This is a genomic window from Pseudanabaena sp. FACHB-2040 (assembly GCF_014696715.1).
Lineage (GTDB): Bacteria > Cyanobacteriota > Cyanobacteriia > Phormidesmidales > Phormidesmidaceae > JACVSF01.
This window is the reverse complement of the sequence record NZ_JACJQO010000008.1, coordinates 171,735-229,405: the sequence shown is the minus strand read 5'-3', so window position 1 is coordinate 229,405 and position 57,671 is coordinate 171,735. Positions and strand designations below refer to the sequence as shown.

The window sequence follows — 57,671 nt, the reverse complement described above, 5'->3', positions numbered from 1 at the left end:
TTGGTTGAGTTGCCGGGTGCTGATCAGCCCATACTGCCACAGCACCATCGGCAGCAGATTCGTTGCCTGACCTGCTTGGCGCAGTCCCAGTGCGATCGCATCGGTTGGCACTGCCAGCGTCTCTTTTAGGTATTCAATCAGGCGGTTGAGCTTCGAGGCTGACATGGTCAAAGGGAAAGGGGATAACAATTAGTACATCAGTATAGCGGGCCTGCCACAAAGCGAACCATGCCTACGGAGAGAATTTATAACCCCAGTAGAAAGACTGCCGGGGCTGCTTCAGTTATAAGAAATACCCATACAGAGCTATTGCTCCAGGTCTACTGTAAGGGTTTTTTCCCAGCAGGGCTGTAAACCATCGGTAAAGCCTCATGAACCTAGGCTAAATTCTGTTTGGTCTAATGATGTTAGTGAGGATAGGACGGGATGCTGCTAGTTTGGCGGCTCTCTCCGCCCTCTGCTTAAGCTTAGCCCGTCTGACCTTTGCTAAGACTCAGCTCTCCAATTGAACCGCATCATAAAGGAGGGCAATAGGCAACTCAAATCCTATGCTCTCCAGCTTGAGCGTATCTCCATCCTGATAGGGGTAGTAAAGCCACAGCCGCCCTTCACCCCGACGGTAGATCTCAACGCCGATTTGCGTGGAACTGATCAGGACATATTCTTCTAAGCTTGGCAGGCTACGGTATTCCTTGAACTTGTTCCCCCGGTCAAAAGCTTCTGTTCCAGGGGAGAGCACTTCGACGATGAGTTTGGGGTAATGAATGGCGTTGACGGCAGTTCGGTCGCGCTCATCACAGCTCACGACTAGGTCAGGGTAACGGTAGATCGGCGGAGCAACGTTGACTTTGGCATCAGCGATATTAATTCGGCAGCCCTGAGCCCGAATATGGGGGTATAGGGCCGTGAGCAGGTTGACGGCAATATCGTTATGGGGCAAGCTGCCACCTGTCATGGCATAGACTTCGCCGTTGACGTACTCATAGCGAAGCTCCTGGCAGGGTTCCCACTCCAGGTATGCTTCAACGCTCATTTTCTGCGGCTGGGCTGTGGCAATCATATCTTTAAGAACTGCCGAATGTTTTTATTATGAAGCAGCTGAGATGGGGAACAACAGCTTATCGCTCAGACGCGCCTTCTAGCTCAAAACTTACTAACTACTAATTACTCTTAATAAGTCCCCTCAGAGGCTAGTACAAAGCTAATAGAACCTACAAGGAGCAGTAGGTCAGTTTGCTTGGCCTGCATTGAATTTGTCTTGAATTTGCTTAAACTGGCACCGTACATTGGAGTCTTCTCGCATAAGCTTCCAGTGGCTGAGACGGCCGCAGCAATAGTTCAACTAGGGCTTCTGGGGGCACGGGGCGACTGAAGTAGAATCCTTGGCCCTCGTGACAGCCCCGGGTTTGTAAATAATCGAGCTGTGCCTGGGTTTCAATCCCCTCTGCCGTGATGCTGAGACGAAGACTTTTAGCCAGGGCAATGATGGCATCAGTTATCGCTGCGCTATCAGGATGAGAGAGCGTATCCTGCACAAAGGAGCGATCAATCTTCAGCATGTCCACGGGAAAGCACTTCAGGTAGTTCAGAGAAGAATAGCCGGTGCCAAAATCGTCGAGGGCCAGCACTACTCCCAAGTCTCTGAGCCGCTTCAGCGTTGAAACTGAGCGCTCAATGTCATCCATTAGAAAGCTTTCAGTCACTTCTAGCTCCAGGTAGGCTGGATCTAGCCCACTCTTCTGCAAAATCTGGCTAACAATGTTTACCAGATTCGGTTGTTCAAACTGCCGGGCTGAGAGGTTCACAGACATGCGCAGGGGCGGCAGTCCGGCCCGCTGCCAGAGCCGACACTGAATACAGGCCTGCTGCAAAACCCATTCTCCAATCGCTACAATCAGCCCATTCGCTTCTGCAATTGGAATAAACTGGGCTGGGGAAACCATTCCTCGAATGGGGTGCTGCCACCGAACCAAAGCTTCAACTGCAGTCACCTGCCCCGTGCGCAAATCCACCAAGGGCTGGTAATAGACAATCATCTCATTGCGCTCCAAGGCCCCATAGAGATCATTTTCTAAGGCTAGGCGTTCTTGCAGTTGGGCATTGAGTTCGGGAGAATAAAACTGATACTGGCTGACTCCCTGCTGCTTGGCCTGGGTTAGGGCCATCTGGGCTTGCTGCAACAGCTGATCAATCTGCTGGCTGTCTTCAATGCTCATCAGGGACAAACCGATGCTAGCTGTGATGTGAAGCGATCTGCCTGCTAGTAAAAAAGGCTTGGCCAGGGTACTGAGCAGCAGTTGAGATAGCTTTACCAAGCTTTCTAAAGAGGGAATATCGATTCGGGCGATCGCAAATTCATCCTTGCCCAGGTAGGCCAGAAGATCGCTTGAGCCAATGTTGTTTGTTAACCGCTGAGCCACCGTTCTCAACAGCAGGCCCAGTGCCTCTTGCCCTAGCGCTTGGCTGATGCCGGTATAGTCATTGATGCTTACTACTAAGACAGCCACCATCCGCTGGTTGTGCTCAGGGCGAAGTAAGGTCTGGCAGATGCGATCGCAAAGCAGCTTACGGTTAGGCAAGCCGGTCAGATTGTCGTAGTTGCTGATGTAGTGAATTAGCTCATTGAGCTGATGTAGAGTCTGCGAGGTATCTGCCATCAGCGTACCAGCCTCATCAGCAAACTGTGTGGGCAACTCAGGCAGCTTCTGAAAGCGAAGATAGTTTCGTAAGGCTATCGAGGTCAGTCTGACCGGAGCTAGCAAGTGGTGTAGGGCATAGAGCGTAGCTGCCGTTCCGCCTAGTGTCGCTATCAGTGCCACCCCCAAGACTCCCATTGCCGTCTCCCAAGAATAAGCCGTCGAAGTGACAAAGCTAAATAAGAGAGACAGCAGAGGAATGTGAGTTCCTAGAAAGGCTACTACCATAATTTTGGTGGTGTAACTTTTTCTCAGCACCCTAAAGCGAGATAGGTACGAATAGAAGAAAAGCCTGGGATTGCTCTGCATATGAGTTTTAAGCCAGAAATGAATCAATAGGCTGTCGAAACTTTAAGCAGCAAAACGCTGGACTCATTCTTCAAACAGGCCAGCCTTAGCGAACGAAGTCAGCTTTAGAAGAAACCAGTACTTTGCTAGGAGCAATATTTCTAACGATCCTTTGCTCTTGCCTGCCAAGTTAGAGCGCAAAGGTGGAGAACTTGGGGAGAAAAGAAGGAAATTTTGATTTCCCTTCAATGGCAACTAAGCCACATTGAGACAAACTTATGCGGGCGGGCCAAGTAAAGCGATCTACTGCCCGCTTGAAGGTTCTATACCGCTTCCGCAAGTCAACGTCTCATTAGCTATCTCAGCTAGGCACTAGAAGATTCAAGCTTCCTGCCCCCATAACATCAATTTGCTACCCTGACGAATAGCAAGGCCACTACAGAGCTCAGTGTTTGATTTGACACGATAGTCTGGAATCCGTATGACATCGTATATCTACCCACACCCGATACAGGGTAGAACAGGGCGATATAAGCGTGATGTACTCTTGGCTCAAGCAGTAGGCAAACTGAAAAGCCTCTTGTCGTTGTTCAAGTTGAAAGACCATCGCCAGCCTCAAAACTGTGCCCTCATACAGAACGGCTTCGTGGATAGCGTAGTCGTCATAAAACTTGAAAACTTCAAGACTAGATACTGGAGCAATTCGAGGAAGACCCATCTACTAGCATCCTCCTCTACATTGGCGCAGCAGAGAGCCCTTTAGCCAACCTAGTAGAAACACTGACACACTTCCAAATACTTCCCTCAAAGAGTGCCCATAAACGTCCACAGTCGCTAAAACTACCTGCGTTAGTTTGAACCTTAATTGAGTAGCCCATTGAGGACTTGAATTGAAACTCTCTTCTTTTCTCCCCAAGTTCTCCACCTTTGCGCTCTAACTTAAGAATCAAGAGAAGCAAATCGCTGAAGACAAAGCTTCTGATAGCTCTTACTCAGAAGATGTTATCAATTCCTCTTCTACAGCAGCATTAACAAACTCTGTCTTTGTAGCTTGCTTCAAAAATACAGACCTCGGTTGTGTGTTCTCATTAATCGGCTAAATCCAGGTAGTTCAACTCAAAACTGCTACTAATTAGAGTTCCCTTAGTTACCAAAAGCTTCATCTATCTTGTGTGGAAGACCTTTCTAATCAATCCTTTCAAAACTTATTGCTTTCCCCACAGAAAAACATGATTAACACTTCCCTGCTCCAAGATGTCCTCCAGAATTTCGTCAGCAGTAGCTCAGAGATTCAAGGCGTTGCCCTAGTCAGCCCTGACGGTCTTGCCTTAGCTTCTGCTCTGCCCTCTGGCTTCGATGAGGAAAGAACTGCTGCTATGTCTGCAGCAATGCTCTCTCTCGGTGAGCGCATTGGTCATGAACTCGCTAGAGGTGCACTCGACCGCATTTTTGTCGAGGGAGAAAAGGGCTTTGGAGTCTTAGTCGGCTGTGGCGTCGATGCGGTTCTTCTGGTGCTAGCTAATGCCAGCGCTAAACAGGGGCTGTTGTTTCTGGAAATCAAGCGCGCTGTCTCGGAAATTCAACCGCTTGTTGCTTGATCTGTCTTGTCATCTTTGAATTCAACCCTTGAGTTATTTAACCCATAAAAAGGAGTCACCCATGTCTACTGCAATGCGCGAAACCCTCGGTAATTTCAGCAGTGTTGTTTGTTTGAAGTCAATCATTGTTGGAATAGAAGATGCTCTGGGTGAAAAAGCGACGGCTATCTCACTGATTGCAGCTGGTCGGGCTCGTGGCAAGAAGCTAGCAGCTGAGTTAGGGCTAAGCCAGGCGGCAGTCCCTCTCTCTGAGGCGACTCAAAGGCTAGCTCAGGCACTTGGTCCTGATGGCACTCGTTTGCTGGTGCTAGAGAAAATTGAGCAGGAGGGCGATGTGATCAAGGCTTACACGCGTGAGACGGTCTGTTCCACTGGGGAACCTCTAGGCTCGACGCGCAAGTGCACTTTCACCCTCGGTGCGGTTTGGGGAGCGCTTGAGGCGCTGACAGGCAAACGCCTGAAGGGCAAGCATACGGTCTCTGTGCTGCAAGGGGGCAGCCATGATGTTTTTGAGTTTACTCAGCTCGGTTAGATTGCCAATCAGTTGAGCCCAAAGTTCCGATCGCGCTACCTGACACACTGGGGCGGTCGGAATTTTGATTTACGAGTGAGGAGGACGATGGCAAGCGAGTTTATACAATTACAGAGAGTGGCAGACGGCTCTTGAGCGATCGCAATCAGCGATCCGGTTCCAAGAGCGCTCACAACAATTCTACAGAAAGTAAGTCCTCTGAATTGATTGAGTTGCGGCGTACTTCAACACAGCTCAATGATGCTGTCGCTCAGGTCGCTCGAAGTGGCAATCTGGAGCAGGCCAATCAAGTACGTGAGCTGCTTACTCAAGCGCGAGATTTACAAGTTGCTTGCAGAGCAGTGATCAAGAGGTTGACATATCAGATGTAACAAGCGGCGGCAACATTGACATGAGGAGCCTGCTCAATGCAGGTTAGAAGAAATTGTTTGGCTTCCCCCATGAAGAAATGGTCATTATCACCCCAATACTCTGCCTATCATTCTACCTAAGACTTCTTGCCAGCACTTGGGGTGATGGAACCTTAATCTCAGTTTGAGTGTGGCCCATTTCCAACCCTGCCCAAAGATGATTTGAATGAACTGATGGATAGTTTTTTTCGGACGGCTGATCAACTTCTAAACACGCCATTTCTCAACTTCGGCAATGCATCTTTGACCCTGAGTGCGATCGCACAGTTTTTTTTAGTGCTGCTCATGGCGCTGCTATTTTCCCTCAGCTTTAAGCGCGTCTTTGCCAATCAGATTTTGAGCCGTTTAGGCCTTAAACAGGGCACCCGAGAATCGATCGCCACGATTACCAGCTACAGCCTAGCGGCGATCCTCGTCTTGATTTTGCTGCAGGCTATAGGGGTCAACCTAGCGTCGGTAGCCGTGTTGGCGGGCAGTCTGGGCATTGGCATTGGCTTTGGCCTACAGGATATTACCCGCAACTTTATCAGCGGTATCGCCATGCTGGTGGAGCGCAAGCTGAAAGTGGGCGACTTTGTTGAGTGGGAAGGGCTATCGGGCTACATCATTGAAATTTCGCTGCGATCGACGATAATCCGCACGATTACTGAGCGGCACATTGTAATCCCTAACAGCAATCTAGTTAGCAACCAGGTGACTAATTGGACCTACAACAACTTCAAAGGCTGGGTACCTGTCAATGTCAGCGTTGCCCATGAGAGTGATCCGGTGTTGGTGATCGAGGCTCTGCTCGACTCTGCCTATTTAGAAGAGGCGGTTTCCTATGAATATCCACCGGAGGTCCTTTTTACCGGCTTCGGTCAGAATTCACTAGATTTTGTGCTGTGGATTTGGGTGGATCGAGTCGATCTCAAGCACAAAACCGAAAGCTCCCTGCGCTTCATCATCGATCAAAATTTGCGCCAGCACCATATTCGCCTCGCTTCTCCCCGCTATGATCTATGGCACCGCAACCCCAATGTGGTGGTGCAGTCATCGGTGGCAGATTATGCAGACCAGGCCTGGGTGCAGCAGGCGGTACCAACCTTTAGCGAAACGTCTGCTAAGCCAGTGGCGGTGCGAGATCTGCTGCAAAAAATTCCCTACTTTGCAGATTGCACTACAGTTGAGCTGCGAAAACTGGTAGAAATTGGCTATCGCAGGCGGCTAGAGGCTGGTGAAGTGCTCTACAAAGTAGGCGATCCGGGGGATGCGTTTTACATTATTTTGTATGGATCTGTGGGCTACACACTCGACAATCAGGAACAGCCGACGGTTATGGCGGCAGGCCAGTTCATCGGTGAATTTTCGCTCATGTTGGGAATTCCGCGCACCGTCACTGTAGCAGCGTTGGAAGACACGACGGTATTTGCCATTAGTCCCCAAGGGTTTAAACAGATTTTGCAGAGTCAGCCCCGATTGTACGATCTGATTGTGCAGGAAATGGGTCGCCACGAAGTAGAGCTGAACCAGCAAAAACGGCGTTTACGCGAATTGGGATTGATTAACCAGGACTACGATAAAAATCCTGTGGCCTGGGTGCAAAAGCAGCTGGAAAAACTGTTTGGTTCTCAGCCCCACTGAGCAAACACTTAGCATTCGATCACGTTAACAGCCAGACCGCCGCGCGAGGTTTCTTTGTACTTTTCATGCATGTCGTGGCCCGTGTCGCGCATGGTTTTGATCACCTTATCGAGGTGAACGCAGTGCTGCCCGTCGCCTTTTAGGGCCATACGCGCCGCGTTGATCGCTTTAATGGCACCCATGGCGTTGCGCTCGATGCAGGGCACCTGTACCAGCCCGCCCACGGGGTCGCAGGTCAGCCCCAGGTTGTGCTCCATCCCAATTTCGGCAGCGTTTTCGACCTGCTCTGGGGTACCGCCCAGCACTTCGGTCAGGGCACCGGCCGCCATAGAGCAGGCCACGCCGACTTCGCCCTGACAGCCCACATCGGCCCCAGAGATAGAGGCGTTTTCTTGGTAGAGAATAGCGATCGCACCTGCTACCAGCAAAAATCGTACGATGCCGTCATCGCTGGCCTGGGGGCAAAAGCGGCTGTAGTAGTGCAGTATCGCCGGAATAATGCCCGCTGCACCGTTGGTGGGGGCCGTGACGACTCGCCCACCCGCCGCATTTTCTTCGTTGACGGCCATCGCGTACAGGTTCACCCAGTCCATAATGCTGAGCGGGTCGGCTAAAGCATGATCTGAGCGCTGCTTGAGCTGACGGTACAGCTCAGCGGCGCGGCGCTTGACCTTGAGCCCGCCAGGTAAGATGCCGTCGGTGTGGCAGCCCCGCTCAACGCAGTCTTGCATCACCTGCCACAGCCTTAACAGTCCGGCTCTGATTTCGGCTTCGGAGCGCCAAACTTGTTCGTTGGCAAGCATGAGCTGACTGATGGAGAGGCGATCGCGCTGGCACAGGTTCAGCAGGTTGTGGGCACTGGTAATCGGGTAGGGCAGGGGCGAGTGATGCAGCTGGCGGCGATCGAGGCAGGCGGCGTGCTCGTCTACCACAAACCCACCGCCAATGGAGTAGTAGGTGCGCTGCCGCAGCCGGTCACCAGCGTTGTCAAAGGCCGTAAAGACCATGCCGTTTGGGTGGTAGGGCAGGGGTCGCCAGTGCAGCAGCAGGTCAGTTTTTTCGTGAAATGCGATCGCATGCTGCCGCAGCACCCAGAGTGCTCCCGTCCTGTTGATGCGCTGCAGGTGCCCGTCCACCAAGGCGGGGTTAATACAATCGGGAGCTTCGCCCTCCAGCCCTAGTAGAGCGGCGCGATCGCTGCCATGTCCACGCCCGGTGGCTCCCAGAGAGCCGTGCAAATCGATTTGAAGGCGTTTGACCTGGGGCAACAATCCATCGGTAGCCAAGCCCTGGGCAAACCGCCGGGCGGCTTTCATTGGGCCAACAGTGTGGGAACTGGAGGGGCCAATGCCGATTTTGAAGATGTCGAAAACGCTGATAGACATGGGCGTAGGGATAGGGGAGCGGGTATCAGGCGAGGGTGAGTGGTTGTGAGGGTCGAGTGGCTAACCAGTTCAGGGAACGCTGCAGTCCGCCAAAGGTATAAATGTGGAAATGATCGATGCGATGGTCGGAGACTGGTCCTTTAGGACCATCGCTCAGAGCATCCACTAAGTAATCGGGCGTTTGCACCGTTAAGAGCTGACCGAGGCGGGCCGACTGATGGCGTAACCCCAGCAAACTGGTTTTTACGCCGCAGATCTGGGCGAACTTGAGTAGCATGGCAGGGGTGGTAGGGCCAGGAATGCCCAGATAGATGGGAAGCGTATTAAAAGGGGCAATCCGATCGAGCCAGGCGTGGATGGTGGCAACATTCAGCGACCACTGAGTCATCACAAACATGTCGGTGCCGGTATCGCGGGCGTACTGGTTTTTGAGGGCGAGAATGCGATCGCACTCCTGATCACTCAGCCCTGGCATTCCCTCTGGATGCCCCGCCACCCCAATCCGTAGCCCTTCAAAAAAGCCTGTTTCGAGCAGGTCGAGGGTCGAGGCGAACGGCCCCAGGGGGCGATCGCGGCTGCCGCCGATGAGCAACACCTGACGGATGTCGGCTTCGGATTTGAGCGCATCCAGGTAATTGAAAAGGTGGGTGCGATCGCGAAAGCTGCGGGCCGGTACATGGGGAATCGGCTCATGTCCGAGAGCTCTCAACCGCGCTGCCTGAGCTACCACGGCGCGATGGTCGGCTCCCGGCAAGTACGTAATCGATACCTCCCGCAGGTTGGGAGGCAGCTTGGCAACCTCGACCGCTGGCGTCACTTCAATGGAAAACAGCATCGCATCATCCCTCCATAAGCGTGAACAATTTCTATGGAAGCCACCTCCAGCACCGGCTGACCGATAACTAAATTAAGCGCAGCAAACCTCTCCAGAGGTGCGGTGCCTGGCGTCTATCAGCACAATCTAGGAATTTCGCCGAATTTTGCGGGCCGCGAATGCCCCTATGGTGCGGTCTATAGCAGCTTCTCCACGACCGTTGCCGGTAGCAATTGACCAAAATATTCCACCTCCACTGAGGTACCGCGGGTGGCGTAGCTCAGCGGCAGGTAAGCGTAGGCTACGCAGCGCCCCAAACTGTAGCCATAGCCTGCGCTGGTCACGTAACCCAGCACTTTGCCATCGGCCAGCACGGGCTCCTTACCCATCACAACTGCCGTCGGGTCATCCAGCGTCAAAAAGCAGAGCTGGCGGCTGGCATACTCCCTGCGCTGGAGCAGAGCCTCCCGGCCGATAAAGCTGCCCTTGTTAGGCTTCACCGCAAAGTCTAGCCCCGCCTCGTAGGGGTCGTACTCGGTGTGAATATCGCTGCCCCAGAGCAAAAAGCCCTTCTCCAAGCGCAGGCTTTCAAACGCACCCAGGCCAGCGGCAATCAGGCCGTGGGGTTGACCCGCTGCCCACAGCGTATCCCATAATTTCAGTCCCGATTCGGTCGGCGCGTAGATTTCCCACCCCTCCTCACCCACGTACGATACCCGCACCGCCAGCACCGGAATATTGCCGATGTATAGGCGCTGGTTAGTAAAGAACTTAAATTTGGGCTTAGAGATATCGGTTTGGGTGACGGCCTGTAAAATCTCGGGTGCTTTCGGCCCCCACAACCCCACACAGCAGTAGCTAGAAGAAACATCGACAATGCGCACCGAGCCATCCTCCGGCAGGTGCGACTGCATCCAGGCCAGGTCGTGGCCGTGGACAGACCCACCCGTTACCACCCAGTACTTTTCGACCCCCAGGCGGCTCACGGTCAGGTCGCACATGATTCCGCCGTTGGCATCCAGCATGGCGGTGTAGATCACCTTGCCCACGGGCTTGTCGATGTCGTTAGCGCAGAGGTGCTGCAAGTAGTCCACGACGCCCGGCCCCGTCAGCTCAAATTTGGCGAAGGGAGTAAGGTCATACAGGGCCGCTCTTTCTCGTGTGGCGAAATGCTCCGCCCCCTGAATCGGCGACCAGTTCTTTGCCGCCCAGCCCTGACGCTGAGGAATGGCGTACTGATTTAATAGATCCGCATTGGCCTCAAACCACTGGGGCCGCTCCCACCCAGCGCTGAAGATAAACTGGGCACCCAACGCCTGCAAACGAGGATAGAACGGGCTAACTCGCAGTTCCCGCGAGTAGGTCTGCTGATCCAGCGGGTGAATAATGTCGTACACCTCATCGTACTGCTGGGCTCCGGCCCGAACGATGTAGTCGGCACTTTTACACATGCTAGAAAAGCGGTTGATATCCATTTCGTGAATATCAAGACTGGGAATCCCGGTCGTCATCAGCTCTGCCACAATTTTGCCAACCCCGCCCCCGTGGGTAACCCATACCGCCTCGGCAACCCAGAAGCCTTTCGTTTGGGTAGACTCGCCCACCACCGAGCCGCCGTCGGGGGTGAAGGAGAACATGCCATTGATTTTGTAGGTTATTTCCGCCCCTTCAAGGGCAGGGAATAGCTCCTTAGTAGACTCCCAGGCGGGGCCAAAGTGTTCTTCGGTAAAAGGACGCACCGAGGGCATTATCGGGGCTTCGGCGTAAGGCAGAATGTTGTCCGGATCCACCAGCAGCGGCTCGTGCTGATAGGAGCCAATCCCCCAGCAGTCGCCGTGCTGCCGAAAGTACATGGCGCGATCTTGGTGGCGCACCATAGGATAGGTGACTTCTTTCGTCATTCCCGCCAGCTCTGGAATCGGCGCAGTTTTCACGTACTGGTGCTGCACCGGAGTGAGGGGAATCACCTCGCCCACCATACGCCCGATGCGCGGCCCCCAGATACCAGCACAGACCAGCACGTTGTCGGTTTCAATGCGGCCTTTGTCTGTAACAACGCCCTTTACTCGCCCGTCTACCACCTCGATATCCATGACCGTAGTGTGGCCGTAGAATTCTGCCGCGCCAGCTTCTTTGGCACAGTTGGCCATTGCTTCCGCCGCCCGCAGCGCTTTGGCAATACCATCGGTGGCCACAAAATACCCCCCGAGCACTTTCGTTTCATCGACCAGGGGTACTTTGGCTTTGACCTCGGCGGGGGTGAGCAGACAGGCTCCCTCAACGCCCCAAGATTTTGCCCAGCCTAGCTTGCGCTGAAGTTCGGCCATGCGTTCTTGGGTGTAGGCAACTTCGACACCGCCGACAGGATAAAAAGCGGGGCCTTCGTCGGTGCTGAGCTGGCTGTACAGCTCAATGGTGTACTGTGCCAGCTGGGTCATGGTTTTAGACGAATTCGTTTGAAAGACAAGGCCGGGAGCGTGGGAGGTAGAGCCGCCCGTGGCGAAGAGCGGGCCTTGTTCAACCACAACAATGTTTTTCCAGCCCAGTTTAGCGAGGTGATAAGCGGTGCTACAGCCGACGATGCCTGCACCGATGACAACGAGAGTAGCGGTAGATTGCATAAGGGGTCTCCGGTGAGTGGGAGGGGGATGAGCCGGTAGGTGAAAGCGTGAGGAAACTTGGAGGGTTGAGTATTGGAATTTTGAGTTCAAGATTCAAAACTCAGACTGCAAAACGTAAACCCCTCTACCCCTCTATCGCCTTGGCCACCATTTGCTGAAAGCGATAGACAGTTTTTTCTAGCTCCGGAGAAAAACAGCCGCCGTCAAAGCGGGGAGATTTGCGGCCTACCTGCATGCGCTCGATCATGTCGATGTCTTCGTCGTTGGTGTCTTTCCAAAGGTCGATGGGCAGGTGGCGCAGGGCCTCGTTTTCGGGAGTCATGGCTTCGTCGCCAACGAAGTAAAACGTCATGCGCTCTTGAGTTTTGCCGGGACTGATGGGGTTGGCGGTAAATACCAGAAAATAGTCGGGATGAACGCCCACCATGAGGTTGGGAAAGACGGTGATGTATTCAGCGACCGTTGCTTTGTGGTGGGCATCTAGGTTGGGAAAGGTGGGCAGCGATCGCCCCTCGATTTCCCCACTCCTGTACAGCAAACTACCCTGCCCGACATGCATGCCCCCCACTTCGAAGCCGAAGTGGTCTTCCATACGCGAGCAGCTGTTGAGGGCGGGGTGTACCCAACTCAGGTGGTAGCTTTCGGAGAAGTTTTCGACCGCTAGCTTCCAGTTAGCTTTGCATTGCAGGCTGACCTCGCGGGGTTCTCGGCGCAGCTGGCTGAAATCGTAGGTTGACCAGCGCTCAATTACCGGGGCTAGATACTGCTCTAGCGGAGGCGCATCTCCAGACAGGTTAACGAATACGAGATCGAGCCACTGGTCGCAGCGGATGGCAGACAGCCCCCTGCTCTCGCGGTCAAACCCGTCGTAAGTATCTTTGTGGTAGCCGCCAAAATGGGGGGTGCTTTTGAGGCTACCGTCCAGCTTGTAGGCCCACGAGTGATAGGGGCAGCGCAGATTGCCCTGCACATTGCAGGATTTATCGATGAGCTGCAGACCCCGGTGACTGCAGATATTGTGAAAGGCGCGTAGGGTACCGGTGCGATCGCGCACCAGCGCGATCGGCATACCCGCGATCTCCGTGGGGTACACATCGCCCGGATTGGGCACATCAGACGCCAGACCTACACACACCCAATACTGGCTAAACACAGTGGCTCGCTCCCGCTCGAGATAGCGAGTGCTGGTATAAGCTTCTGCCGATAATCCGGGGTGCCGATAGTCATCTAAGTGAATGACCGGTAACTCTCGCTGTACGCCCGCCGCCCAATAGGTCTCACGATGTTCCACAGGGTTCAGATCGGGCAGGGAGCTAGCGATATCTTCCGGGGTCATAGTCCGCCTCAACAGATGTATGGAGAGTTTTCAAGACAGTTTTGAAGCGATCACTCGGGCTGGCGACCCAATCAAACTCATGCGGATAAGCCAAAGCCCACTTTTACAACCTGTCACTACAAGTCATTAACTCATTTTCAAGACTTGTAATTACAAGTTGTATTTGAACGGTAATGTTTTAGAAAGAGCAAGATTGTTCTCTGTGTAACACTTTGAAGGTTTTTTAGTCATGGAGTACTAACGATTCCCAGGATACATCTTGAAATGCAAAAGAAATTCTTGTGCCAGCTTAGAGAAAAATCAAGCTCAACTCAAATACATCCTGGTTAAAGTATCAGACTTTCAAAACTTATAGTAACAACCGTATCAAGCGAAACAGTTTCACCGTTCAGTAGATATTATTCTCAGCGTCAATAGAGTTTGCTAAGTTCTGGCCTTAGGCGGTCTGATTTCTTGCAGCTTAATGGACTAGTCAGCTTCTGCAAGAACGCTTTGAAGCGAAAGCTTTGCCAAGTTAAGGACATCAGTGCCTGTAACACTTCTGTTATAGGGCATCTCAGTTCTTTGATAAGGCTTCTGCCTTTATTCAAAGGTGAGCAAAATTAGACAGCAATAATTAATGATCACAAAATATCAACTCCGCTAATCGAACTGAAGCTTTATCTGGACCCTTAAGACAGGTGCTGACTAACCTTTGCAAGAATGAGTCGCTGACCAGGGATGTTACGGACGCTTGTTGATCTATTACGAACTTGTTAACTCATATGACTTCACCAGATTCAGGACAAAATGGCCATATGGAGCATCCCTTCGTGATGCCAGCTCATGCGCCTACCCGCCATAGCCTTCGCCGTCCGGGCGATCGCAACCTCACGACCAAAGGGTTTGATTTTCACCCTGAGGTCTTCCTAGTTTCCGGGGGGCTAGTTTTACTGTTCGTGTTGTTTACGCTGATCTTTCAAGACCCAGCCGCATCGGCTTTTGGGGCTATTCAAGCCTTTATTGCAGGCACGTTGGGCTGGTTTTTAATCTTAACTGTCAGCTTTTTTCTGATTTTCACGATTTACATTGCCTTCAGCAAACTCGGCAATGTACGCTTGGGCGGTCCCGATGCTCGACCAGAATTTCCCACCTTTGCCTGGATTGCCATGCTGATCAGTGCTGGCATGGGTATTGGCCTCATGTTCTGGAGCGTTGCTGAGCCCATTTATCACTTTCAAGACCCACCGGCAATGCTGGGTACCATTGAGCCTAACTCTGCTTGGGCTGCCCAGCAGGCGATGGCGATTACGTTCTTTCACTGGGGGCTACACGCCTGGGGAATCTATACTCTGGTGGGCCTTTCCCTGGCCTTTTTCGCTTTTAATTGGGGCCTACCGCTCACGATTCGCTCTGTATTTTACCCTCTCCTAGGGGAGCGCATCTACGGCTGGCCCGGCAACGCTATTGATATTTTGGCGGTGGCCTCGACCTTATTTGGCTTAGCAACATCGCTGGGGCTAGGGGTGCAGCAAGTCAACGCAGGCCTGAATTTTCTGTTTGGCGTAGAGGTGAGTACGCCGATTCAGGTAGGGCTGATCGCCATTATTACTGGGTTTGCCACCGCTTCTGTTGTGTCTGGCTTAGGCAATGGCGTCCGCCGCCTCAGCGAGCTCAACATGATTTTGGCGGCAGCGCTGATGGTGTTTGTCCTGCTGGTAGGGCCAACGGTGTTTATCCTCCGCTCTTTTGTTGAGAACTTAGGTTTTTACGTCGCTTCTCTGCCGATTATGAGTTTCTGGACTGAATCGTTCTCAGGGGCAGGCTGGCAGAGCGGCTGGACTGTGTTTTACTGGGGCTGGTGGATTTCCTGGTCGCCCTTTGTCGGCATCTTTATTGCTCGTATCTCTCGGGGGCGCACTGTGCGGCAATTCATTCTGGGTGTGCTATTGCTACCTTCGATGTTGACCTTTTTGTGGATGTCGGTGTTTGGGGGCACAGCGCTAAATATGGAGCTAGGCGGACTCAGCGGGGTGGTGAGCGATGCGGTGGCTGAAGATGTGGCAACCGCCCTGTTTGTCATGCTGCAACAGCTACCGCTGACGGGCATTACCTCCTTTTTGGGTATTGTGCTGGTGGTGGTGTTCTTTGTCACCTCGTCCGACTCGGGGTCGTTGGTGGTCGATAGCTTAACCTCTGGCGGCAAGTTAGAGTCTCCGGTTCCCCAGCGGGTCTTTTGGTCCGTCCTTGAGGGCGTTGTTGCGGCGGCTCTCCTGCTGGGTGGTGGGCTGTCGGCGCTGCAAACGGCCTCTATTACTACCGGGTTGCCCTTTGCAGTGGTGTTGCTGATTATGTGCTACAGCATCCACAAAGGCTTGCACTACGAGCACGCGGTGGTTAACGAGGGGCAAAAGCTTCTCGAAACTGAAGCCGCTGAGCAGGCGGTCGTCCGTTAGCGTTACAGTCCAAAGCTGAATTTCAGCATCTCGGTTGACCGCAGAGAACCCTCAGGGGTGCAGCGTGCTGCACCCCTGCCAATCGGGGGTGTGCAAACAATGATTTATTTGTTTCGCCTCTTCTATCTAGTTCGTTAGGAGTCTATTTATTGTTATGGGGCAGCATTTTGATGTGATTGTGATTGGAGTCGGCGGCGTTGGCAGCGCGGCCGCCTATTATTTGTCAAAAGCTGGGAAAAAGGTGCTGCTGCTTGAGCAGTTTGAGCTCAATCATCAAAAGGGTAGCTCCTACGGGTTTTCTCGAGTCATTCGCTACACCTACGACAACCCCGTTTATGTTGACCTGATGCGGGATGCCTACCCCCTCTGGTTTGCGCTGCAGGAGGAGGCTGGCGAATCGCTGTATGTGAAAACCGGTGGCCTCGACTTTGGCTTTCCTGATACCGATACCTTCCAGCAGATGAAAGCTAGCCTGGATGCGTCGGGCCTGGACTATGAGCACTTGGATAAAGCCGATATCGCCCAGCGCTACCCTCAGTTTGCCCTGGAGGATGGCATGGAGGGGCTATTTCACGCCGATACCGGGCTGCTGAGAGCTTCCCGCTGCGTCTTGACCCACATCCGTTTGGCCCAGGAGCGTGGTGCGACAGTGATGGATCAGACGCCTGTACGAGCGGTGATGCCCGTCCAGAGTGGGGTAGAGGTGCGCACTGACCGCGAAACCTTTAGCTGCGATCGCATCGTCCTCACAGTCGGCAGTTGGGCCAAGAGTCTACTGGCCGATCAGGGCATTAATCTGCCGCTCAAAATCATGCCCTGCCAACTAGGGTTTTACCAACCCGGTACCCCTGCTGACTTCGAGCCGGGCAAGTTTCCGGTTTTCTTTGCCCACATGAACGGCCCTTATGGTGAAATGCCCTATGGTATTCCCCACGAAGACCCCAGTATTGGCCTCAAAATCACGACCTTCTATGGGTGGGATACCGTCGAGAAACCCAGTCAGGTCGACTACACCCCCAGCCAGGATTGGACAGAACGGATTCGCGATTTCGCCAAACAATACATTCCCGACGCCGCCGGGCCACTGATATCTACCCGTCGCTGCCTCTACACCCTCACCCCTGACAAGCAGTTTGTCGTTGACCAGCATCCAAATCACCCCCAGGTGGTGATCGGAGCGGGCTTCTCTGGACATGGCTTCAAATTCACGACATTGATGGGCAAAATGCTAGCCGATTTAGCGATAGACGGTTATACCCCCCACGACACCAGCCTGTTTAAGCTGGCCCGGTTTCAGCTGGTGGCCGCATAGGCCGGATTGGCTGGGCTGCGTTCTAGCGGCCGGGCTGAGGCAGTTGAGTCTTCAGCCCCATGGCTCTCCGTCTCCCTCACGATTGGCAATAGTCGCCCAAATTGCGCTGCGCCATTGAGGGCTGGTCCTCCTGGTCTTTTCAACTCCTCAGTTCCTGATAAGATTACAATCCGGGATCGGCAAACAATGACAGTCTTTATGGTTCCTAGTGAGCAAAAAACCGGCAGTCAGCCGCTGCACATTGTCGTCTCAGAGAAGCTGAAGGAAAAAATTGAGGCGGGAGTATACGGACCGGAGGAGCGGTTGCCCAGTGAATTTGACTTGGGTGTGCTCTTTGGCGTCAGCCGCACGACGATTCGTAAAGCGATCGCCAATCTGACTCAGCAGGGGTTAGTAACCACCCAGCGCGGGCGAGGCATCTTTGTGACCAAGCAGCACAAGATCAGCTTTTCTATGGCCAATCCGCTGACGTTCTTCGACTTGGCCATCGAGCAGCAAGGGTATGAGAGTAGGGTACAGTCGCTGCAGTTTCAACTCACCCAGCCAACCGTCGAGGTGGCGCGCAATCTTCAACTAACTCATAAAACCGCCGAAGTCTACAGGCAAGAAAAAATTTACTACGCCGACGATACGCCCATTGCCCTAGATGTGGTCTACTACCCCAAAGCTACTGGCGCAGCCCTGGGCGATCAGCTCCAGCAGGGGTTTACCTATAGCACTCTGGTTAGACACGGTATTCTTCTCAACGCGGCCACAGTCAGCCTGAACAGCATTCCGGCCACCTACGAACTCAGCGATTACTTGTCGGTGCCCCTGGGTATGCCGCTGCTGGTGTTTAATTATGTGGCTTACCAGGGCAATCGCCAGCCCGCTGTCTGTGGTAAAACCCTATCCCGTTCTGACTGGACCTGCTACACCGCCGAAATTGGGTAGTCCTAAAGAGGATGGATAATTTCTAGCGCAAGCTGCAGTGATGAAAGCTGAGGTGTTAGCGCTAGTATGCTGCTCGCTAGATTACCCATGCCCCTACACCCCTTTGCTGCTCTGGTTGTGCCTCGAAAAAGGTTGTCAAAAACGGCAGAATTCACAATGGTAAGCAAAACCATAAGTGCAACGACTGCGATCGCATTGTCCCTGCCCTGAACAAATCCAGTCTGGCCCGAGTTTGGCAGTAGTCAGGTTCCCAAGCTGATCTCCTGGAAACCCTTAGGATTGCGAACTAGGTCCTGCGCCATCACCGCCAACTCTGCCCGCGTCGAAACGGTACTAAGGGCAGGTAGCAGCAGCACGGTTGGCCCCTCACCTACAGTTTCATAAATCACCTCCAGCGTTTTGCCCTGCCAATCCCAGCTGTAGGTTTTTACAGTTCCTCCCAGGCGTGAAGATCGCTGAAATACTGCCAAATTGGCTACTTGAGCAGTCATGACCCATATCTCCTTAAATAAGCGCGTGGATTGAGAGTGCAAGCAGTGGCCTCAGTCATCCTCCAGACGCTTTGTGGCAGCGATGACTGCTCATATGGTGTGGCAGGTGCCAGGCATCAAGTCTCAAGTGCCCCATTTTGAACAGTATGGGTCAGCTCTACAAACCCAACGCCTCGAACCTCTCTAGTCAGGTCGTCAGCGGTAAGAAAGCGGCCATCAAGGAAAGCGGCTTGGTGCAGTACTGGGTTGGGATCAAGGCTGCCCAACCGCAGATCTAATTCGTCTAGAGCGGCAACTGAGTTGTTAGACATGGGTGCAGCCAAAAGGGTGACGAGTTCAGCCGAGGCTAAACCTTGAGCGGCCACCAGCGGTAGCGGAGCAACCTGTTCACCAACCAGAGGCGTGTTGAAATCTCGCCCTAGCAATCTATCTCTAATGAAATCATTGTCCCGAATCTCAAGGGTCATCTCAGGAATAGTCAAGCTGTTGTAGCTGGGGTCTGTACTCTGGGTGGCAAAGGTCAGCAGGCCGCTGTGCAGATCGGCTTCGTTAAGGGTGTCGTCAAAAGCGGCCACGGTGACGGTTTGCGCGACCAGCGCGTTGTCGGGAGTAAAGGTAAGGTTAGTGGGCCTGCCCGCGCCCTGGCCCAAATCAAGCTGCCGGTCGGGGGTGATAGTGATGGTGACGGCTTCCTGGGGGACGGATTCCAGCACTACCTGGAAGGGGTAGGTAGTCCCTGCTTCGGCAACAAAAGGCCCAGTAGAGTTGGAGGGAATGATGCGCACTTTGCCCAGAGGCGTTTCCTGGGTGCCGAAGGAGCCCGCTCTGAGGAAGACCGCCGAGTCTTGCCAGCCGTCGCGCCCGTCTCTGACCTCAATCTCTAAGGTGTTTCTAGAGTTGGGGGCAACGGAGCCCACAAAGGTCAGGACTTGAGTAAAGCCGTCGAGCTGGGTAGGGGCGTGAACGGAGCCGGGTGAGTCTACTCGGTTGTCGATGAAGTCGGGGTGGTAGTCGCCAAAGGCGTTGGGCACCAGGGTGTTGATGTTGACGGTCTTGCTATCGCTAAGACGCGCCAGGTTGAGGCCGTTGAGCTTGAGGCTAAAGGCGTCGTTGAAGTCGCTGCCGCCGAACTCGACAAACTCCTCAGAGCCAAAGACAAATTGGAAGTAGACTTGCTCAACGCTGCTGTCGGCGCTGAAGTTAAAGGAGAGCTTGGTCTGATCGCCCGCGATGCCAGGAAGGCCCAGGTCGGTGCTGAGGCTCTGCTGGCCGTTGATCCGCTGGGTAGAGGCGGAGATGCTGCCCGCCAGAGATTCGCCGTTGTTGGCGGCTTCGCCCACGTACAAATAGAGAGGGCCATCGGGCAGATCGGCCTGCTTCAAGTTAAAGCCGACTTTGCCGCCGTCGCCCAAGCTGAGAAAACCGGTATCGCTACCATCAAAGTCAAACTGGCCCAGGGTTGCGATCGCATTATGCACCTGCCCATGCAGTGAACCCGCCAGATCTAAAGTGCCGCCGCCCCGCTGAGTGCCGGGGGTGAAAAATGTCCCTAGCGAGCTAAAGTCAAACAGATCCAGGCCGGGAATGTCGTCAATGCTGCTGGCGTTGTCGATTCGCTCCGAGCTGATTTTGATGCCCGCCAGGTCAAAACCACTGCGGCTGCCGCCCGCGCCGCCGACCCCCAAGCCACTGTCGGCAATCGTCAAAGACTGCAGATCAAAGCCTATCTGAGAAAGATCGGCGCGGAAAATCCCGGTGCCGGAGGAGCCGTTTTTGCCGGGATTGACGAAGTCGTCAATCGGTTCAGATCCCCCTGGCACCGTAGGCGAGACAAAGCCCAAATCCTTTTGCGCGCCCAGATGGACGAACTTGAGCGGCACGTTGGCCTCACCGATCAAACCGCCATCCTCCTGGTTTTGCCCTACCAAGTCCTGCACTCTGCCGGTGCTGAGCACGATGCCCGAGCCCAAGCCAAAGGGGTCATGATGGAAGGTACCAAAAGCTCTGGCGTCCCCCGTTGACTGCACCTTGGTAATTGTCAGACCACTGGTGTTGCCCAGCAAAGTGTTGACCAACGCCGCCGCATTGTTCTGCTGGCTAACGGTAAAGGTCGCCGGGGACAGATCAGCAAGCTTAGCCGCAGGCAGATCGATTTTGACAACCCCGGTGGTCGCTGGGGCTGGAGAAATCTCGTTGACTTTGAGGGTCGTCTGATCTGGCTGAAGAGACGCCTTCGCACTACTCTTGTGCTGGGTCAGCCCCAGCCGTTCTCGCAGCGGCTCCTCAATCCCGACAAGGGTAATGTCACCAGGCAGCACCAGGGACTTACCGGGAGGGCTAACCTTATCATCGACATAGCGGAAGTAGTCAGCGCTCAAATCCAGGTTGATTTTGCCCTGTACCGTGCCGATTAGCTCCGGAACAGACGCCTTGCGATAGATCAAGGTGTCCTGGTTTTGAGTTTGAATCTGGTAGTCGCTGGCCTGACCGTGGAGCTGAATAATATCTCCCTCAGCAGCGTTAAAGTCGGTGATCATCGCCTGACTGGTGCTGCCTGAGGTGAGGCCATTGCCATCGTCGTAGTAGACGAAAAGGCCGTCGCCCAGCCAAAACTGATCGGCTCCCGCACCGCCGGTGTAGATATCGATCTCGGCTTCGGCAGGGAAAGGTACCTTGCCAAAGTCAATGCCGATCAGTACATCGCCGCCATCGCCACCGCTCAGGTCGTCGTTACCTTTGCCGCCTACCAGGAAGTCATTGCCGCCATCGCCAAATACCTGGTCATCGCCAGAGCCGCCAATCACCAAGTCGTTGCCCTCTCCACCGCTGAGCGCGTCGCTGCCGCCAGCTCCGTAGAGGCCGTCGTCGCCGTCTTGACCGGAGAGTTTATCCGCATAGCTGCCGCCGACTAGCCCATCGTTTTGGCGGGTGCCGGTGATGTGAAACTGCTCAATGCTCTTGAATTTGACTTCGTCGAGTAGCGCATTGCCCGCAGCATTAAAGCGGTAGTAGCGGCCACCGTCAGAGGCATTGGTGGGGCTGTTAAGCTGGGCTAGAATGCCGCTGCCCGTGTCGTCTGTGGAATAGTCTAAAATCAGCAGGTCTTGGCCGTGAATGGGGTGCTCTCCCGACGAGAAGCCGTCGAGACCGCCATCGATATCGTCGAACCCAAGACCGGGTGCGATCGCATCATCCCCCTTACCGGTCTTAAAGATATTGTTGACCCGACCTAGCTGGGTGATCTGGTCATTTCCCTGTCCCGTTTGTAAGTCTTTAAAGACCTCAAAGCGGTGGATCATCGAACCATCACTCAACACCAACAGCTGATCAGGATTTTCAACAGTCGGGTCAGTGCTGGTCAGAACGATGTCTTCAAATCGCTGAGCCAAGTTGCCCGAAAAGGTATCAATACCCGTGCCGCCATCGATCCAAAAAGTAGGCCGCTCCGCTCGGTCGGGGGTATAAAAGATACTGCCGAAAGCATCATTCAGGTTAGTGACCTGGTCGTTGCCGTCATCGGCATAGATCAAGTTGTTGCCCTGCCCGCCAAAGACCTTATCATCCCCGATTCCGGCCACCAGTAAGTCATCTCCGGCCCCGGCGCGAATCGTGTCGTTGCCGCCAGAACCAACCACCTGGAGGTGCTCAATCTCGTCAAACTTAACCGCCCCAATGAACTCACCAGAGCCTGCCTTACCGGTTGTGTAGTCGTAGCCGCCGGATAAGTTGGTGCTGGCGCTGCTGTAGTCAAGGATTAGGCGATCACCCCGACCATCCACTTGATCGCCGCCGTTAACATAATCAGTGCCAATGATCGCGAGACCCGGGTTAATGTCGTTACTAACCTTACTGCCCCGCAGATCGTCTGCAGCTTGCGTACCGAGCAGGTTCTCCACGCTGCTAAAGGTATCGCCCTGAGCATGGCCGCCGCTGGCCTTGTTGGTTGCCAGGTTAACCGTTACTGCCTGGGGCGAAGCGCTGTAGTCTGCCCAGTCTCCTCCAGTTCCCCCATCGAGAACATCAGCCCCAACACCGCCTTCTAGCGTGTCGTTGCCTCCTTCGCCGCGCAGCGTATCATTGCCCGCCAGTCCCTGAAGGTGGTTGCTGCTGCTGTCTCCTGTAAAATCGTCATTAAACAGCGAACCCCGCAGGTTTTCAATCGAACTGCGCGCGGTGGGATTGCCCTCGCTGTCGCCGGCCATGGCCAGCCGGTCGCCCTCCGCATGACCGCCTTTACCCGCGAAGCTAAAGCCTGTTAGAACCGGGTCAGCGTTGAGGTTGACCGTCACGCCCTGAGGTGAGCCGCTGTACTCAGCCCAGTCTTCACCAAAGCCGCCATCGAGGGTATCGGCTCCGGCGCGCCCCTCCAGCACGTCATCGCCACCCGCCGCGTGGAGCCAGTTATCCTCCGCATCACCCCGCAGAATGTCGTCGTACTGAGTACCCTGCACATCCTCTAGATTAATCAACTGGTCGCCGTCGGCATCGCTGCCGCCGCTGAAGACTTGGCCTGTTTGCAGATCGACTTCGACTTCGGCCTCCATTTCCATATAGCTGGTGCCGTCGGTGCCCGCACCACCGTCGAGTGTGTCTGCTCCGGCTCCGCCGATCAAAAAGTCATCGCCATCACCACCGCTGATGGCATCGTCGCCGCCGTTGCCGCTGATGATGTCCCCAATCTCCGTACTGTTGCTGCCAATAATCGTGTCGGCAAACTGCGAGCCAAAGATTTGCTCAATGCTGATCAGGGTGTCGTTAACGCCCTCGCCAGAGGCTTGCTGGGCAATCATGTCGATGGTGAGGCTGCTGGCGGCGCTGGCGTAGTCCACCGTATCTAGGTCAGCGCCGCCATCGAGCACGTTGGTACCAGCGCCGCCTGAGAGATAGTCGTTGCCGTCGCCACCTAGGAGGGTGTCATTGCCGCCTGCCCCCTCGATCACATCGCTGCCGTCGCCTCCCTCTAGGGTGTCGTTGCCCTCGCCGCCGTAAATCTCATCAAAGCCGTCACCGCCCTGAATATCGGCATCCGACAGCACACCCGTCAGGTCGATAATGTCGTCCCCAGCGCCCGCGTCGCCTGAGATTAAGCTGATGTTTTCGTAGGTCCAGCTCGCGCCATAGGCTTCTATGCTGATGGTTTCGTTGCCAGCAATACCCGACACATGGCTGACGATGAAGACTTCGTTATCCTCAATGCCGGTAATACCGGTCAAGTTGCTGGCCGCTGTGCCGATGCTTAGGGCAGCCTCGCCGCCGTTGCCTACAGTGGCCTGCTGGTGGTCTTCGTCGGAGGGGTCACAGCCTGCTCTAAAGTCGGCAACGGTTTTTCTCGCCAGGGGAATCTTCTTCTCAATGCTGAAGCGACCAAAGCCAAAGCCCACAATCAGCGACAGCCGCACATCAAACTTTCCAGTGGGCGTCAGCAGGCAGCCTGGAGGATTAGCAAAGTCGGGCACGTAGGTTCTGCCGTCGCCATCTTCATCTTCCAGTTCCAAAAAGATCTGACCGATGAAACCACCTCTGGGTTCGATAAAGACTGGCCCCGCCGTCAGCCGCAGGCCACCCTCGATGCCGACCCCAAGCCCCACCAAGAATTCTGCATCCTCGTCAATGGGATCTGGGGCATTGGTGGCAGGCGGGGTGTAGAGGTAAAAGCCGTTAGCAATCAGCTCCGGTTGAGTGTAGCCGCTGTCTAGAAAAGCCTGCAGCCCAGTGGTGTCGAAGCCAAAGCCAAAGTTGGCCGCTGCGCCCAGGCTTTCGGTGAGGGTCAGCGACAGGGGCGGAAAGGCGGGAATGCGAAACTTCTGCGTAGCGCTTACTCCAAACCCCAAAGTCGGCATTTCAAAGTTGAAAATGTCTACGGGCTGACCCAGGAGCAGCCGAATCGCATTGGTCGGGTCGCTCAGGATCGGCAGCTCCAGCCGGGTGCCGCCACCGATGTCTACCCCCAGATCGCTCAGCTGACCCACAGCATCTAGACCCTCGCCGAGTATCTGGTCAGTCAGGGTGTTGTAACCAAAGTCGCCCAAGGTAATGGTCTGGCCGCTGATAGAAAGGCTGTCGATCACCTCCAGGATTTCCAGCACGGTAGAAACGGCTTCAACAAACTCCTGAGATTCTTCGTTGTACTCCCCACCAAAGGCAGCAAAGAGGATGGGAATAAATTCGATAGTGGTCTTGTTAATGATGGGAAACTCGAAGTTGAGGGCGTCGATGATGGGCTCTAGCGGCTCCAGAATTTGGTTGATGCCGTCCAGCACTGGCCCCAAGAAGTTACCTAAAAGCGACCCCGCATCCACCGTGACGCTGTTGAAGGAAACCGTTGGGTTGAAGGTCTGTACCCCGTCTAGAGTGGCATTGAGAAACTGCCAGTCCACCACCAGGTTGGTGCCAATGCTGGGCAGCACGGGCAGCGTGGTGCCGGTAGACACGTTGGTGTTGAGACTGGCGCTGCCGCTGAGAGACGCCTCCAGGGTGTTGCTCAAATCCGCAACCTCAGCCAGCGACAGGCGCGTGTCGGCATCGCCTGAGTCCTGCAAATCCAGACTGAAGTTGCTGGTGATGTGGCTGCCGTTGTCGTCGACCTCTACCTGCAAAAAGCCCAGGGTGCCTGTGGCTGAGAGATCCGGCACGGTGGCGGTTAGATTGAGGGTAAGTTCGTCGGCAGCAGCGGTATCGACATAGAACCCAGTGGCAGTCATACCCACCTGCAGGTTCCAGCCAAAGCCCACGCCCAGCTGAGCGTTGCCATCCACATCAAAACTAAGGCCGGGAATGCCTAGGTTTAGATCCAGGCCGGTGCCCGCTAACTCAACGATGTCTCGGTTCAGGGCTAGGTTGAACTGGAGTTCATCGGCGGTTTCGACTACTTCCAGGGTTTGCAGCCAGCCCAGACCCTCTGGCCCCAGCGCCTGCATCAGGGCCTGCTCCAAGGTTTCGGTGGTAAGGGTGTCTAGGTTGCTAAGGTGGGTTGCGATCGCATCGCGCATAGCCGCCACAAAATCCACGGCGCTGTCGCTCACCTCCTGTAGCGCTGAGCCAATCAGCGGCAGGTTTTGGGCGTAGACCACCTGGTCAATAGTGGCTTCTAGGGTGTCGAGGAAACTGTCTAGGCCCGCCTGAAACTGATCTAGGTTGCCGCCCGCGTAGGGGTCGGCCTTTTCTATCGCAACAGTTTGGCTGCCCAACATCAGCGTGGCGGTATCGTTTTCGGCCTGAAGCGTGGCTAGCGCTTGGGGGCTGAGCGCTAGCCCCTGCACCTGAGCTGCAAAAATCGCGCCTTCGTCCCCAGGGGTATCAGCCAGATTGATCTGGGCATCAACGGCGTGACCAATCTCCTCTAACACCACCCGCGCAATGGCTTGTGAATTTGCTGCGTTCGCTCGAATAAAATCTGAGGAGAGGTAAATCGTTTTCAGGCTGCTAGAGAAGGCTCCCTTGGCTCCACCGAGCTCGGCTCCGGCGCGAATTTGAAGGGTGGGAATCTGAGAAAAGTTGCCTTCCTGCCAAGCTTGATGAAGCGATCGCAGTTCCGATGAATTTGGTGGGTCAGAACCCAACTGATTAAAAGTTGGAAATAGGTCTTCAAAGCGGCTTTCTTGAGTCCAGGCTTGAAGCGTGCTAAGGGCTGTTTCAATTCCTGTCGAAAGGGCCTCTAAGCCGGGGGCATCCAACAAACCATCGCTATAGTCAACGGCCAGGAGGGAGGCTGCGTTGGGGGAAGACATAAGTTGCTCCGGGTAAGCGTACAGCGCGAGAACGATGAAAAGTTCTCTTTGCTGCTTACTCAGAGCTACTGCCAAAGTTTTATGGAAATGGCAAATTTAATTTACAATTCGCGGTCAAAAAATATTGCGATCGCGCCCTCAGGAAAGAAATGCGATCGCAAGTTGGCATCAGAGTTTAGATTGGCATTAAGACTCTGGCTTAGAGCCCACTGCTTGTGTGACTTGCAGCGGACCGATAGTTAGTGGCGCTCGGTCCGTAAGGCGCGTGGTGAGTCTGCCGGAGTGAACTACGGAAGCGAACAGATCTCCATGCCTTGAATCAATCTATGCTCGACAGTGAAACGATGTCCCACACGCTCATCGGCAAGGACCGTTCCAGCCAGGTCGCGCACGACCTGATGCACCTCGACTAAGATGCGCCCGCCACTCTCTGGGTGGAAAGCCACTGGCTCCACATGCCCATCGATCTCGCTCCATTGCTCCGTCCAGTAGGCACGGACTTCCTCTGGTCCACGAACGAAACCGCCCTTAAAGGCACGCGGCCAAACCACGTCAGCACTCATGAGGGCAAGGGCGGCATCAATGTCTCGCGCGTTGAAGGCGGCGTAAGCTGCGTGCAGCAGCTCGATTTCTAGTGCAGGTTGATTTGACATAAAGTAGAGGATTGAGGATAAAAACAGTGGCTAGCTATCGTAGGTCACTCGGACTATCTGGAGTGTCGCTAGTTCCAAGGCTCCACTTCTTTCAGATTCTTAGGACAGTTTGTCAGATTCTTAAGGTGTTTCTTTTCGTGTTAACGAACTTGCTTTGGCGTCATTCCCGCGAATCGCTTAAAGTGTTGCGTTAAATGGCTTTGGCTGGAGAAACCGACTTGTAAAGCAATGTCTGCAATCGCTAAATCTGTTCTCTCCAACATCTCTTTTGCCCGTTCCACTCGCTGCTGAATCACATACTGATGCGGCGATATTCCCATTGCCCGTTTGAATAAACTCGCGAAGTAAGTGGGGCTAATATTGATAGTTCCGGCAAGTTCAGCCAGTGATAGATCTCGGTCAAGGTGAGTGTGGATATAGTCGATCGCTTGCTGCAACTGGGAGTGAGTTAAACGTCTATTTTCAGGCGTGATGACTAGCGCAGACTGACAATAGTGTCGTATCAGATGAATTGCTAGCACCTGAGATAATGATTCGACATACAATTGACCCATCATACCGCCTGATTTCAACTCCGCTAAAAGCAGCATGGCGATCTGATGAAGCTGTAAATCCTGCTTACCGGAACAGTCCACGAGGTCGATTCGCTTTGTATCTATTTCAGATGCTTCAGCGGTTTGTCTAATCATCTCTGGTTTTAAGTGAATGTGCAGCGCACAGCAGATGCCTTCGCGCCGACACCAGTACTTCGGTTGTCCAGCAGGAACAAGGACGCTGTCGCCTTTCTGAATGACGGATTCATGCAGGCGATCGTCGGACTTTTGGGTTACAAGGACAGGTTGCCCTAAGGGTAAGACAATCCAATGGTCTGATGGGGCAGGAAATTCAACTTCAAATGAACTTGAAAGATGGTGATACTGCTCAACCAAAATCCCGTTCCAGCTCATTTGCTGACTGGATAACACCGGAGTTGTATTATCAAACCGTTGTCTGAGTTCGCCCAATTGAGGAAGGTTCCTTATCAGTGGATGTCCTGTTTCCCAATCCTAGTCAGGAATTCGCGTATTGTCTCTCACTGTCATCCTACTCGACTGCCAGAATGGCCAAGTGTTGCGTTCCTCAATGAATAACCAATCGAGCCCAAACCTAGGATTGAGGTCAGCTACCGAGAAACGCGACTTACTTTGCGATCGCATTCTGACCGACTCGACTGTCCCCGCCAGATCGCAAATCTAACCGCCGCTTACTCTCAAATCGCACTCTGAGTTATCCCTGCTTTACGATCTCAAATAGTTCGCCGCTGCTGAGGAGGTGGTAGCAGCATGTCACACTGTGCCGACAGCGGCGACAGCCACCAAGGCCAGTCTTTTGGCGATCGCTGCTCCGCTGGCCAATACATGCAACTTATCGGTTTGAATTATTGCATTAGCTCATCAACTTTTTGAAGCAGTTCTGGCGTCGAGAACCCTTTGGTTAAGTAGTCGGTAGCGCCGACTCGGCGGGCTTCTTCAAACCAGTCCTCCGATAGTCGGGAAGAGACCACCAGCACCGGCGTCTGAATGCCTTTTTGACGGCAGCGATCGATGAGGGTGAACCCGTCCATATTGGGCATTTCAATATCGGTGATGATCAAAGCCGGTAGTGGATTGGTCTGGAGCCAGTTCCAGGCTTCTAGGCCATCAGCACAGGTGTGGGTTTCATGGCCGTGGGTAGTCAGACTGGCCTCCAAGCGACGGCGCATCAGAGCCGCATCATCCACAATCAAAATGGTGGGGCTAACGACCGTTTCTTCAAAGTTGATGGGGTCGGTTAGGCCCGCTTCCGCCACAGTTTTCGGTGCAATGTGCAGTCGTTCCACTAGGGTTGGGGCATTGAGTACGGGTAGCAACGTGCCGTCGGGTTGCAGACTCACGCCCATCAGGCCCTCGGCAGGCTGGAGGGGGAAGGGGAGTGGATTAATGATCAGATCGGTCTGCCCCAGCAGATCATCGGCGATTAGCCAAGCCCTACGCCCCCCTAAACTGGACTGTACCGAGACACAGATGGCGGTGTTATCCAGCGATCGCCGGGTGCTCTGGGGCTGCCAGTATTCCAGGAGATCCAGCCCGGGGATGGGACCATCCTCCGTCTCGATCTGCCAAGAATACACGGCATCGCGGTCGTTCACAGGAACGGCCTGCAGCGTCTCGAATAGGGTCGTGGTGCGAATATCTTCGGTGGGAATTGCAAAGCTGCGATCGCCCGCCTGTAGCACCACACAGGAGACCAGCAGGTGGGGCACCGGAAACTGAAGATGAAAGGTTGTGCCGCTGCCCAACGCAGTATCGAGGGTCAGCTTGCCGCCGAGTTTTTGTATCTGAGCCACAACAACATCCATCCCTACCCCCCGCCCAGAGAGGTCACTCACCTGGGTTTCGGAACTAAACCCAGGTTGACAGATCACCGCCAGCAAATCAGCCATTGTGTCGGTCTGGGTAAGCGGTAGACCCAATGCGTTAGCTCGAGCCTGAATCGCTTGGGCATCAATACCGCGACCGTCATCCTCGACATCGAGCTGATAGGCGTTGCCTTGACGCCGCAGGGTCAGGGTGAGGGTTCCTTGCTCAGGTTTACCCAACCGCTGGCGATCGGCCACGGTTTCGATCGCATGGTCAAAGGCATTACGAATCAGGTGCAGGAGGGCAGGCTCTAGACTGCGGGCAGTACCCACATCCAGCTCAATGCGTTCCCCCACCACGACCAGTCGGACGGGCTTTTGGAAGCGGGTAGTCAGATCGCGGAGAATTGCCCGCGCCCGGAAACCCAGATTGCTAAACGGCACTAGCCGACTTTCTTCTACCGTCGTCTGGAGCTTGAGCACGCGACCGTCTAGGTATTGGAGGCTGTCTGCCATTTGCTGGGTAGATTTTCCGGCCTCGGCTCCTAGCTCAGACAACCTAAGGCTGGTTTCTAGCAGCCGGTTAACGGTCGTATAGCCTTGACGATAGCGCTCTAGCGTGGGGCGACTGCCACCCCGCACCGAGATTTTGAAGTTGTCTAGCAGGGCGTAGTCTTCTTGAATTTGGCGCAGTTGGGTCGCGTACTGAACTCCCTCCTGAGCTAAGGCTACCATTTGTAAAATTTGGGCCTGGAGAACGTCATACAGTCCCTGGGTGCTTCTGACCGACAGCAGCGTGTTGATCAAATCTTGGGCAGACTGATCCAGCTTGGCTAGGGGCACTGGAATCTGCACAGTATCTTGGCTAGAGTCTGCTGCTGGGGCGGTCTGGTCGAGGTTTGGAGCTACAGCCGCCGCATCGATTGGCTCCGGAGTTGATACCAGATCAGTGGGAGAGAGGGCTGAATGCGATCGCTCGTCGTCATCCATAGCAGCAGAATCGAACGGCTCAATCACCCAAGTTTGGGCGTTGAGTGGCAACACCCAGTCTTCCACTGTGACGGTCGGCGGCTCTGTGGCTAACTCAGCAGGTAACGCATCGGAGTTATCCTCTACGGTGGTCAGCGGCTCCATCGCCGGGTCAATGGGTTGCGGATCGGCAGTTTCTTCAAAGCGATCCAGATCTAGATCTAGATCCAGACCCAGGCCGTCGAGGCGATCGAAAAAGTGGTCTACGTCTCCTAGCAGATCCCCAATATCGGCAGCAGCAACTTGGGGGTCAAGCCAATTGTCAGCCCCATCCGGGTCGGCAACTTCTGCCGCCAGGGCAGACGGCACCAGGTCTTCACTCAGCATCAGCTCAAAGGCAACCGGCTGCCCAGACTGGCTAGCACAGTCTTTTAAGGCTTGAAACAGTCGGGGCCATTGGCTGCGCCAGATGGGGATACTGGAGTCACTCAAAAGGGTTTCAGCCTGACGGAGCAAGGCCAACCAACCAGCAGAGAAGCCTAAGTCTTGGCCAATCTGGTCGAGCTGATCGATCAGGTGGCGGGCGCTATGAATAATCGATTTGGGTAGGGTACCGGAGGTTGGCAGCTTTTCCAGGGCAATCTCTAGATCCAGCACGACCAGTTCTAGCCCCTGCTGGGCAAAGTCCTGCTGAATCTGTTGTTGCTCAGACCACTGCGGTAAATAGGCCTGCTGTACCTGGTCCCGGAGCTGCTGTAGGCGCTGCAGGGCGGGTTGCGCCTGAGCCTGGTCCTGATTGGCGATCGGCAGCGTGGCCGCGATCAGTTCGCCTGCTTCTATCAGCATATCGTTGAGCTGGCGGTCTTCTAGAGGTGGGGCAGCGGTCAGATGGCGCAGATCGGAGAGCAGGTCTTCGAGGCTGGTGGCAACCTGCAAAATCCCATCGGCCCCTACGGTCACGGCTCCCCCTTTGATCGTGTGAATGACGCGATACAGGGTCTGGATATCTTTGGCCCAGGTTTGAGGCTGCAGCCGCGCCGCCTGATCGAGGTAGGTTTGCAGGCCCTTTTGGGTATCGACCTCGAACATACTGCGCAGTTCCTGCTGCAGTTGCGCTTCCATCAGATCCACAGAATCATCGGCGGAATGGGTGCCGTTATCCGGGGCCGAAGCAGCTTGGTCAGGATTAAGCATGGTGTTTTAGCAACGGAAGAGGATGGTGGGAACAAGCGGCAGGGCGAGATCGATGGCCGGGCGGACTTTTAAGGGTGAACCTCGATCGCATCTGTGGCAGCAGTGGTGGCCGCCACGTCAGTAGCGGCATCGACCTCAGGCGTCGACGGAGGGACTGGAGCATGGGCTAGAGAGGGCAGTTGAAAATAGGTGACATTGCGATCGAGGCTGTGGGCGATCGCAGCCAGTGACTGTGACTGCAGGCAGATAGCATGGGCTTGGGTAGAGGTGGCAGCGGCGACCTGGGCCATTGGCTGAATTGACTCTAGGGTGGTTGCGGCCCTACCTGCGATCGCCTGACTGACCTGGGTCACCTGCTGCCCCAGAGCCGCCACCTGAGCCATCGCGGTCCGAATTTGTTCGAAGGTCTGATTGGCCTGGCTGATACCGGATGTGAGGCTGTCGGCCTGCTGGCTAATGCCCTCCACGTCGTGGTTCAAGCCCGATACCACGGTTTGAATCTGTTCGGTACGGCGCTGTAGAACCACTAGACTTTGGTTGGTTTCGGCGGCCAGGTCATTAACCTGGCTGGCAATAGTCTCAAACTCCCGAGTGACCGCGGCAAATTGGGTGGGGTCTTGCTGTTCAGAGGCGCGGGTTGAAAGCATAGAGGCGTTCAGGGCCAGCACCCGAGTTAGGGAGGCTATCCGCTTCTGGTCTTTCACGAATTGAGTCGCTAGATCGACATAGCTGGTCAGGGTTTGGGTGCGCCCAACCATCTGCTGGGTTTCTCGCTGCAGGCTGCCCACGTTGCTGTTTATGGCGTCCATGTCCTGCTGCCCTTGGCCCACGGCCAGCTGACCGTGTGCGATCGCATCAATGGTTACAGTCACCTGCTGTTGATGGTCTTGGCATAGGGTTTGGATAGTTTCCACCAGCGACTGCACCCGGCTGACGGACTGCACGTGCTGATCGGCCTGGCTGGACATATTGACCGCTAGCGTTTCCACGTCGCCGGCCGACTGGGTGACCTCGGTGGCAATGGCTGATACCGCCGCCAGCATCTGACCTAATCGCTCAATCACCTGATTAAAGGCTGCTGCCAACTGCCCCATCACCGTCGGGTTAACCGCCGCAGTGACAGTCAAGTCCCCCATCCTCACGGATGAAAAGGCGCTCAGGAGCTGTTCTAGCTCGTGCTGCAAAGTCTGAGTCTGGCTGTCTTGAACGGTGGTGCGCTGGTCAAGCTGCTGCGCTAGCTCAGCCTGAGTCTGCTCTAGCGCGGCAAAGGACGACTGCAAGTGTTGGGCTAACTGGTCAATGGCGGTGCTGAGGACAGCCAGTTCCCCTGACCCTGGACACGGCTCCGGCCCCATGAGACGGTGGTTAAAGGCCCCTTGCCTCAGGTTTTCGATCGCCTGGGTGGCGGCTACGATGGGTGCAGCGGTGCGTCTGGCAAACAAGACCAGAGCGATCGCACCTGTCCCTGCCGCCGCTGCCGTTCCCAGCAGCAAGAGCAGCATCTGTTGCCGGATCGGAGCTAGGGCGATCGCCGTATCGGTGGTGAGCAGTGCCCCCAGGTTAGGATCGCCCAGGCCATCGATAGTTTCCACGGGTGCATAGCTGACCAGAGCATGGCCACCAGCAGCCGGGAAAATGGCGGCAGCCGACTGCCGGGCGGCGTGCTGTTCCAGCATGCCGCTAAACGTTTGAGCGACCGTACTGGCCAAATAGCTGGGCTGGCTACCGACCACAAACTCGCCCTCTCCGGTGAAGAAATGCCACTCACTGCCGGTTTCTAAATGGCGCTCAAACAGCGGCGCGATCGCGGCTAGGGGAATCTGCATCCAGATCGCCCCCACTGGCTGGTTGCTGTTGCGATCAATCACCGGGGCCACCAGTTCGATCTGCCCTTGGTCATTAGCCTCTGCATCCAGCGTCGCTACGGTCGTCCGCCGCGACTGCATGGCTTGCTGAAAAAAGTCGCGATCGCCCAGGTTTTCGGGCAGCGGATTGCTAGCGTCAGACTGGACTAGGGGCTGGCCCTGGGGGTCTAGAAAGGCCATGCTGGCGGCTTCACTCTCCGCCACCACCTGATTCAGCACTTCTTTTTTTTGGGCCAATGAAGTCGCCTGACGGCGGTCACCCTCTGCAAACATGGCCAGGCTGGCAACCAGTTGGGCTGCCCGCGAGCGCTCCACGAGCAACCCTCGCATGCGATCTGCCAGCAGCTGAGCCTGTACCAGCTGCTGCTGCTCGGCTTTGCGAATGCCGGCTTGGCGCGTCATCCAGGCTGTCAGGCCACCGATAGTCACCACTGGCACCACCCCTACGGCGATCGCCAACAGAGCCGCCTGCCACCGCAGTCCCAGCCGTGCCGTCGATTGCCCCTGTGGGCCGTCACTTGAAGGATTCCTAACAGGGGTTTGAGGCGTTTGTTCAGCCGCTTGAGATCGAGGCGGAATGGTAGTTGACATAAAATTACCTGAATAATGAGTCAGTAGACTTAGGCAGAGCGATCGGCAAGCCCGAGTCTCACAGGGGGCGATCGGCAGCCCCTGCGGCAGTAGACGCAGCACTGGGGCTGGCTGCTAAGGCGTTGGGGGCCGCTCCATGGGGAGCGGTGGGCAGCTGGAAGAACTGAATAGTTTCCAGAAGCTGATAAGACAGGGTCTCCATCTGCTCCGACTGCAGACGGTTGTCCTGGGTGAGCCCGGCGGTTTGAGTGGCGATGTCGGTAATGGTGCGCACTACTGCCGCCGCTTCCTGCACCGCCTCCACAATGTTTTGGCTGACCTGGGTGACAGCCGTTTCGGCCTCGACCGCGGCCACTGTCACCGTCTGCACATCGCTAAAGACCTGCCGGGATTGGCTAACGCCGTGAGTAAACTCGTCGACTAGCCCTCCTAGCCGCTGCACGTCAGCATCAACGGCAAACACAACGCTTTGAATTTGGGCGCTGCGCTGTTCCAGAGTGGTCAGGCTGTTGTTGGTTTGCTGGGCCAGCTGGCTAACCTGATTAGCAATGGAGCTAAATTCCCGCGCCGCCACTACAAACTGACGGGGGTCGCGCTGTTCGGCGGCTCGAGCGGCGACCAGCGATGCGTTTAGAGCCAGGGTCTGAGTGAGTGAGGCCACCTGAGTCTGATCTTGGACAAACTGATCGGCCAGGCCAACAAATTCTCCCAGGGTCTTCATCTGTTGGATAATGCGATCGCTGCCTTCCTGCAGAATGCCGATACCCGACGTTAGGTTGGTAATGGCTTGCTGGCCTGCGGCCACCGTCGTCTGCACCGCCTGCAGAGAGGCGCTGGTAGTTTCGACCTGGTGGGCGGTTGCCTCGGCCAGGGTCTGCACCTGGGCCGTCAACGTCAGAATCTGGTTTACCCCGGTGACCTGCTTGTCGGCATTGGCCGAAATCAGGCTAGCCTGAGTTTTTTGCTGGTTCGCGCTCACCGTGACCTGCTGGGCCGTATCCGTTACCTGCTTGAGCACGTCCGCCAGCCGCTCAATCAGGCGGTTGAAGGTATCGGCGACCAGACCGGTGGTGCGATCGCTCACCCGAGCCTGAACCGTCAGGTTGCCGTCTTCTACCTCCGACACCACATCCAGCAGATGGCTCACCTCTCCCTGCAGCACTTCGCTCTCAAGCGCCAGCGAAATTAGGTTGGCTACAGAGCCAATAAAGGTTTGCTCCTCAGCCCGCCAGTCGCGGGGGTTGCCGCTGTGCTCACAGCGCAGACTGCCAACCACGGTACCGGTAATCTGAATCGGCACCTCCAGCAGAGAAACGGTCGTGGGGGCAAGGGCATTTTCGGCCTGCAGCTCCCGGCTCGCCGGATGGTCGGCAACATGGGTCACGCTCAGGATTTGGTTCTGGGCAATCGCCGCAAAATAGTCTGGCACCTCGTCAATAGACAGAGCAGTAACGACATCAGCCTTTCTGCTCCCCTGCTGATAGCGCGACAGGCACAGCAGCCGAGTCTGCTCTGGCTGCGTCAGCCAAACACTCACTACATCCAGGCCCAGAGTACGGGCGATCGCTTCACTAAAGGAGGTCGCCGCCGCCTGGGCATCACCCTGAATCAGCGCTTCATGACGGGCCAGATCCGCCAGAACGTCGTTTTGTAAACCCAGCTGCTCAGCATTCTGCCGCAGGGTCGCCAGCAAGTCCTGAATCTGGGCTCCCATGCGGTTCACGTTCATGCCCAGAATGGCCAGTTCATCATTACCCCGCACCGGTACGCGGGCATCGAGCTGACCTTGGCCGAGCAGTTCAACGGCTTTCGCCGCTTGGCTTACCGGTCTGGTAGCACGTCGAGCCAGCACAATCCCCAGCAGTACCGCCGTGACTCCGGTCAGCAGTGTACCCACTAGAATCGTCTGCAGCAGCTGGCGCTGGGGCAAAAAGGCCAAGTCCGTATTGATGGAGGTGACCACGCTCCAGTTCAGGGCATCAAACCCCTGTAGGGGAGCATAGGCATTCAGAAATTCTTGGTCCTGAACCGTCTCGATCCAGGCCTGACGCTGTTTCTGATCGTTAACATCGGAGAACCTGGACAGCAGATCGGCTACAGGCAAACCCACCTGAGGGTTCTCAGGATCGGCGGGCAGACTCTGGAAAATCTCGCCGGAGCTGTCCACCAATCGGTATTGAGTATCTTGTCCCAAACTAGCGGCACGGAGAATAGCATTGCCCACAAATTCCACCGGAATCTTGGCCACGACCACCCCAAGCACTGTCCCTGCAGCATCCTTGACCGGCACCGCTACATAGATAGCCGCTACATCGGCCATGGCAGTCTCTACTGCCACCGGCTCACTAATGACTGGGGCCTGCGTCGAGAGCACCTGCTGGAAATAGGCGGCCCCCTGCTGGTTCACCTCCTGAGCAGAGCCTGTAGACTGCACCAGAACATCGCCATTGACGCTGAATATTCCCAGACTGGAGTAGGTGCGATAGTCCTGCACGAACTGCGTCAGCTCTCGGGTCAACCGCGCGGTGATGGCTGCCTTTTCCCTCGGCTCTAGATCGCTGGCAAACAGACCTGATTCCTGGGTGATATTGGCGACTGTGCTGGCGTTGGCAACGCGCTCCTGTAAAAACCGACGCAGCTGGTCGGAGAGCTGATCTACCCCGGAAATTTCTTCTTGAGCAATCCGCTCAGTGATCGACTGGTTAGCCGATCGGTACGCCACGTTACCGACCACTAACACCGGCAGCACGCCAAACACCGCCGCTAGGACCGTGGCTTTGAAGCCAATGCCGAGTCCTCTGCGGGGCGAAATGGGTTCATTGGGTACTACCTGAAGTACAGGAGCATCGTCTGTTTCAGCCTTCCGACCGGTAACGGAGGTAAATGCGTCATTGTTGGCATCGACAGGGGCATCGACAGGGTAGTCGGAGGCTTCCCAGGTATTTTGGCCAGGGACAGTCATGGTAATTTGGCTCCTGCTATTACGTCGCTAAACCTTGAACAACAATCCAGTTCTCAACCGAATCGGGGCCGGAATCGGGGCCAGAATCGGGATTAGAGCGTTCCAACTAAACACCTATCCGGGGTTTCACTGAGATCGGCCCGCTGGGCTGTATTTGCGTCCCTAAACAAAATGTTTTTTAGGTGGAACACGCTTAGGTATCTGAGAAAATCATCTCGGCAAAGCTGCGCTCGTTAATGCTATTCCACCGATAGATCCCCCCTCGAAAGGCATTCCAGTTGTCGTAAATTTGCCGGAAGCTAGCATCCTGGCCGGCGTACTCGGCATAGAGATCATTGGCGGCCGTGCGGGCTCCTTGAATGATTTCTGGAGTGTAGGAAATCAGCTCGGTGCCGGAGCTAATCAGTCGCTGCAAGGCCTCTCGATTGACCGCGTCATACTCGGCCAGCATCCTGACCTGAGCCTCAAAGGCGGCTAGCTCAATTGCCTGGCGGTACTCCACCGGCAGCCGCTCCCAGGCGACCTGGTTAACAACGAGTTCGTAGGTCGTGCCTGGCTCGTGCCAGCCGGGGTAGTAGTAATAGGAGGCGTACTGGTTGAGGCCCAGCTTTTCATCTTCGTAAGGCCCTACCCACTCTGCTGCATCAATGTTGCCTCGCTCCAGACCCAGCAAAATCTCGTTCGGCGGCAAGTTCTGGGCCTCAGCCCCCATCCGCTTGAGGACTTCGCCGCCCAGTCCCGGCATGCGCATTTTAATCGCCTGCATTTCGCTGACGGAGTTGACCTTGTTGCGGAACCAGCCGCCCATTTGGTTACCGGTGCTGCCAGCCGGGAAGTTGATCACGCCAAAATCACTGTAGATGCCCCGAATCAGCTCTAGCCCCCCGGCTCCATAGAGCCAGGCAATGTGCTGGTGAGGGTTGAGGCCAAAGGGCATGCTGGTAGCGAAGGCAAAGGCTCGGTTTTTCGAGGTGTAGTAGTATCCAGCCGTGTGGCCACATTCAGCCGTTCCAGCCTGCACCGTATCGATAATTTCTAGCGGTGGCGCAATTCCCCCTGCCGGAAAGGCTGTGATGACGAAGTTGCCTTGGGTCAGCTCGCTGATGCGATCGCACATCCGCTGAGCTGTGCCAAAGACAATGTCCAGGTTTTCAGGCCAACTGGTGGCCATGCGCCATTCGATTCGAGGGTTACCACCGCTACTGCTGCTGTTAGGAGTAAATACCTTTGGGGAACTGCTACAAGCAGAAGCTACCCCCGCTCCGATCGCCCCCAGAGTCAACTGATTAAATAGACGTCGGCGTTTCATAAATTAGTCTCACCAAAAAATAGATTAGAAATATATAGAGCTTCAGGCTAGATGCAGCTAGAGCGTGACTAAAGCCGTCTCAATCGGTTTAGGCTGTTGATAGGGCGGGGCAGATCAGACCACCAAAGGCATCCAGCGGCGAGGCTGCCAAAGCTCTGCCGGGACAATTTCAGGATTAAATTGCTCAATCGTCGAATCTTGAGCGAGCTGGACGGCGGTGCAGTTGCCCACTAGCTGATCAATCACCAGAGCAATACCGGCTAGCTGAGAACTGGTATTCAGCTGCACAGCATTAAAAACCTCTCGCGTCACGCCGCTGGCTCCCTCTAGCAAGAACTGCAGCGTCACCAGCGGAACCAGCTGACCCTGAACATGCACAACCCCCAGGAGGCCGGGCTGATAAAAGGGAAGGCTCAGTACCTGCGATCGGTCTACCAGAATCACTTCGGCAATTTCGGTAGCAGGAAAAGCCAGTTGTCGGCTGCCAACCTGAGTCAGAAAGTAGGAGCTATCGGGCAGAGCCAGGGAATCGAGATCTGCTTCAAGAGGGTCCGTCATAAGAAATTAATTAGGAAATGAATATGGATTTAGAGTTTTTGCAAAACCTCTGCCAGCCGTTCTCGACTCACGGGCTTGGTGATATAGTCGTTTGCTCCCGCCCTTTTAAGGCCATACTTAACTTCTACAGGGGTCTTTTTACTGGAGCAAAAAATCACGTTTTGCTGGGCTGTCACCTGATTAGTACGAATCTCTCGCAGAAACTTATAGCCATCCTGTTCGGGCATCACAATATCTAGAAATAGGCAGCTGTATTCACCGGTAGAGAGCTTTTCTACAATGCCTTTTGTACTGTCGACAGCTTCTACTTGATGCCCCATATCCTCAAGCAATGTTGACAGGAATTGTCTATCTACAGCACTATCGTCAACCACTAAAATTTGCATATGTACCTCTTCTTAGGATGTGATATTTCTTAGATATCCAAGTCAAACTTCTAATCAGAATTAAGACATCCGGAACTTAACTAGAAAAGTTTTTCAGAAATTGCAAGAAGTTAAAGCAACAGGCGCTTTAAGCCAAGATTTAATGAAGACAATATTTACAACTAGGTGGCTGCTTATCTTTGACTATCTCCATATCGAAGATTGATCGACACGGAAAACCAGGTCCACCATCAACAAGCTGATGTATGACAACTCAGCTTAAAATTTGCCCCTTCTCCGCAGGCAAAATCTGCTTCTGAATAGAGAGATCAGGGCCAAACTCTCAAAAATGCCTTCTAATAGAAAACCCTCGTAGTATTTTCTCTAAGCCAGCTTTGAATTTTGGTCTATCTAAATCAGCGAGTAGGCTCAATCAAAACCGATGGTCATGCTGTGAATTTTTCATAGAAAATAACTCCTGACTTGATTCAGCGCATTCTTAAACAGGGGTTCAACTAGTCGCTGACCTAGAAATTACTGACTTTAAGAGTTCTCTTAGATCTGCTTCAAATCTAGGGATCTCCTCTGTAGTAAGTGGCTTAGAAAGAAACTGACAACCGCTCCATTGCGATCGCCAATTATTCGAGAGCGTACGTTCTGCCGTCAGCATGATTAAGGGGGTAGCCGAAATTTGCGAATGACGCCGAATCTGCTTCAATAAGTCGAATCCAGAAATGTCTGGCATATTGATATCTAGGAAAACAATGGCTGGTTGTGTATCCAGCATGGTGTCTACCGCAGTCGCAGGATCATCATGCGATCGCACCTGGTATCCCCAACTAGAAACCAATCGTTTGAATTGCTGCAGCATAACGGGGGAGTCATCGATAATTAAAATTTCAGATGCTGCTTTACGGAAAGGCAATTCAACCTTAATCAGCCCTTGATCCGCTAACTTTGTCAAACCTCTAGCAATTTCTAAAGTGTCTTGAGCCAGAGTCACTGCGATAGAATCGAGAGTTGATCCATGGGAGAGAATGGCTCTCAAATACTTTTTTTGACGGTCGGTTATGTAGGATGTTCTAATGACTTCCTCATCAATAGAAAGCTTGCTATCTAGATCGGGAATCACACGTTTAACTTGCTCCCAGACTAGCTGCCGACGACGTGCCTCAGCTAGCATTTTTGAGAGATCAAAGCTAGACATTGAAGCTTGAATTGAGAGATCGTTCTCTGGTTTAAACTGTGCTTCGCCAGAGTAACTAAATAGCATCTGATCCAAGTCTTGCAGTATTCTGAGCCATACAGCATGTTGAACTTCTTCAGGCTGGACTATTTTTAACTCATACAAGCTTTTCAAAAAAATCGGCAATCGCTCTAGCTGGCGATCGCAGTCATCCAAATGCAGCTCTTCCTTGAGGCCAAGGACAATCCTTTGAGCTGGCTTACTGCGAATACGCAAAACATAGCGTTCAATTATCTTAAGTAGATAGTCGATGGATAAAGGTTGCTCCCCTGAGAAAACAATCCTCCCTTTCACTAATCCTAGCCACCAAGATTTTTCAGCCAAATGGCAGGTATCCTCATGGAAGGAATGATGCCAATATCCGGTCAGAGTTAAATCATTCTTATGTTCAATCTTGTAAGCTAAATTTTGAGAATTAAATGAAAATTCCTGAGAATGGAACGAGCTGGTTTGATGATAGGTAATCACTGACTTCTAACAGGTATAGAACATCCTGGTAGATTTGCACCGAGAGCTGCGACGATAGACTATTAACTGGGTGAACAAGCCAGATATTGGTTGAAAACCATCAACCAAAAATCATCGGTCTACTTATGATTTAACCCCAAGCAGACACAGGTGATTGAACCAACTTATTTGCTTCACGGCAATGTTATGTAAATAGATGTAACGACTCTTGCTCGCATGAGGTGCAGGCAAGTTCCTCAGGCCTATAGTCGTCAATGGCTTCTTGAGCTGAGGTGTACCTCAGCCGTTTGAAAAACGTAATAGACAGCCTTTTGATCGCGTTATGTAACTAGCAATTTTACTAGTACTTAAAGCCGAGAAGTGCGAATGAGAATAAGATCTTAATCGCGTTATATATTCATTTTTTCTATAAAAAGGCCTGAATATGTAGTGACAATCTGGAACTATTGATATAGCTAGATCTTCAGGATTAGTATTTGGTACTCAGTTACACCGATTCAGATTACAGGTAAGCAATTTTCAGCACTAGACTATGTATGTCTATTCTCATGGTTTTTTGATAATCTGCCCGCCAACGTAAATTTTTAGGCAAAGCTTCTCTTTTTCATTTGACATTCATAATTGCTCAGCCCAGTAGCCAATTGGTCTACACTAAGCTCCCCCCTGTCCTTTACCTCACAAAAGTCAGTTCCCATCTCAGGCCTAGGTCGGACTCAGCTGCACCATCTGCCAGTTGATTAGCGTCCTCACCGGGTGAACGTTGGCCATTACCCCCCACAGTTACGCTTCCGTTTTCAGAGATCTCCTTTCGGCGATCGAAGTGTATGGGTTTTGTCAGGCAGCATTTTGAGCCAACTGCTTCAATATTTTTTCAACTTCTCGGGGGTTACGAACTCCTAGAAATCCTATCTCTTCAGTCCTTTGATCGCCATCACTGTCTTTCCAGTGCCGAATCACAATAACTACATCACCCGTTCCATCTGTTCTTTCCTTCCGGTACACATTTGCTAATTGCTCAGGTAGATAGCTTCTAATAGTAGTAGACCAACCACCCTCAATTGAGATAGCTCGTTGATCTGTAACCAAGTAAACTGTTTTCCGTACTGCTTGCCACATCCATAGGGGACTAGACAGCATTCCAAACCCAATCAGCACGAAAGGTACACCGAAAAGAGCAAACAGATGCTCAGGTTGTAAACCTGCTTGTAAATTGGGGAGTTTGAACCCCAATGCTCCCCACATCCAAAATATGGCAAAGCTAGTCCAGGGAATACCCAAAAAAGCACTTACGATGAAAGATGCTGTGATCAATTGAGGCACAGGCTGATCCACCCATCTTATAAGTTCTCCGGGCTGAAGCTCGTCATCTATTTTTCTGCGGACTTCTTTTGGTATACGCAAGTTGCCTAGCATAACGGGTTCTTTGCCGACTAGAAACCTTTACAAGAAAGGAAAGAATTAATTTTTCCTCAACTAATGTTCCCGTTACCCATTGCTAGTAACTCATCGAACTCAACTACTATCTCTAATCCTAAGAAACACGGACTAATCTGCCATAGCAAGAGACTATTGCCCCAAATTCGACGACAATCGTGTTTCTTTCAGGATCAATGCACAACAGAGCTGTTTGTAGGGGCTCCTAGGAAATACACTCAGAGGCCACAGGAAGCAGTTCAAAGTCTAAAGTCTGAGCCTTTTGCCGGAGTTGCTTGAGGGTACGTTCGCGATAGTGCTGCTCATAGGTGTCAATACCTGAATCTACATAGGCTTCTCCGCACTGTCAGAGGTTATAGAAAATGCGAGCAAGCTTGTGAGCTGCTGCGGTAATGGTTTTTGGCGCACCCGAACGAGCGCGCATGCAACGGTAAAAGGGGCGACATCGCTGGCAGATTGAGGGCTTCTTCAAAACTGCCAAGCATCACTTTGGCCTGCATCGTTTCGGCCAGAAGAGCCTGATTGAGCTCTATCGCTGGCTAGTGCTGTCCTAGTTACCTTTGTCTTGGCACATTGGGACTTTCTGGCAACTGCAACAAACGACGCCGACCTCGTAGACGAACAATTCCGTAGCCGCTTCGGTATACACCTCCAACTCACAAGTCGTTTGGGCCAATTTCTCGAATGGAAAATATCATTTCAAATAGCCCAATAGACATGGAAGGGATTTGCAGTTCATCAAGTCCTTTCGCCGAGCAACTAGCTACCAGAGGTTTTTACCGTCGATAACCTCGATAGACGCTGTGGCTGCATCGAAGTTGTCGAACAGACGTGCATTAACGCCGATTCGGCGGGTGCTTTTGTCCCAACTTCCGTCCAGTTCAAAAGCGGGACTATCGGAGAACGTGGTACACCCGCACTCAGGGCAGAAGTGATGCACTACAGATTTCGTATTCCAGCGATAAGTCGCATCGTCAGTTGATGAGGTTGTTATTTGAAACTGACTAGGCTGGTAGTACGCCCACAGCGCACCGCGTTTGGAACAAAAGGAACAAGTGCACCGAGTAAGTTTCGCAGGAATATCACCCTCGATGCAAAAGGCAGTCTTCCCGCAGTGGCAGCTTCCCCTGATCGCCATATGTTCTCTCCTCTTTTGCAAACTTACGAATGTGTATAGATTGCATAACGCTCCGGTTGAGCGGCTATCAGCAGCCTTTGCATCTCTACCAAGATCTTGTGTCAGTCCGCTCCAACCAGGTTGTTAGCGTGCTGATCATACGACCAACTACAGGAGATTTGCTGGCTAGCTCATCAACAAACCTACCATTAAGTACAGCATAACGATGCTACTGGTTGATGAGATGATGAGTCTAACGCGATTATATCGAATGAGTTCACGAATCCCAGCTTTGTCGGAATAACCCTGACGATCAAGCCGAGTATGAATCGGGACAGCAAAGACAAGACTCACGATCATAATGGACGCATTCAGTACAAGTAACACGAACACCCATCCAAGTTCGATTTCTACCGGACGGAGGAATATCAGGAGAAGTGTACTGAACATCAGCAGCGTGTAAGGTACGTAAATGCTGAATGGTAGTCTACGCTCATACTCTTTGTGGAACGATACGAACTCTGCTTGCCCAACCCAACTTAGAAGCGGATAAGTTGTAACTTGTGTGTACCAATGCAAAGCGTTATTGAAAAAGGTTGCAAAAGCAGCAACTACGAAAACAATGATTGCTGTACTCATAGTGTTTGTACCTCTTGTATTGTTAGCCTGAGTTATTCGGCAGTATCTTTAAGCGCTGACGGTTTCCATGAGGCGTTGCTTGTTGCAACTCGCCTCAACAGTTCATTGAGAGTTTGCTGTTCCTGAGGTGTCAAAGTGGAAAAGAATTGTTGTGCAGCTTCAACTGATAATTTTTCTGCTGCTTGAAGGCGTTGCTTACCAGCTTCTAGAAGATGAATTTCATAAGCTCGACGATCGTGTGCATGAGGTCGTCGTTCAATCAAGCCCTGCTCTTCTAAGTCATTTAGAAGAGTAACCATTGTAGCTTTATCAACACGCAGCCTCTCACCAAGTCGTGCTTGAACCATTGAACCTTCACCCGCTAGTAATTGGAGAATACCAACCTGAAGCGGGCGTAAATTTAAGGGAGCCATCGCACGAGCATAAAACTGTGAACCAAGCTCAGTTACCCAATGCAGCACGAAGCCTGTCCAACGACCAAGACATTCAGGCAAAGGCTCCCAGTCCAATTCGTGGTTGTTAAAGGTAGGTGAGTTGATTGATGGGCTTGAATGTTTTAAGGACTGTTTCGGGGTTGTTCGCCTCTTCATAAAGCCAATGCCATTCACTCAATAAACGTTAGCACAAAAAACGTTTATTGAACAAACTACTTTGAAAATTGCTCTGCAAGTGTTTTCGTCTGACTCACCAGCAAACGAAGCAGGCTAACAATTGTTTAGAGGGAAAGTTTCCGCCTAATATCCCTATACGGGTGATTAGGTGGAAATACATCAGCCTAATCACCCTATAGAGATGATTAGGTGGAAATACGTCAGCCTAACACGCCTGTGAGGGTGATTAGGTGGAAAAATTCAGTATAACCACCCCTTCTTCTAGCGGGCTAGATTGCTTAGGTTTTGTTTACTGTCTATTTAGTGTGCATCTACCCTATGGAGTCTAATCAGCCTCCTCCCAAGAAGCTGCTGGATCAAGTTCGCGATACCATTCGCGTAAAGCACTACTCGTACCGCACTGAGGAAACCTACGTTCAATGGATTCGTCGCTTTATCCTTTTTCACAACAAGCGACATCCTAAAGAGATGGGGGTGCCTGAGATTGAGGCATTTTTGACTCACTTGGCTGTTGAAGGAAATGTAGCTTCTGCTACTCAAAATCAAGCTCTGAGCGCGTTGCTGTTTCTCTATCAAGAAGTTCTGTGTCAGCCTTTAGATGGCAGGATTGACGCTATCAGAGCGAAGCGCTCACGGAAGCTGCCGACTGTGCTAACTCCTGATGAGGTGCGTTCTGTACTGCAGCACATGTCGGGTGTCCATCGCATTATCGTTCAGTTGCTCTATGGCAGTGGGCTAAGGCTGCGGGAAGCCATGCAGTTGCGGATTAAGGACTTGGACTTTCCCCAGCACCAAATTATTGTGAGAAATGCAAAGGGGCAAGAGAGCCGGGTGACCATGCTGCCTACAAGCGCAGTTAATCCCTTGCAGGAACACTTAAAGATGGTGCAGCGGCTCCATCAGCAAGATTTGGAGCAGGGCTATGGTGCGGTGGTATTGCCTTTTGCATTAGCCCGCAAGTACCCAAATGCCAATCGCCAGTGGATTTGGCAATTTGTCTTTCCGTCGTCAACGCGTTGTCGCGACCCTCGCAGCGGAGCTGTTGTGCGTTATCACTTGCATGAGAGCGGCTTGCAAAAAGCTGTCAAACAAGCTGTTAGAAGTGCTGGTATCCACAAGCGAGTTGGCTGCCACACGTTTCGCCACAGCTTTGCGACTCACCTACTGCAAAACGGCTACGACATACGCACAATTCAGGAATTGCTGGGCCATAAGGATGTCAAAACCACAATGATCTATACCCATGTGCTAAATCAAGGGGGGCGTGGGGTGAGGAGCCCGCTGGATATAAGTTAGCCCTGCACGGTTGCGCTTTCGGTGCGCTTCTGGCAAGTTATTAGTGCGGGGAATGATTCTGGGCGGGGAAGAGAGAAGTTGGAGCTTCTCAAATCCCCTGAGTCATCCCAACTTATCCGGGGTAAGCTGGCGATAACCTGGGATCATTCTAGGCTCTAGCGTCGCGTTTTACCTTCATTGGGGACGGCTAGATAGTTCCCCGTTTTCTTTACGAAGACGGAGAGACCCGTATGTTTCAATCACCTGAAGGGGAGAACAGCTCCTCAAATTTTCGATTGCCCTCGTACCACCCAGATCGGCTCTGCCATATTTTGCTGGGGGATTACTCTGCTGTTGTCAGGGCGATCAACCGTATGGAGGTGCTGGGCTACTGCGATCGCACCGCCTGGATCGACCCCGTTGCCACCGGCAGAAACGGTGAATACATCAGCGTCATGAGCCGCAGGCTAGGAAAGGCTACAAGCTAGCAAGCCGTAGGGGGTGCTGCAGCCCATAAACGCCAAAGAGCCCAAGCAAGTTTGCTTGGGCTCTTTGAAGTAACGCTGTAGATGAACTAGACAATGTATAGCTGCATCTATAGCAGGATGCGTTCAGTTTTCACCTAGCGCATCCTACAAAGACAGCGGTTTAGTAGTTGCGGGAGAAGTTGTTGCGAGAGAAGCCATCGCGACGCTGACCGCCGCCACCGCCACCGCCGCCACCGAAGGAGTTGTTGTTCTCCCGGGGCTTGGCTTTGTTGACTTTGAGGTCACGACCCATCCACTCTGCACCATCGAGGGCGTCAATGGCAGCTTGCTCTTCAGCATCAGCTGACATTTCGACGAAACCAAAACCACGCATGCGGCCGGTTTCACGATCTGTGGGAAGCTGAATCCGCTTGACTGTGCCGTATTCTGCGAATACTTCAGTCAGATCTTGCTCAGTTACCTGATAGGACAGGTTGCCTACGTAAATCGACATGGATTGTCTCCAAAATTAGAGGTATGTAGAGAGTGAAATTTCGGAGAGAAGCCTGTCAATACCGAGCGTAAAAAAAACGTCAACACTTGAAACAAACGCTACACCGATCTTTATCTCAGCCTTCATAGTAGCATTCAATCTTTGAACTGGGGAGAGCATTTACACCAATTGGTTGAAGTCAACCGTAAATTATTGGGTCTAGACTTTAAGCTTGGCGCTGCAACAGAGCCAGCAGCAAGGATACTAGGCCAGTCACGACCCGCTTTAGGGTTAATAAATTTTGGTGGGCAGCAGGGAAAATTTAGAGGAGTCTGGCTCACTGACCACAATATTCTAATGAGTAGAGTCGGTATCAGGGCTTTGGGTGTGGCCGCCTGCTGAGCCATCTCTAGACCTGACCGCGCCCCTAGGCTTTGCCCTCAAACCGCTGATACCAAATCAAATTCCCCGCTAAGGTGAGCGTTAAGGCGATGGCTCTAACCCGTCGGCTCAGGTCGGTAACCGCCTCAGCTTAGCTATTCCATCTAGAGGCACATGCGCTCGGAAGCCAAAACCTAATCGAGAATGGCAGGCGACAGATACATCAGGATCGCTCCGGCAATCAGCTAGCCCACCCTAGAGGCGAGCGGAAAGAGGGTTTTGCCTGTGAATTGGGTGCCTGTGTGCGATCGCAGTTAAAAACGAGAACCGAGACTAGCCTAGACGCTGGCTTACCTTCTGGTACGCGCTGCGGGCCGTTAGCTTTCCCCCAAATAAAACGTCATGGGCATAGGAAACTAACAGTATCGAACGATACCAATCTGTTGCTAATGGCCTCATTCGGTCAAAGCCAATTTGGCTGTGAAGATGACTATGAGACATTCGTTTTCTCAGTTATGGTTTCGTAACTTTACTACCTACAACTCTCAGATTGAACTATCTGAACGCGCTCCTAACTTGTTGTCTTGACAGTAGCTCTTAAAGCAGAGCTAAGTAATAGCTGCTCTAAAAGCTAAGCTGAATGTCTCCAACGGCAGATCGCCAACCCAATTGGGTTTGCTCCATTGACAGAGTTTGTCTGGGGGCAGCTAGAGGAAGCTAAGGGCATTGAACAGCTTTTATGTCCAGGCTTTTTCCCTTCCTTAAAATGAGCTTCTTTAACTTTGATACTCCAATAGTTTCTAAGAAACAGTCGGCCTTTTCTATTTACGATTCACCAGGACTGTGGCGGGTTCACTGGCAGATTAAACAGCGGGTTATTGTGTCCACGTTCTACACGCGGCATGATCAGGCGTGTCTACTGTGGGCAGCTGTATCTGCCGCAATTTTTCTGGCTGCTCAGTTTTTGTCGCTAAACTGGTTTGCTCAGGCGATGATGGCCTCTGGATTAACGGTGCTCTGTGTCGTGGGGATGGTGGCTCTAACCTCCCACTTTAGTGCTGAAGAACGGTTAACCTGGGTGCTCTATGGCTGGAGCGGGTTGATGCTGGTGGGCACTCTGACGACCGATTTAAGCCTGTTTTTGGGATGGGGTGAGGTTTTAGGACATTTGTGCCCTTTGTGGCTAGGCATTAGCGGTATTGGCTATGTGATCACAGGATTGGGAATGCGATCGCGCGCCTTTATGCTGATAGCAGCCGCGCATTTCCTCACGATTTACATACTTCCCCACGTCGGTATGTGGCAGCCGCTCACGACGGGCATTGTCATCAGCGGCTGCGCTCTCCTGATTGCAGAAGTTCAGTGGGATGCCAATGGAGTTTGCGGCTACCAAGCTCCTTTAGAGGCCGACTCACAGGCATAAAACCTGCCTGCGCACCTCTTTAATAGCAGCTCAGCCAGTTCATTAAAAACAGAGTCAAGCCGCTGTTGTGCGTTGGCTAACAATTTGCGATCGCAATTCAAGGCAGGATGCTAGTCACAGCGCTCTCAGCACACGGGTGCTCTAACCCCCGTAGTCGGTTGTGACATATGCGGATTCTTTTGGTAGAAGACGACAGACCCCTGGCTACCTCATTGGCAGAAGCACTCGCGGCTCAGCACTACACCGTGGATGTAGCAGAAGACGGAGAAGTAGCTTGGACTCAGCTAGAAACCCTGCCTTATGACCTGGCTCTACTAGATGTGACCTTGCCTCGGCTCAATGGATTGTCCCTGTGTCAAAGAATGCGATCGCGCGGCTACCAGTCTCCAGTGCTCATGCTGACCGCCCGCGACACCAGCCTAGACAAAGTTGCTGGCCTAGACTCTGGGGCCGATGTTTACATGGTCAAACCCTTTGACCTGGCAGAACTGCTAGCACAGATTCGAGCACTGCTGCGCCGGGGCGAGAGAGGCAACTCCCCGCTCCTGCGCTGGGGCGACCTGCGGCTCAACCCCAGCACCTACGAAGCCAGCTACCGAGACAGCCCGCTGCGCCTAACCCCCAAAGAGTTTGCCATTCTAGAACTGCTCATGCAAAACGGACGGCGTGTGCTCAACCGAGCCTTTATCCTAGAATCAATCTGGACGTTAGAAGAAATCCCCGGCGAAGAAACCGTAAAAGCCCACGTCAAAGCCCTGCGGCAAAAGCTGCAAAAAGCAGGCGCGGGGAGGAACTTGATTGAAACCGTGCATGGGTTGGGGTATCGGTTGAGAGGGTGAGGGGGTGAAGGGTAAAGGGTAAAGGGTAGAGGGGTGGTGGGGAGCGGGGGTGCGAAGGAGTAAAGATTTGGGAGATCTAAAACTCTCCTTAGAGATTAGAGATATGGATGCATTTGTAGACCAAGCCAGCCGGTAGAAGCCGGATCCATCTATCTACCTTCCCCGCATTCCCCGTGTCCCATCCACTCCCCACTCATCTATCCTTCATCCATCCACCCTTTACCCCTTACCATCTACCCATCCATCCACCCCTCTACTCCACCCAAGGCAAGGCAACCGACACCACAGTCCCACCCCCCAGAGTGCTGCTTACGCTCAGGGTGCCGTCGTGTAGGTCTACACAAGTTTTAACGACGGCGAGACCTAGCCCGGTGCCTTGGACGCTGCCGACGTTGTCTCCGCGATAGAAGGCTTCAAAGATCTGGTCTTGGGCGGTTGGGGGAATGCCAATGCCCTGATCGCTGACCTGAAAGTGCAGAGTATTGCTGGTAAGGCTGACCTGAAGCTGGATTTTGCCGTCTTCCGGGGAATATTTGGCGGCGTTGGAGAGCAGGTTCAGCAGCAGTGAGCGCAGCAGCTTTTTATCGAGGAAGGCTTTGGGCAGCGGTAGCGGCAGCTCAAACAACAGGTGCTGGGTGGGTTTGAGGCTGGCCTGCACTTCGTCTACGATTTGCCAGCAGAAGGGTTCTAGCTCAATAATCTCAGGGGTAAACTCCAGCTTGCCTGCTTCGGCGCGGGTCAGGGTGAGAATGTCGCTGACGAGCTGGCTGAGCCGCTTGGCAGCGGTTTGAATGCGCTCAATGGCGTTGGTCTGCTGGGTCGGGGTCAAGATGGCCCGATTGGTTTCTAAAGACTGAGCCGAAACCAAAATGATGCTCAGCGGCGTTCTCAGCTCATGGGAGGCCATAGAGAATAGACGCAGCTTCAGGTCGCTCAGTTCGCGGGTGCGCTCTAGTTCGGCCTGCCAGCGCGATAGGTAAATCAGCAGGCTGCTGGTGAGCAGTAGGCCAATCAACAGCGTCGCCAAAGTGCTCAAGGGAAAATAGCGAGGCTGGTAAGCAGAAGAGGGCAGGAACACGATGCGCCATTCCCGCTGGCCTAGGTATAGGCTTTGGGTACAGTTCTGTTGATCTGAACACAAAAAGTTTCTGCCCGGCTGAGTTTTGGGAATGGGGTTAGCTGTGGTAACGACTCGCTGCAGCGCAGAGTTGTAAAAGCCTAAAAATTGCTCGTCGGAACTGGCGGTTTGGTCATAGAGATAGAAGTCAATGCCGAAGTTCAAGTCTTGAAGGGCTTCTTCGACCACATCGGCAACCCGAAACACGCCCAGAATATAGCCCTCTAGGTGCTGTCGTCGGGCTTCTAGGGTAGAGGCTGGCTGGCTATAAACCGGCAGAAAGACCAGGAAGCTGTATTGGTTGTCGGCAGTTTCTTGGACTAGCTGGATGCGGGCAGTAAATGCGATCGCACCCGTATCTCGCGCCAGATCTAGGGCCACCTGCCGGGTCGTGTCTGAAGCCAGGTCGTAGCCCATTGCCACTTCGTTGCCCTGCCAGGGTTCTATGTAGGTAACGGGTATATATTCACTGCGCGGAGCCGCCGGAACCATCGCTCCAGCTGCATTGCGCTCTAAGATGCTGGCCTGCTCAAAGCTGCCCTGCAGCGCCAACGCCTGCTCATAAGCCGCGCGCTCTGCTGCCGGAACGCGCGGTGCCCACTCCAGCGCCTGAATGCCGGGATAAGAACCTAAGGCCCGCTGCACAAAGCGGTGAAAATCAGTTTGGCTGACCTGATTATCCGCAACCCGGTAGAGGTCTCCTAGAGAGAGCAGCAGCTCGTTGTAGCGGTTTGTAGTGCGCTGAAGCGACGTTGTAAGGTTATCAATCTGCTGCTGAAATTCACTTTGCCGCGTTAGCCGTTCCCATCGCCCCACCCACAGCGTTGTCGTTAGGGTCAGCCCTAGCCCGACGATCAGGGTGAACGTAGTGGGCAGAGATCGAAAAAGCCGCGTGACAACCATGAAAATTTTGTTTTGAGCAGTCTATGTCAAGTTACAGCATTTAAATCTGCAGTCTTCAAACTCCTTAAAATCGGGTTTCTGTCAAGCTGTTCGAGGCTTACTTCTGTCATCAAATGGTAAATATTCTTCCCGAATTCTTCCCAAATTCTTCTCCCATTCTTTCTGATGTGTGTTCTACAGTTAAGCCCAACTTCAACGCACATCACACAGTCATCAGCTTACAAACTGTAGCTGATTTTACTCTTTTTTAGAACCCGATTTTTCGTAATCCCTTCACTCAGTTTGCACACTCTTTTGGGGCCGCTATGAAACGCCGAAAACTGCTCAAAACTAGCCTTAGTTTTACCGCTGGCATTACATTGGCCAATGGGCTAAAAGCCTGTAGCTCAAACTCTCCTGTAGCATCCTCTGAAGCGGCGGCTGGGGCAACTGCTGGGGCCACCAATGCCAAGCTGACGATGGTGCAGGGCGGCGGCTTTCCCAACAGTCTCGACCTACACCGCATAGGAACCAATCGGCCTGCCTACGGTATCTCTTGGGCGATGTATGACCGGCTGATGACCTTTGGCACCAAAGAAACGCCTGATGGCTCGCTATCCTACGACTACACAGTGCTTGAGCCGGAGCTGGCAGAGAGCTGGGAAATGGCTTCAGATGGGATGTCTGTCACCTTCTTTCTGCGGCAGGACGCTACTTTCCACGACGGCACGCCGGTGACAGCCAAAGATGTGAAGTGGTCCTTTGATCGGGCCGTGTCTATCGGCGGCTTTCCCACCTTTCAGATGAAGGCAGGGGTACTGGAGAAGCCAGAGCAGTTTGAGGTGGTAGACGACCACACCTTCCGGGTGAAGTTTTTGCGCCCCGACAAGCTCACCATGATCGATCTGGCAGTCCCGATTCCGGTCGTGATCAACTCGGAATTGGTGAAGCCCCACCTGAGCGAAGCCGACCCCTGGGGAGCCGAGTGGCTCAACAGTAACGATGCCGGGGGCGGGGCTTATAAGCTCGGCGAGTTTAAGCCCAACGAGCGCATTACCCTAGTGCGCTTCGAGGAGTGGAAGTCAGGCCCACTGCCCCAGATTGAAGAAGTCATTGTGCTCAACGTGCCGGAGGCAGGTAACCGACGGGCGCTGCTGGAGAGGGGCGACATCGACATCAACTTTGACCTCTCGGAAAAAGACCTGAAAGAATTCAAGGCGATGGACCAGTTTACGGTTCTATCGGCTCCAATTGAAAACTGCGTCTACTCCGTCGATATGCACACCAACGCTCAGCTAAAGGGGGCTGAGAACCCCTTTGCCGATACTAAAGTGCGGCAGGCAGTCGCCTATGCCATGCCCTACGATGCGATCGCAGAAACGGCCTTTTATGGGCAGACGGTGCCCCTCTATGGCAGCGGCGACTTTGAGCCTAAATCTGCTGAGTGGCCCCAGCCCAGCCCTTACAAGACCGATCTGGCAATGGCCCAAAAGCTGATGTCTGAGTCTGGCTATCCCGACGGGTTTGAAACAACGCTGGCCTTTGACCTGGGCACCAAAGAATGGGCCGAACCGGCAGTCGTGCTGATGCAGGAGTCGCTAGCGAAGATCGGCATCAAGATCAATATTGAGAAAGTGCCCAACGCCAACTTCCGGGCGGTGCTGGTCGAAAAGAGCCGGCCCATGATTGTCAACAACTTCGGTGGCTGGCTAAATTACCCTGATTACTTCTTTTTCTACGCTTACCACAGCCAGGATGCGACCTTTAACGGCAGTTCCTACAAGAACCCGGCAATGGACCAGCAGATCGAAAAGGCGCTGGCCTCGGAACCAGGAAAGGCAGAGTATGACGAGAGTGTGAAAGGCTTTATCAAAACTGCCTGGCAGGAAGTGCCCCGCGTGCCTCTCGTGCAACCGGTGCTAGGAGTAGCGATGCAGCCCAACATCAGCGGCTACCAGTATTGGTTCCACCGCCAGCTCGATTTCCGTCAGCTGCAAAAGGCGTAAGTCATGGCACAGTCAACGGGAAAAGTTATCGGACGGCGGTTAGCGGGCGCAATTCCGAGCGTCATCGGGGTGGTTATTGTGACATTTCTGCTGACGCGAGCCCTGCCTGGTGATCCTGCTGCATTCTTCGCCGGACCAGCGGCTACTGCAGAGGCCATTGAGGAGATCCGCCGCAGCTTGGGACTCGACCGCACCCTGCCAGAGCAGTTTCTGCTTTACCTGGGCAACTTGATTCGGGGCGATCTGGGCGTTTCGCTCACGACCGGCCAAACCGTAGTGTATGACCTGATGACGCGGCTGCCCGCCTCTCTGGAACTGACCTTGGCCGGACTGGTATTTGCGATCGCACTTGCCCTTCCCCTCGGCATCCTAGCAGCCACCCGACCCAATTCTTGGATTGATCACTCAGTCAGGCTACTGGCAACAGCAGGCGTCTCTCTGCCCACCTTTTTTACCGGCCTATTTCTGCTGTACATCTTGTATTACCGCTTGGGTCTGGCTCCGGCTCCCGTAGGGCGGCTAGATCTACTTCATAGTGCCCCCCCTCAGGTAAGCGGTTTTTACTTAATCGACAGCCTACTAGCAGGCGATCTGGGTCTGTTTGGGGCCGCCCTAGCTCAGCTCATTCTGCCCGCTATCACCCTGGGTCTGTTTGCCCTAGCTCCCCTAGCGCGCGTCACCCGCGCCGCCATGCTCGCCATTCTCTCTAGCGACTTCATCCGCACTGCCAGAGCCAGCGGCCTACCGCCCCGCCAAATCCTCTTTGGCTACGCCTTCCGCAACGCCATGCTCCCCGTTGTCACCACCCTCGGTATTGTCTTTTCCTTTCTGCTAGGAGCCAACATCCTAGTTGAAAAAGTCTTTGCCTGGCCCGGTATCGGCTCCTACGCCGTCGAAGCCCTCGTGCAGTCAGACTACGCCCCGATCCAAGGCTTTATCTTGACGATGGCACTGCTGTACGTCTTTCTCAACCTGCTGATCGACCTGCTGTATGTAGTGATTGACCCAAGGGCAGGGGTGGAGGGGTAAGGGGTGGAGGGGTGGAGGGGTAAGGGGTAGATAAATGGATGAGTAGAGGAGTAATGAGTGGATGAGCAATATTCGATGAATTCCCGATCTCTCCTGTCCCCCCTATCTCCCCCACCATCCCCATCCCCGCGCTCCCCTCTCTGCGTCTTCCCCCCTTCTCTCCTACCCATTCACCACCCCTCCGCCCCATGACCGCCACCCTCCGCCACACCCAGTACGTAATTAGCGAAAACGTCATTACCTTTGCTGCGTTTGGGCTGTTTTTTGTGTTTGCGCTGTTTGCTATCTTTGGCGAGGCGCTGGCACCCTATGATCCGCTGGCTAGCAATTCTGCGATCGCACTACAGGCCCCCTCCCCATCTCACTGGTTTGGCACCGACCAGTTGGGGCGAGATGTGCTCAGCCGCGTGATTGTGGCGACCCGGTTGGATTTGGGTATTGCGGTGCTGGCGGTCGCAATGTCGTTTTGGGTAGGCAGCATTTTGGGCACCTGCGCAGGCTATTTCGGCGGCTGGACTGACCGCATCATTTCTCGCTGCATAGACACCCTGATGGCATTTCCTTTATTTGTGCTGGCGATGGGGCTAGTGGCGGCGCTGGGCAACTCCATTGAGAACATCATTTATGCAACGGCCGTTATCAACCTGCCGCTCTACACCCGAGTCGTGCGATCGGAAGTTTTGATCCGGCGCGAAGCTGGCTATGTCGAGGCGGCGCGGCTGGTGGGCAATGGCGACTGGCGCATTATGGCCCAGCACCTATTTCCCAACGTGCTGCCGGTGATGATGGTGCATATGTCGCTGAATATGGGCTGGGCCATTCTCAATGCGGCGGGGCTGTCTTTCATTGGCCTAGGCGTCCGACCGCCGACCGCTGAGTGGGGCATCATGGTGGCCGAAGGTGCGACCTATATCGTGTCGGGAGAATGGTGGCTGGCCCTGTTTCCCGGTGCGGTGCTGATGCTGGCAGTGTTTTGCTTCAACCTGCTGGGCGATGGGCTGCGGGATTTGATCGATCCTCGAATGCGTACGTAAATCCATAGTTTTTGCGCCAAGTTTCTGTCGCCAAGTTTCTGCACCTGGGCCTCTGCCTTTAATCGAACCCTGTCTAGGTTGTGCGATCGCAACTCACCCTAACCATGCAAACCACCCCGATTCCGGTCAAAACTCAAGCAGCGCTGCTGTCGGTCGAAAACCTTACAGTCGAGTTTCGCACCCGTTCCGGTGTGGTTAAGGCGCTGGAATCTGTCAGCTTCGCCATTCAGCCAGGGGAAACAGTCGGTATTGTGGGCGAGAGCGGTTCTGGCAAATCGGTCACGGCTTTTACCTTAATGGGCGTGCTGGATCGGGCTGGAAGGGTGACAAAAGGGCAGGCGTTATTGCAAACGGGCGAGAAAAACGTTGATCTGCTAGCAGAGCCTGAGTCTGCCCTACGGCAACTGCGGGGCAAAGAACTCTCGATGATCTTTCAGAACCCGCGCACAGCATTGAACCCCATTCGTAAGGTGGGTAAGCAGATTGAGGACGTCCTGCGGTGCCATTCAAACCTGCCCTCAGCAGATTTAAAAACCAAAGCGATTGATCTGCTGTCTAGCGTTCGCATACCCGATGCCGAAAAACGCTACGACGCCTATCCCTATGAGCTGTCGGGCGGACTATGCCAGCGCATTATGATTGCCCTAGCCCTGGCCTGCTCGCCTAAACTCCTGATCGCTGACGAACCCACCACAGGGCTAGACGTCACCACCCAAGCTACCGTAATGAATCTGCTCAAAGACCTGGCCGAGCAGCGCCAAATGGCCACTGTGCTGATTACCCACGATTTGGCACTAGCCTCAGAATATTGCGATCGCATCGTCGTCATGCACGCCGGACACGTCGTTGAATTGGCCCCCACCCACGCCCTTTTCGCCCATCCCCGCCACCCCTATACCGCCAAACTCATCGCCGCCACCCCCGAACCCCACAAAACCTTCGCCGACCTCGTCCCCATCCCCGGTAACCTGCCTGATCTCAAAGCTACCGATCTCCCCCCTTGTCGCTTTAGCCAAAGATGCGATCGCTACGAAACTAATCTCTGCGACCAACCTCCCCTGACCCTAGACCTGATTGACCGAGAGCATTTTGTCGCGTGCCAAAAGCCTTTGTAAAGGGTGGATGAGTAGATGGGTGGATGGGTAAGGAAGCATATGAAACATGAAATCAGTACTTAACAGCTAACTCTCAAACCCCCCACTCCCCTACTCGTCTACTCACCCACTCATCCACTCACCCATCCACCCCCTACCCCCCATGCCCCTCCTCCAAGTCAACAACCTCTCCAAACGCTTCCCCATCAGCAAAACCGCTCACCTGCACGCGGTCGATCGGGTTTCCTTCGATATTCACCCTGGCGAAAGTGTCGGCTTGGTGGGCGAATCGGGCTGCGGCAAGTCCACCTTGATCCGTCTGATTACTCGGCTACTGGACCCGACCTCAGGTGAGATTCGCTTTGAGGATACGATTATCAGCACGATGGCGGCTCGGCAATTTCCTAAAAGCCGCTACCGGGGGAAAATTCAGCTGGTGTTTCAAGACCCAACTGATAGCCTCAATCCACGCTTTACGGCCTACGACACGATTACGGAGCCAATTCGGCAGCTCTCTGGCAAGCGTGACTCGGCCCATCTGCGGCAGCGGGCAGCAGAACTCGCGGAATTGGTCGGATTGCCCCAAGACTTGCTCAGCCGTTTTCCGCACCAGCTCTCCGGTGGGCAGAAAGCGCGGGTGGGCATTGCCCGCGCCATTGCCCTGAGTCCAAAGCTGCTGGTGCTTGATGAGCCGACCTCAGCCCTAGATGTGTCGGTGCAGGCGATCATTTTGCATCTGCTGGCTGACCTAAAGGCGCGGTTGGGCATGAGCTATTTATTTGTATCTCACGATTTGAATGTGGTGCGGCTGCTGTGCGATCGCATTTTAGTAATGTACCTAGGCCAGATTGTCGAAGCCGGCACCGTCAGCGAAATCTTTAACCGTCCGCGTCATCCCTACACCGAAGCCTTGCTCTCAGCGATTCCCAGCTTTGAGGCCAAGCCCCAGCCCATTCCCCTGCTGGGCGAACCCCGCAGCCCCATCAACCCTGCACCCCAGGTCTGCCGCCTCTATGGCCGCTGCCCCAAAGGTCAGGACCGCTGCCAGCAAGAAATGCCCCTTTTACAGGAG

38 protein-coding genes and 2 pseudogenes (2 of these 40 cut by a window edge) are annotated in these 57,671 nt (G+C 53.8%); 16 read left to right on the top strand and 24 right to left on the bottom strand.

Going from position 1 to position 57,671, the window contains the following annotated elements; genetic code table 11:
- From H6G13_RS12470 to H6G13_RS12460, 3 genes are all read right to left on the bottom strand, one after another.
- A protein-coding gene (locus H6G13_RS12470; RefSeq protein ID WP_190483533.1) for a DUF2949 domain-containing protein crosses the window boundary here: on the bottom strand, positions 1–165 show its 5' portion. 27 nt of this gene lie to the left of the window's left edge; only the first 165 of its 192 coding nucleotides appear in the window; it begins with the start codon at positions 163–165; its stop codon lies beyond the left edge, outside the window.
- A gap of 328 nt (positions 166–493) precedes the next feature.
- Positions 494–1,060, bottom strand: coding sequence for a Uma2 family endonuclease (locus H6G13_RS12465; protein WP_190483532.1), 567 nt, complete (start codon positions 1,058–1,060; stop codon positions 494–496).
- Positions 1,061–1,268: 208 nt separating this feature from the next.
- Positions 1,269–3,005 carry an EAL domain-containing protein gene (locus tag H6G13_RS12460; RefSeq protein WP_190483531.1) on the bottom strand — a complete coding sequence of 579 codons (1,737 nt, stop codon included), beginning with the start codon at positions 3,003–3,005 and terminating at the stop codon, positions 1,269–1,271.
- 1,202 nt (positions 3,006–4,207) lie between these two features.
- Between H6G13_RS12460 and H6G13_RS12455 the strand changes: the two are divergent.
- The 3 genes and pseudogenes from H6G13_RS12455 to H6G13_RS12445 form a co-directional block, all read left to right on the top strand.
- Positions 4,208–4,582: pseudogene (locus tag H6G13_RS12455) on the top strand (roadblock/LC7 domain-containing protein); the annotation flags it as partial.
- Between the two features lie 61 nt (positions 4,583–4,643).
- Positions 4,644–5,114 (top strand): hydrocarbon-binding protein, encoded by a 471-nt coding sequence (locus tag H6G13_RS12450; RefSeq protein WP_190483529.1) that lies wholly within the window; start codon positions 4,644–4,646, stop codon positions 5,112–5,114.
- A gap of 584 nt (positions 5,115–5,698) precedes the next feature.
- The gene (locus H6G13_RS12445) at positions 5,699–7,147 is read left to right on the top strand and encodes a mechanosensitive ion channel domain-containing protein (protein ID WP_190483528.1); all 1,449 of its coding nucleotides are present in this window, start codon (positions 5,699–5,701) and stop codon (positions 7,145–7,147) included.
- Positions 7,148–7,155: 8 nt separating this feature from the next.
- On the opposite strand, the gene H6G13_RS12440 is transcribed toward H6G13_RS12445, so the two are convergent.
- From H6G13_RS12440 to H6G13_RS12425, 4 genes are all read right to left on the bottom strand, one after another.
- Positions 7,156–8,532 carry an L-serine ammonia-lyase gene (locus tag H6G13_RS12440; RefSeq protein WP_190483527.1) on the bottom strand — a complete coding sequence of 459 codons (1,377 nt, stop codon included), beginning with the start codon at positions 8,530–8,532 and terminating at the stop codon, positions 7,156–7,158.
- A 25-nt stretch (positions 8,533–8,557) separates the two neighbouring features.
- A complete protein-coding gene (locus H6G13_RS12435; protein ID WP_190483526.1) occupies positions 8,558–9,367 on the bottom strand; it encodes a metFprotein in 810 nt (269 codons plus the stop codon).
- Between the two features lie 176 nt (positions 9,368–9,543).
- Complete coding sequence (locus tag H6G13_RS12430) at positions 9,544–11,967, bottom strand: FAD-dependent oxidoreductase (RefSeq protein WP_190483525.1); 2,424 nt, start codon at positions 11,965–11,967, stop codon at positions 9,544–9,546.
- Positions 11,968–12,091: 124 nt separating this feature from the next.
- On the bottom strand, positions 12,092–13,303 hold the full coding sequence (locus H6G13_RS12425) for an aromatic ring-hydroxylating dioxygenase subunit alpha (protein ID WP_190483524.1): 1,212 nt from the start codon (positions 13,301–13,303) through the stop codon (positions 12,092–12,094).
- 815 nt (positions 13,304–14,118) lie between these two features.
- On the opposite strand from H6G13_RS12425, the gene H6G13_RS12420 reads away from it, so the two are divergent.
- Together H6G13_RS12420 and solA are read left to right on the top strand one after the other, a co-directional pair.
- The gene (locus H6G13_RS12420) at positions 14,119–15,738 is read left to right on the top strand and encodes a BCCT family transporter (RefSeq protein ID WP_190483558.1); all 1,620 of its coding nucleotides are present in this window, start codon (positions 14,119–14,121) and stop codon (positions 15,736–15,738) included.
- 154 nt (positions 15,739–15,892) lie between these two features.
- On the top strand, positions 15,893–17,050 hold the full coding sequence (solA, locus tag H6G13_RS12415) for an N-methyl-L-tryptophan oxidase (protein WP_190483523.1): 1,158 nt from the start codon (positions 15,893–15,895) through the stop codon (positions 17,048–17,050).
- On the opposite strand, the gene H6G13_RS12410 is transcribed toward solA, so the two are convergent.
- Entirely contained in the window at positions 17,032–17,193 is a 162-nt protein-coding gene (locus H6G13_RS12410) for a hypothetical protein (protein WP_190483522.1), read from the bottom strand. The genes solA and H6G13_RS12410 overlap by 19 nt on opposite strands.
- A 43-nt stretch (positions 17,194–17,236) precedes the next feature.
- Here H6G13_RS12410 and H6G13_RS12405 point away from each other — a divergent pair, with 43 nt between their 5' ends.
- Positions 17,237–17,983, top strand: a complete 747-nt coding sequence (locus H6G13_RS12405) for a GntR family transcriptional regulator (protein WP_199305870.1) — start codon at positions 17,237–17,239, stop codon at positions 17,981–17,983.
- Positions 17,984–18,225: 242 nt separating this feature from the next.
- Here H6G13_RS12405 and H6G13_RS12400 read toward each other — a convergent pair whose 3' ends face one another.
- The 12 genes from H6G13_RS12400 to H6G13_RS12345 all read right to left on the bottom strand — a co-directional run bounded on the left by H6G13_RS12400 (position 18,226) and on the right by H6G13_RS12345 (position 42,171).
- Positions 18,226–18,474, bottom strand: a complete 249-nt coding sequence (locus tag H6G13_RS12400) for a hypothetical protein (protein ID WP_190483521.1) — start codon at positions 18,472–18,474, stop codon at positions 18,226–18,228.
- Positions 18,475–18,590: 116 nt separating this feature from the next.
- The gene (locus H6G13_RS12395) at positions 18,591–26,201 is read right to left on the bottom strand and encodes a choice-of-anchor L domain-containing protein (RefSeq protein WP_190483520.1); all 7,611 of its coding nucleotides are present in this window, start codon (positions 26,199–26,201) and stop codon (positions 18,591–18,593) included.
- A gap of 287 nt (positions 26,202–26,488) precedes the next feature.
- A complete protein-coding gene (locus H6G13_RS12390) occupies positions 26,489–26,854 on the bottom strand; it encodes a nuclear transport factor 2 family protein (protein WP_190483519.1) in 366 nt (121 codons plus the stop codon).
- Positions 26,855–26,994: 140 nt separating this feature from the next.
- Positions 26,995–27,858, bottom strand: coding sequence for an AraC family transcriptional regulator (locus H6G13_RS12385; RefSeq protein WP_242028287.1), 864 nt, complete (start codon positions 27,856–27,858; stop codon positions 26,995–26,997).
- 413 nt (positions 27,859–28,271) lie between these two features.
- Positions 28,272–31,394 carry a response regulator gene (locus tag H6G13_RS12380; RefSeq protein WP_190483518.1) on the bottom strand — a complete coding sequence of 1,041 codons (3,123 nt, stop codon included), beginning with the start codon at positions 31,392–31,394 and terminating at the stop codon, positions 28,272–28,274.
- 68 nt (positions 31,395–31,462) lie between these two features.
- A complete protein-coding gene (locus H6G13_RS12375) occupies positions 31,463–33,850 on the bottom strand; it encodes a cache domain-containing protein (protein ID WP_190483517.1) in 2,388 nt (795 codons plus the stop codon).
- A gap of 58 nt (positions 33,851–33,908) precedes the next feature.
- Positions 33,909–36,812, bottom strand: coding sequence for a cache domain-containing protein (locus H6G13_RS12370; protein ID WP_190483516.1), 2,904 nt, complete (start codon positions 36,810–36,812; stop codon positions 33,909–33,911).
- Between the two features lie 193 nt (positions 36,813–37,005).
- Entirely contained in the window at positions 37,006–38,121 is a 1,116-nt protein-coding gene (gene dctP, locus H6G13_RS12365; RefSeq protein ID WP_190483515.1) for a TRAP transporter substrate-binding protein DctP, read from the bottom strand.
- Between the two features lie 114 nt (positions 38,122–38,235).
- Positions 38,236–38,679, bottom strand: a complete 444-nt coding sequence (locus H6G13_RS12360) for a chemotaxis protein CheW (RefSeq protein WP_190483514.1) — start codon at positions 38,677–38,679, stop codon at positions 38,236–38,238.
- A gap of 29 nt (positions 38,680–38,708) precedes the next feature.
- On the bottom strand, positions 38,709–39,065 hold the full coding sequence (locus H6G13_RS12355) for a response regulator (RefSeq protein ID WP_190483513.1): 357 nt from the start codon (positions 39,063–39,065) through the stop codon (positions 38,709–38,711).
- A 490-nt stretch (positions 39,066–39,555) separates the two neighbouring features.
- Positions 39,556–40,758 (bottom strand): response regulator, encoded by a 1,203-nt coding sequence (locus tag H6G13_RS29450; RefSeq protein WP_190483512.1) that lies wholly within the window; start codon positions 40,756–40,758, stop codon positions 39,556–39,558.
- Positions 40,759–41,592: 834 nt separating this feature from the next.
- Positions 41,593–42,171, bottom strand: coding sequence for a hypothetical protein (locus H6G13_RS12345; RefSeq protein WP_190483511.1), 579 nt, complete (start codon positions 42,169–42,171; stop codon positions 41,593–41,595).
- A 458-nt stretch (positions 42,172–42,629) separates the two neighbouring features.
- Between H6G13_RS12345 and H6G13_RS28695 the strand changes: the two are divergent.
- Positions 42,630–42,793, top strand: a pseudogene (locus H6G13_RS28695) (IS701 family transposase); the annotation flags it as partial.
- 702 nt (positions 42,794–43,495) lie between these two features.
- Here the strand turns inward: H6G13_RS28695 and H6G13_RS12340 are convergent.
- Positions 43,496–43,948 (bottom strand): hypothetical protein, encoded by a 453-nt coding sequence (locus H6G13_RS12340; protein WP_190483510.1) that lies wholly within the window; start codon positions 43,946–43,948, stop codon positions 43,496–43,498.
- A 32-nt stretch (positions 43,949–43,980) separates the two neighbouring features.
- Complete coding sequence (locus H6G13_RS12335) at positions 43,981–44,457, bottom strand: MarR family transcriptional regulator (RefSeq protein WP_206756521.1); 477 nt, start codon at positions 44,455–44,457, stop codon at positions 43,981–43,983.
- A gap of 420 nt (positions 44,458–44,877) precedes the next feature.
- On the opposite strand from H6G13_RS12335, the gene H6G13_RS12330 reads away from it, so the two are divergent.
- Positions 44,878–45,855, top strand: coding sequence for an integron integrase (locus tag H6G13_RS12330; RefSeq protein WP_190483508.1), 978 nt, complete (start codon positions 44,878–44,880; stop codon positions 45,853–45,855).
- Between the two features lie 230 nt (positions 45,856–46,085).
- Positions 46,086–46,322, top strand: coding sequence for a hypothetical protein (locus H6G13_RS12325; RefSeq protein ID WP_190483507.1), 237 nt, complete (start codon positions 46,086–46,088; stop codon positions 46,320–46,322).
- A 160-nt stretch (positions 46,323–46,482) separates the two neighbouring features.
- Here H6G13_RS12325 and H6G13_RS12320 read toward each other — a convergent pair whose 3' ends face one another.
- Complete coding sequence (locus H6G13_RS12320) at positions 46,483–46,815, bottom strand: RNA-binding protein (RefSeq protein WP_190483506.1); 333 nt, start codon at positions 46,813–46,815, stop codon at positions 46,483–46,485.
- A 1,126-nt stretch (positions 46,816–47,941) separates the two neighbouring features.
- On the opposite strand from H6G13_RS12320, the gene H6G13_RS12315 reads away from it, so the two are divergent.
- Together H6G13_RS12315 and H6G13_RS12310 are read left to right on the top strand one after the other, a co-directional pair.
- On the top strand, positions 47,942–48,598 hold the full coding sequence (locus tag H6G13_RS12315) for a hypothetical protein (protein WP_242028286.1): 657 nt from the start codon (positions 47,942–47,944) through the stop codon (positions 48,596–48,598).
- A gap of 167 nt (positions 48,599–48,765) precedes the next feature.
- A complete protein-coding gene (locus H6G13_RS12310) occupies positions 48,766–49,437 on the top strand; it encodes a response regulator transcription factor (protein WP_190483504.1) in 672 nt (223 codons plus the stop codon).
- 253 nt (positions 49,438–49,690) lie between these two features.
- Here H6G13_RS12310 and H6G13_RS12305 read toward each other — a convergent pair whose 3' ends face one another.
- Entirely contained in the window at positions 49,691–51,457 is a 1,767-nt protein-coding gene (locus H6G13_RS12305; RefSeq protein WP_190483503.1) for a CHASE domain-containing protein, read from the bottom strand.
- A 305-nt stretch (positions 51,458–51,762) separates the two neighbouring features.
- On the opposite strand from H6G13_RS12305, the gene H6G13_RS12300 reads away from it, so the two are divergent.
- The 5 genes from H6G13_RS12300 to H6G13_RS12280 all read left to right on the top strand — a co-directional run.
- Positions 51,763–53,442 (top strand): ABC transporter substrate-binding protein, encoded by a 1,680-nt coding sequence (locus tag H6G13_RS12300; protein WP_190483502.1) that lies wholly within the window; start codon positions 51,763–51,765, stop codon positions 53,440–53,442.
- Positions 53,443–53,445: 3 nt separating this feature from the next.
- Positions 53,446–54,471: an ABC transporter permease gene (locus tag H6G13_RS12295; RefSeq protein WP_190483501.1), complete on the top strand. Its 1,026-nt coding sequence runs from the start codon at positions 53,446–53,448 to the stop codon at positions 54,469–54,471.
- Positions 54,472–54,659: 188 nt separating this feature from the next.
- On the top strand, positions 54,660–55,505 hold the full coding sequence (locus H6G13_RS12290; protein ID WP_190483500.1) for an ABC transporter permease: 846 nt from the start codon (positions 54,660–54,662) through the stop codon (positions 55,503–55,505).
- 104 nt (positions 55,506–55,609) lie between these two features.
- On the top strand, positions 55,610–56,620 hold the full coding sequence (locus tag H6G13_RS12285; RefSeq protein WP_190483499.1) for an ABC transporter ATP-binding protein: 1,011 nt from the start codon (positions 55,610–55,612) through the stop codon (positions 56,618–56,620).
- 142 nt (positions 56,621–56,762) lie between these two features.
- Positions 56,763–57,671, top strand: partial view of an ABC transporter ATP-binding protein gene (locus H6G13_RS12280; RefSeq protein ID WP_190483498.1) — the 5' portion only. 54 nt of this gene lie beyond the right edge of the window; only the first 909 of its 963 coding nucleotides appear in the window; the start codon lies at positions 56,763–56,765; the stop codon falls past the right edge of the window.

Bases quoted from the DNA above. Each gene is read 5' to 3' on its own strand.
- H6G13_RS12465 (WP_190483532.1), bottom strand. From the start codon at position 1,060: ATGATTGCCACAGCCCAGCCGCAGAAAATGAGCGTTGAAGCATACCTG.
- H6G13_RS12460 (WP_190483531.1), bottom strand. From the start codon at position 3,005: ATGCAGAGCAATCCCAGGCTTTTCTTCTATTCGTACCTATCTCGCTTT.
- H6G13_RS12450 (WP_190483529.1), top strand. From the start codon at position 4,644: ATGTCTACTGCAATGCGCGAAACCCTCGGTAATTTCAGCAGTGTTGTT.
- H6G13_RS12445 (WP_190483528.1), top strand. From the start codon at position 5,699: ATGGATAGTTTTTTTCGGACGGCTGATCAACTTCTAAACACGCCATTT.
- H6G13_RS12440 (WP_190483527.1), bottom strand. From the start codon at position 8,532: ATGTCTATCAGCGTTTTCGACATCTTCAAAATCGGCATTGGCCCCTCC.
- H6G13_RS12435 (WP_190483526.1), bottom strand. From the start codon at position 9,367: ATGCTGTTTTCCATTGAAGTGACGCCAGCGGTCGAGGTTGCCAAGCTG.
- H6G13_RS12430 (WP_190483525.1), bottom strand. From the start codon at position 11,967: ATGCAATCTACCGCTACTCTCGTTGTCATCGGTGCAGGCATCGTCGGC.
- H6G13_RS12425 (WP_190483524.1), bottom strand. From the start codon at position 13,303: ATGACCCCGGAAGATATCGCTAGCTCCCTGCCCGATCTGAACCCTGTG.
- H6G13_RS12420 (WP_190483558.1), top strand. From the start codon at position 14,119: ATGCCAGCTCATGCGCCTACCCGCCATAGCCTTCGCCGTCCGGGCGAT.
- solA (WP_190483523.1), top strand. From the start codon at position 15,893: ATGGGGCAGCATTTTGATGTGATTGTGATTGGAGTCGGCGGCGTTGGC.
- H6G13_RS12405 (WP_199305870.1), top strand. From the start codon at position 17,237: ATGACAGTCTTTATGGTTCCTAGTGAGCAAAAAACCGGCAGTCAGCCG.
- H6G13_RS12400 (WP_190483521.1), bottom strand. From the start codon at position 18,474: ATGACTGCTCAAGTAGCCAATTTGGCAGTATTTCAGCGATCTTCACGC.
- H6G13_RS12395 (WP_190483520.1), bottom strand. From the start codon at position 26,201: ATGTCTTCCCCCAACGCAGCCTCCCTCCTGGCCGTTGACTATAGCGAT.
- H6G13_RS12390 (WP_190483519.1), bottom strand. From the start codon at position 26,854: ATGTCAAATCAACCTGCACTAGAAATCGAGCTGCTGCACGCAGCTTAC.
- H6G13_RS12380 (WP_190483518.1), bottom strand. From the start codon at position 31,394: ATGCTTAATCCTGACCAAGCTGCTTCGGCCCCGGATAACGGCACCCAT.
- H6G13_RS12375 (WP_190483517.1), bottom strand. From the start codon at position 33,850: ATGTCAACTACCATTCCGCCTCGATCTCAAGCGGCTGAACAAACGCCT.
- H6G13_RS12370 (WP_190483516.1), bottom strand. From the start codon at position 36,812: ATGACTGTCCCTGGCCAAAATACCTGGGAAGCCTCCGACTACCCTGTC.
- dctP (WP_190483515.1), bottom strand. From the start codon at position 38,121: ATGAAACGCCGACGTCTATTTAATCAGTTGACTCTGGGGGCGATCGGA.
- H6G13_RS12360 (WP_190483514.1), bottom strand. From the start codon at position 38,679: ATGACGGACCCTCTTGAAGCAGATCTCGATTCCCTGGCTCTGCCCGAT.
- H6G13_RS12355 (WP_190483513.1), bottom strand. From the start codon at position 39,065: ATGCAAATTTTAGTGGTTGACGATAGTGCTGTAGATAGACAATTCCTG.
- H6G13_RS12345 (WP_190483511.1), bottom strand. From the start codon at position 42,171: ATGCTAGGCAACTTGCGTATACCAAAAGAAGTCCGCAGAAAAATAGAT.
- H6G13_RS12340 (WP_190483510.1), bottom strand. From the start codon at position 43,948: ATGAGTACAGCAATCATTGTTTTCGTAGTTGCTGCTTTTGCAACCTTT.
- H6G13_RS12330 (WP_190483508.1), top strand. From the start codon at position 44,878: ATGGAGTCTAATCAGCCTCCTCCCAAGAAGCTGCTGGATCAAGTTCGC.
- H6G13_RS12325 (WP_190483507.1), top strand. From the start codon at position 46,086: ATGTTTCAATCACCTGAAGGGGAGAACAGCTCCTCAAATTTTCGATTG.
- H6G13_RS12320 (WP_190483506.1), bottom strand. From the start codon at position 46,815: ATGTCGATTTACGTAGGCAACCTGTCCTATCAGGTAACTGAGCAAGAT.
- H6G13_RS12315 (WP_242028286.1), top strand. From the start codon at position 47,942: ATGAGCTTCTTTAACTTTGATACTCCAATAGTTTCTAAGAAACAGTCG.
- H6G13_RS12310 (WP_190483504.1), top strand. From the start codon at position 48,766: ATGCGGATTCTTTTGGTAGAAGACGACAGACCCCTGGCTACCTCATTG.
- H6G13_RS12305 (WP_190483503.1), bottom strand. From the start codon at position 51,457: ATGGTTGTCACGCGGCTTTTTCGATCTCTGCCCACTACGTTCACCCTG.
- H6G13_RS12300 (WP_190483502.1), top strand. From the start codon at position 51,763: ATGAAACGCCGAAAACTGCTCAAAACTAGCCTTAGTTTTACCGCTGGC.
- H6G13_RS12295 (WP_190483501.1), top strand. From the start codon at position 53,446: ATGGCACAGTCAACGGGAAAAGTTATCGGACGGCGGTTAGCGGGCGCA.
- H6G13_RS12290 (WP_190483500.1), top strand. From the start codon at position 54,660: ATGACCGCCACCCTCCGCCACACCCAGTACGTAATTAGCGAAAACGTC.
- H6G13_RS12285 (WP_190483499.1), top strand. From the start codon at position 55,610: ATGCAAACCACCCCGATTCCGGTCAAAACTCAAGCAGCGCTGCTGTCG.